This window comes from Bradyrhizobium sp. USDA 4503 (assembly GCF_054055815.1).
In genome coordinates this window covers 6,617,103-6,673,270 of sequence record NZ_JBSRXS010000001.1, presented here as the reverse complement: position 1 = coordinate 6,673,270, position 56,168 = coordinate 6,617,103, and the positions used below count along the sequence as shown (strand labels likewise).

General features: G+C 64.2%; 54 protein-coding genes and 1 pseudogene (1 of these 55 only partly in view). 21 read left to right on the top strand and 34 right to left on the bottom strand.

Features of this window, described 5'->3' with window-relative positions; genetic code table 11:
- Positions 1–62: 62 nt before the first annotated feature.
- On the top strand, positions 63–1,274 hold the full coding sequence (locus tag ACVMIH_RS31720; RefSeq protein ID WP_456853523.1) for a cytochrome P450: 1,212 nt from the start codon (positions 63–65) through the stop codon (positions 1,272–1,274).
- An 81-nt stretch (positions 1,275–1,355) separates the two neighbouring features.
- On the opposite strand, the gene ACVMIH_RS31715 is transcribed toward ACVMIH_RS31720, so the two are convergent.
- Positions 1,356–2,168, bottom strand: a complete 813-nt coding sequence (locus ACVMIH_RS31715) for a response regulator (protein ID WP_057016134.1) — start codon at positions 2,166–2,168, stop codon at positions 1,356–1,358.
- A gap of 270 nt (positions 2,169–2,438) precedes the next feature.
- Between ACVMIH_RS31715 and ACVMIH_RS31710 the strand changes: the two genes are divergently transcribed.
- Positions 2,439–2,642, top strand: a complete 204-nt coding sequence (locus tag ACVMIH_RS31710; RefSeq protein WP_018269610.1) for a NepR family anti-sigma factor — start codon at positions 2,439–2,441, stop codon at positions 2,640–2,642.
- The gene (locus ACVMIH_RS31705) at positions 2,642–3,190 is read left to right on the top strand and encodes a sigma-70 family RNA polymerase sigma factor (protein WP_016847265.1); all 549 of its coding nucleotides are present in this window, start codon (positions 2,642–2,644) and stop codon (positions 3,188–3,190) included. The genes ACVMIH_RS31710 and ACVMIH_RS31705 overlap by 1 nt, the downstream gene beginning before the upstream one ends.
- An 85-nt stretch (positions 3,191–3,275) precedes the next feature.
- On the opposite strand, the gene ACVMIH_RS31700 is transcribed toward ACVMIH_RS31705, so the two are convergent.
- On the bottom strand, positions 3,276–6,182 hold the full coding sequence (locus ACVMIH_RS31700) for an EAL domain-containing protein (protein ID WP_141342493.1): 2,907 nt from the start codon (positions 6,180–6,182) through the stop codon (positions 3,276–3,278).
- Between the two features lie 217 nt (positions 6,183–6,399).
- Between ACVMIH_RS31700 and ACVMIH_RS31695 the strand changes: the two genes are divergently transcribed.
- Positions 6,400–6,765: a methylamine utilization protein gene (locus ACVMIH_RS31695; protein WP_028334698.1), complete on the top strand. Its 366-nt coding sequence runs from the start codon at positions 6,400–6,402 to the stop codon at positions 6,763–6,765.
- Between the two features lie 20 nt (positions 6,766–6,785).
- Here the strand turns inward: ACVMIH_RS31695 and ACVMIH_RS31690 are convergent, their stop codons facing one another.
- The 19 genes from ACVMIH_RS31690 to urtA form a co-directional block, all read right to left on the bottom strand.
- Positions 6,786–7,769, bottom strand: a complete 984-nt coding sequence (locus ACVMIH_RS31690; protein WP_057016179.1) for a hypothetical protein — start codon at positions 7,767–7,769, stop codon at positions 6,786–6,788.
- 504 nt (positions 7,770–8,273) lie between these two features.
- A complete protein-coding gene (locus ACVMIH_RS31685; RefSeq protein WP_057016131.1) occupies positions 8,274–9,302 on the bottom strand; it encodes a cytochrome-c peroxidase in 1,029 nt (342 codons plus the stop codon).
- Positions 9,303–9,481: 179 nt separating this feature from the next.
- Entirely contained in the window at positions 9,482–11,143 is a 1,662-nt protein-coding gene (locus ACVMIH_RS31680) for a CHASE domain-containing protein (RefSeq protein WP_050387210.1), read from the bottom strand.
- A 4-nt stretch (positions 11,144–11,147) separates the two neighbouring features.
- Positions 11,148–11,402: a hypothetical protein gene (locus ACVMIH_RS31675; protein WP_316395951.1), complete on the bottom strand. Its 255-nt coding sequence runs from the start codon at positions 11,400–11,402 to the stop codon at positions 11,148–11,150.
- A gap of 168 nt (positions 11,403–11,570) precedes the next feature.
- A complete protein-coding gene (gene ureG / locus ACVMIH_RS31670; RefSeq protein ID WP_028334695.1) occupies positions 11,571–12,209 on the bottom strand; it encodes an urease accessory protein UreG in 639 nt (212 codons plus the stop codon).
- Between the two features lie 150 nt (positions 12,210–12,359).
- Entirely contained in the window at positions 12,360–13,097 is a 738-nt protein-coding gene (locus tag ACVMIH_RS31665; protein ID WP_057016129.1) for an urease accessory protein UreF, read from the bottom strand.
- Complete coding sequence (locus ACVMIH_RS31660; RefSeq protein ID WP_456853527.1) at positions 13,078–13,695, bottom strand: urease accessory protein UreE; 618 nt, start codon at positions 13,693–13,695, stop codon at positions 13,078–13,080. The genes ACVMIH_RS31665 and ACVMIH_RS31660 overlap by 20 nt, the downstream gene beginning before the upstream one ends.
- Before the next feature lie 7 nt (positions 13,696–13,702).
- Positions 13,703–14,002 (bottom strand): putative quinol monooxygenase, encoded by a 300-nt coding sequence (locus ACVMIH_RS31655; protein WP_028342270.1) that lies wholly within the window; start codon positions 14,000–14,002, stop codon positions 13,703–13,705.
- 24 nt (positions 14,003–14,026) lie between these two features.
- Complete coding sequence (locus tag ACVMIH_RS31650) at positions 14,027–14,326, bottom strand: putative quinol monooxygenase (protein WP_024581875.1); 300 nt, start codon at positions 14,324–14,326, stop codon at positions 14,027–14,029.
- Positions 14,327–14,437: 111 nt separating this feature from the next.
- Positions 14,438–16,153, bottom strand: coding sequence for an urease subunit alpha (gene ureC / locus ACVMIH_RS31645; protein ID WP_456864538.1), 1,716 nt, complete (start codon positions 16,151–16,153; stop codon positions 14,438–14,440).
- A 1-nt stretch (position 16,154) separates the two neighbouring features.
- On the bottom strand, positions 16,155–16,709 hold the full coding sequence (locus tag ACVMIH_RS31640) for an HD domain-containing protein (RefSeq protein WP_092086600.1): 555 nt from the start codon (positions 16,707–16,709) through the stop codon (positions 16,155–16,157).
- Positions 16,710–16,713: 4 nt separating this feature from the next.
- Positions 16,714–17,019 carry an urease subunit beta gene (locus ACVMIH_RS31635; RefSeq protein WP_028334688.1) on the bottom strand — a complete coding sequence of 102 codons (306 nt, stop codon included), beginning with the start codon at positions 17,017–17,019 and terminating at the stop codon, positions 16,714–16,716.
- Positions 17,020–17,128: 109 nt separating this feature from the next.
- A complete protein-coding gene (locus ACVMIH_RS31630) occupies positions 17,129–17,431 on the bottom strand; it encodes an urease subunit gamma (RefSeq protein WP_456864536.1) in 303 nt (100 codons plus the stop codon).
- Between the two features lie 27 nt (positions 17,432–17,458).
- Positions 17,459–18,295 carry an urease accessory protein UreD gene (locus ACVMIH_RS31625; RefSeq protein ID WP_168858006.1) on the bottom strand — a complete coding sequence of 279 codons (837 nt, stop codon included), beginning with the start codon at positions 18,293–18,295 and terminating at the stop codon, positions 17,459–17,461.
- A 49-nt stretch (positions 18,296–18,344) separates the two neighbouring features.
- On the bottom strand, positions 18,345–19,040 hold the full coding sequence (gene urtE, locus ACVMIH_RS31620; protein ID WP_057016124.1) for an urea ABC transporter ATP-binding subunit UrtE: 696 nt from the start codon (positions 19,038–19,040) through the stop codon (positions 18,345–18,347).
- 4 nt (positions 19,041–19,044) lie between these two features.
- Complete coding sequence (gene urtD / locus ACVMIH_RS31615; RefSeq protein ID WP_016842654.1) at positions 19,045–19,806, bottom strand: urea ABC transporter ATP-binding protein UrtD; 762 nt, start codon at positions 19,804–19,806, stop codon at positions 19,045–19,047.
- A 4-nt stretch (positions 19,807–19,810) separates the two neighbouring features.
- Positions 19,811–20,980 (bottom strand): urea ABC transporter permease subunit UrtC, encoded by a 1,170-nt coding sequence (urtC, locus tag ACVMIH_RS31610; protein WP_076824891.1) that lies wholly within the window; start codon positions 20,978–20,980, stop codon positions 19,811–19,813.
- Positions 20,977–22,575, bottom strand: coding sequence for an urea ABC transporter permease subunit UrtB (urtB, locus tag ACVMIH_RS31605; RefSeq protein ID WP_456866590.1), 1,599 nt, complete (start codon positions 22,573–22,575; stop codon positions 20,977–20,979). The genes urtC and urtB overlap by 4 nt, the downstream gene beginning before the upstream one ends.
- 144 nt (positions 22,576–22,719) lie before the next feature.
- A complete protein-coding gene (gene urtA / locus ACVMIH_RS31600; protein ID WP_371852088.1) occupies positions 22,720–24,015 on the bottom strand; it encodes an urea ABC transporter substrate-binding protein in 1,296 nt (431 codons plus the stop codon).
- A 523-nt stretch (positions 24,016–24,538) separates the two neighbouring features.
- Here urtA and ACVMIH_RS31595 point away from each other — a divergent pair.
- The 3 genes from ACVMIH_RS31595 to ACVMIH_RS31585 all read left to right on the top strand — a co-directional run bounded on the left by ACVMIH_RS31595 (position 24,539) and on the right by ACVMIH_RS31585 (position 26,821).
- Positions 24,539–26,011 (top strand): DEAD/DEAH box helicase, encoded by a 1,473-nt coding sequence (locus ACVMIH_RS31595; RefSeq protein WP_456864534.1) that lies wholly within the window; start codon positions 24,539–24,541, stop codon positions 26,009–26,011.
- A gap of 24 nt (positions 26,012–26,035) precedes the next feature.
- The gene (gene infA / locus ACVMIH_RS31590; RefSeq protein ID WP_016842649.1) at positions 26,036–26,329 is read left to right on the top strand and encodes a translation initiation factor IF-1; all 294 of its coding nucleotides are present in this window, start codon (positions 26,036–26,038) and stop codon (positions 26,327–26,329) included.
- A 279-nt stretch (positions 26,330–26,608) separates the two neighbouring features.
- Positions 26,609–26,821 carry a cold-shock protein gene (locus ACVMIH_RS31585; RefSeq protein ID WP_016842648.1) on the top strand — a complete coding sequence of 71 codons (213 nt, stop codon included), beginning with the start codon at positions 26,609–26,611 and terminating at the stop codon, positions 26,819–26,821.
- Between the two features lie 119 nt (positions 26,822–26,940).
- Here ACVMIH_RS31585 and ACVMIH_RS31580 read toward each other — a convergent pair whose 3' ends face one another.
- The 5 genes from ACVMIH_RS31580 to ACVMIH_RS31560 form a co-directional block, all read right to left on the bottom strand.
- Positions 26,941–27,570, bottom strand: coding sequence for a TadE/TadG family type IV pilus assembly protein (locus ACVMIH_RS31580; protein ID WP_168858009.1), 630 nt, complete (start codon positions 27,568–27,570; stop codon positions 26,941–26,943).
- 8 nt (positions 27,571–27,578) lie between these two features.
- The gene (locus tag ACVMIH_RS31575; protein WP_168858010.1) at positions 27,579–28,148 is read right to left on the bottom strand and encodes a TadE/TadG family type IV pilus assembly protein; all 570 of its coding nucleotides are present in this window, start codon (positions 28,146–28,148) and stop codon (positions 27,579–27,581) included.
- 171 nt (positions 28,149–28,319) lie between these two features.
- On the bottom strand, positions 28,320–28,826 hold the full coding sequence (locus ACVMIH_RS31570; protein WP_057016118.1) for a pilus assembly protein N-terminal domain-containing protein: 507 nt from the start codon (positions 28,824–28,826) through the stop codon (positions 28,320–28,322).
- Between the two features lie 196 nt (positions 28,827–29,022).
- The gene (locus ACVMIH_RS31565; protein WP_456864532.1) at positions 29,023–30,468 is read right to left on the bottom strand and encodes a hypothetical protein; all 1,446 of its coding nucleotides are present in this window, start codon (positions 30,466–30,468) and stop codon (positions 29,023–29,025) included.
- Between the two features lie 15 nt (positions 30,469–30,483).
- Positions 30,484–31,314, bottom strand: a complete 831-nt coding sequence (locus tag ACVMIH_RS31560; protein WP_026192176.1) for a sterol desaturase family protein — start codon at positions 31,312–31,314, stop codon at positions 30,484–30,486.
- A gap of 280 nt (positions 31,315–31,594) precedes the next feature.
- Between ACVMIH_RS31560 and ACVMIH_RS31555 the strand changes: the two genes are divergently transcribed.
- From ACVMIH_RS31555 to ACVMIH_RS31515, 9 genes are all read left to right on the top strand, one after another.
- On the top strand, positions 31,595–31,759 hold the full coding sequence (locus ACVMIH_RS31555; protein WP_016842642.1) for a Flp family type IVb pilin: 165 nt from the start codon (positions 31,595–31,597) through the stop codon (positions 31,757–31,759).
- Positions 31,760–31,931: 172 nt separating this feature from the next.
- Positions 31,932–32,456, top strand: a complete 525-nt coding sequence (locus tag ACVMIH_RS31550) for an A24 family peptidase (RefSeq protein ID WP_028334676.1) — start codon at positions 31,932–31,934, stop codon at positions 32,454–32,456.
- A gap of 127 nt (positions 32,457–32,583) precedes the next feature.
- Positions 32,584–33,378 carry a Flp pilus assembly protein CpaB gene (cpaB, locus tag ACVMIH_RS31545; protein ID WP_076824885.1) on the top strand — a complete coding sequence of 265 codons (795 nt, stop codon included), beginning with the start codon at positions 32,584–32,586 and terminating at the stop codon, positions 33,376–33,378.
- Positions 33,379–33,380: 2 nt separating this feature from the next.
- Positions 33,381–34,859, top strand: a complete 1,479-nt coding sequence (locus ACVMIH_RS31540; protein WP_141341582.1) for a type II and III secretion system protein family protein — start codon at positions 33,381–33,383, stop codon at positions 34,857–34,859.
- An 8-nt stretch (positions 34,860–34,867) separates the two neighbouring features.
- Positions 34,868–35,620, top strand: coding sequence for a CpaD family pilus assembly protein (locus ACVMIH_RS31535; protein ID WP_057016115.1), 753 nt, complete (start codon positions 34,868–34,870; stop codon positions 35,618–35,620).
- Positions 35,617–36,885 carry an AAA family ATPase gene (locus ACVMIH_RS31530; RefSeq protein ID WP_018269598.1) on the top strand — a complete coding sequence of 423 codons (1,269 nt, stop codon included), beginning with the start codon at positions 35,617–35,619 and terminating at the stop codon, positions 36,883–36,885. Before ACVMIH_RS31535 ends, ACVMIH_RS31530 begins: the two co-directional genes overlap by 4 nt.
- 24 nt (positions 36,886–36,909) lie before the next feature.
- On the top strand, positions 36,910–38,373 hold the full coding sequence (locus tag ACVMIH_RS31525) for a CpaF family protein (protein WP_057016114.1): 1,464 nt from the start codon (positions 36,910–36,912) through the stop codon (positions 38,371–38,373).
- An 11-nt stretch (positions 38,374–38,384) separates the two neighbouring features.
- Positions 38,385–39,362: a type II secretion system F family protein gene (locus ACVMIH_RS31520; RefSeq protein WP_057016113.1), complete on the top strand. Its 978-nt coding sequence runs from the start codon at positions 38,385–38,387 to the stop codon at positions 39,360–39,362.
- Between the two features lie 9 nt (positions 39,363–39,371).
- Positions 39,372–40,346, top strand: coding sequence for a type II secretion system F family protein (locus ACVMIH_RS31515; protein WP_038387579.1), 975 nt, complete (start codon positions 39,372–39,374; stop codon positions 40,344–40,346).
- Between the two features lie 171 nt (positions 40,347–40,517).
- On the opposite strand, the gene ACVMIH_RS31510 is transcribed toward ACVMIH_RS31515, so the two are convergent.
- Positions 40,518–41,315 carry a tetratricopeptide repeat protein gene (locus tag ACVMIH_RS31510; protein ID WP_456853533.1) on the bottom strand — a complete coding sequence of 266 codons (798 nt, stop codon included), beginning with the start codon at positions 41,313–41,315 and terminating at the stop codon, positions 40,518–40,520.
- A gap of 203 nt (positions 41,316–41,518) precedes the next feature.
- Between ACVMIH_RS31510 and ACVMIH_RS31505 the strand changes: the two genes are divergently transcribed.
- Positions 41,519–42,895, top strand: coding sequence for a leucyl aminopeptidase family protein (locus tag ACVMIH_RS31505; RefSeq protein WP_456853535.1), 1,377 nt, complete (start codon positions 41,519–41,521; stop codon positions 42,893–42,895).
- Entirely contained in the window at positions 42,888–43,730 is an 843-nt protein-coding gene (locus ACVMIH_RS31500; protein WP_456853537.1) for a C40 family peptidase, read from the top strand. The genes ACVMIH_RS31505 and ACVMIH_RS31500 overlap by 8 nt, the downstream gene beginning before the upstream one ends.
- A 179-nt stretch (positions 43,731–43,909) precedes the next feature.
- On the opposite strand, the gene ACVMIH_RS31495 is transcribed toward ACVMIH_RS31500, so the two are convergent.
- The 6 genes and pseudogenes from ACVMIH_RS31495 to ACVMIH_RS31470 all read right to left on the bottom strand — a co-directional run bounded on the left by ACVMIH_RS31495 (position 43,910) and on the right by ACVMIH_RS31470 (position 52,399).
- On the bottom strand, positions 43,910–45,535 hold the full coding sequence (locus ACVMIH_RS31495) for an ABC transporter ATP-binding protein (protein WP_456783360.1): 1,626 nt from the start codon (positions 45,533–45,535) through the stop codon (positions 43,910–43,912).
- A 3-nt stretch (positions 45,536–45,538) separates the two neighbouring features.
- Positions 45,539–46,723, bottom strand: a complete 1,185-nt coding sequence (locus tag ACVMIH_RS31490; protein ID WP_057016108.1) for an ABC transporter permease — start codon at positions 46,721–46,723, stop codon at positions 45,539–45,541.
- Positions 46,723–47,833, bottom strand: a pseudogene (locus ACVMIH_RS31485) (microcin C ABC transporter permease YejB). The gene ACVMIH_RS31490 and the pseudogene ACVMIH_RS31485 overlap by 1 nt, the downstream one beginning before the upstream one ends.
- Before the next feature lie 3 nt (positions 47,834–47,836).
- A complete protein-coding gene (locus ACVMIH_RS31480) occupies positions 47,837–49,705 on the bottom strand; it encodes an extracellular solute-binding protein (protein WP_316395972.1) in 1,869 nt (622 codons plus the stop codon).
- Between the two features lie 17 nt (positions 49,706–49,722).
- Entirely contained in the window at positions 49,723–51,621 is a 1,899-nt protein-coding gene (locus ACVMIH_RS31475) for an extracellular solute-binding protein (protein WP_456864530.1), read from the bottom strand.
- Positions 51,622–51,850: 229 nt separating this feature from the next.
- Positions 51,851–52,399: a c-type cytochrome gene (locus tag ACVMIH_RS31470; RefSeq protein WP_028342300.1), complete on the bottom strand. Its 549-nt coding sequence runs from the start codon at positions 52,397–52,399 to the stop codon at positions 51,851–51,853.
- A gap of 200 nt (positions 52,400–52,599) precedes the next feature.
- Between ACVMIH_RS31470 and ACVMIH_RS31465 the strand changes: the two genes are divergently transcribed.
- Together ACVMIH_RS31465 and ACVMIH_RS31460 are read left to right on the top strand one after the other, a co-directional pair.
- Positions 52,600–53,340, top strand: a complete 741-nt coding sequence (locus ACVMIH_RS31465; protein WP_456853540.1) for a 3-deoxy-manno-octulosonate cytidylyltransferase — start codon at positions 52,600–52,602, stop codon at positions 53,338–53,340.
- Positions 53,341–53,361: 21 nt separating this feature from the next.
- A complete protein-coding gene (locus ACVMIH_RS31460) occupies positions 53,362–54,222 on the top strand; it encodes a prephenate dehydratase (RefSeq protein WP_076824865.1) in 861 nt (286 codons plus the stop codon).
- Between the two features lie 86 nt (positions 54,223–54,308).
- Here the strand turns inward: ACVMIH_RS31460 and ACVMIH_RS31455 are convergent, their stop codons facing one another.
- Positions 54,309–55,328 carry an LLM class flavin-dependent oxidoreductase gene (locus ACVMIH_RS31455; protein WP_057016103.1) on the bottom strand — a complete coding sequence of 340 codons (1,020 nt, stop codon included), beginning with the start codon at positions 55,326–55,328 and terminating at the stop codon, positions 54,309–54,311.
- Positions 55,329–55,718: 390 nt separating this feature from the next.
- On the opposite strand from ACVMIH_RS31455, the gene metF reads away from it, so the two are divergent.
- Positions 55,719–56,168: the beginning of a methylenetetrahydrofolate reductase [NAD(P)H] gene (metF, locus tag ACVMIH_RS31450; RefSeq protein ID WP_057016102.1), read on the top strand. Its footprint extends 465 nt past the window's final position; the window shows 450 of its 915 coding nt (coding positions 1–450); it begins with the start codon at positions 55,719–55,721; its stop codon lies off the right edge, out of view.

Here is a 56,168-nt window from a genome sequence, read left to right as displayed (position 1 = left end):
CCTTGCAATATGCAAGTTAATTGACTATGGTCAATTAACTCATGACAAGACGGGAGGATCCGATGAGCAGCCAAGCGAGCTCCCTTGCAGGCGAAATGGCCCGCAGCGATTTCGATCCGTTCAGCGCGGCGACGCGGGCCGATCCCTACGGCACCTATGCGGAGCTGCGTGCCGCGGCGCCGGTCATCCGCCTGACCAGATATGACATCTGGGCGGTGCCGCGCTTTGCCGAGGTCAAGACGATCTTCGGAGACCATGTCAATTTCAGCAACGCCGGCGGCGCGGGACTTGCGAACCACTTCACGGAAAAGCCGTGGCGGCCGCCAAGCATCGTGCTGGAAGCCGATCCGCCGCTGCACACCCGAACCCGTGCGGTGCTGGCGCGGATCCTCTCACCCGGCGCGATGCGGCGGCTTGCAGATGATTTCAAGTCAACGGCGACGCGGCTGATCGACGGGCTGGTCGAGCGCGGATCGTTTGACGCCATCAAGGACATCGCGGAGGTGTTTCCGGTCAGCGTGTTTCCCGACGCGCTCGGCATCGACCAGGAGGGCCGCGAGAACTTCCTGACCTATGGCGCAATGGTGTTCGCCGGCTTCGGGCCCGAGAACGACTATTTCCGCGATCTGATGCAGCAGGCGCCCCGCGTGCTGCCCTGGGTCGCGGCGCGCTGCCAGCGCGAGGCGCTGCGCCCGGGCAGCTTTGGCGCGCAGGTCTATGAAGCGGCCGACGCCGGCGAGATCAGCGCGGAGGAAGCTCCGCTGCTGGTGCGTTCGCTGCTCTCGGCCGGGCTCGACACCACGATCAGCGCGATCGGCATGGCGCTGTACACGCTTGCGCGCCATCCCGAGCAATGGTCGCTGCTTGCAGCCGATCCGTCATTGTCGCGCGCGGCATTCGACGAGACGCTGCGCTTCGATTCACCGGCGCCGTTCGTGTTCCGCACCACGCCGCATGACACCGAGATCGCCGGCGTCAGGATCGGCAAGCACGAGAAGGTGCTGCTGCTGCTCGCCTCCGCCAACCGCGACGAGACGCGCTGGGAGCATGCCGACCAATTCGACGTCAGACGGCGGCTCTCCGGACACATGGGCTTCGGCATCGGCATCCACGGCTGCGTCGGGCAGATGGTGGCGCGGCTGGAAGCCGAGGCCGTGATCACAGCGCTCGCCAGCCGCGTCAAACGGCTCGAGATCGCAGGCCCCACAGCCTTCCGCGACAGCTCGGGCCTGCGGGCACTCAGCACGATGCCGGTCCGCGTGACGCCGAAGTAACGTCGCTATCGAAGGCTTGAAAAAGACCGGCGTACCTTTCGGCACGCCGGTCTGGATTTTGCTCCCTTGCGTAAATTCAGATCATGCCGACGCCGCGCGCGGCGTGCGGTTGCGCGAGTTGCGCTGGAAGAACAGCGCCTGGCTCGCCACCGCCGACACCATCGCCGGCTGGAACGGCTTTGAGATCAGGAATGCCGGCTCCGGCCGCTCGCCGGTCAGGAAGCGCTCGGGATAGGCGGTGATGAACACCACCGGCACCTCGAAGGTCCGCAGCAACTCGTTCACGGCATCGAGGCCCGACGAGCCGTCGGCGAGCTGGATATCGGCGAGGATCAGGCCGGGCTTCTTGTTCTTGGCGAGCGCCACCGCGTCGGAATGCGTGCGGGCAACGCCGATGACGTTGTGACCGAGATTCTTCACCAGGCTCTCGAGGTCCATGGCGATGAAGGTCTCGTCCTCAATGATCAGGACGTCGGTCGCGATCTCGGCGGCCATCTCGCGGCCGGCGGCATCGGTGAGCTTGCGCGTCTCGGCGATATCGGTGCCGAGAATGTAGCCGACCTCCTCCTCCGAGAAGCCCTCGAGCGACAGCAGCAGGAAGGCCTGGCGAGGCAGCGGCGTGATGTTGGACAGCCGACGCTCCGGCGGCAGCGACAGCGTCGCCACGTCGGCATTTTCGTTGTTGTTCACCGACACCGAATTCCAGATCTGGGTGAACAGCCGAAACAGGCCGGCGCGCGGCCCGTGGGTCTGATCCAGCAACGATCCATCCTGCAACAGGGCCTCGAGCATGGCCCCGACATAGGCGTCCCCCGACGCCTGATTTCCGGTCAGTGCGCGAGCGTAACGGCGCAACAGCGGAAGGTGTTCGGCAACGATCTGCGATCGGGACATTCCCACTCCATCCTTGTTCGTGAGGCCTGGCGGCCTGAAACCCGTTGTCTGGGGGCGGCAGAATCCAGTTCTGGGACGACCCCGGTTCCCCTGCATCGCCGACTACGCGCGAAAGCCGAAAAAGTTCCACGAAATAGTTCCAGCATTCCGGAACTTTCTGCGCAACTTTGCATTAGCTCCTAACCGACGAGGCAACGCGGCCAGCCTCTTTTTTCGAGGAAACGACTTGGAAATCAGAGACTTAACTCCCGGGGAAGCGTGGATCACATCATGAAGGAAGTAAAGAAGCAGGGCGGTCTCAACGCCGAGATTCAATCGAGAATCGGCCACCAGCTTCGCGCCATGTACGATGACGTGGTGCGACAGGGCGTACCCGACCGCTTTGCGGAGCTGATCCGCAAACTCGACGGGCCGGAGGCTGCGGCGGCGGCCGTCGCCGGGGGCGATACCGACAAGAACAATGGAGGGGACTAATGCCTCTCACGAATGAACTTCGCGACGATATCCTTGCGTCGGTCCCGAGCCTGCGCGCGTTCGCGATCTCGCTGTCCGGTAATGGTGACCGCGCCGACGATCTGGTGCAGGAGACCCTGCTGCGCGCGATCGCCAACATCGACTCGTTCCAGCCCGGCTCGAACCTCCCCGCGTGGCTGTTCACCATCCTGCGCAACCTGTTTCGCTCCGACTACCGGAAGCGGCGCCGCGAGGTCGAGGATGCCGAGGGCAATTATGCCAAGACGCTGAAGAGCCAGCCTTCGCAGGCGGCGCATCTGGAATTCGAGGAATTCCGCGCCGCGCTTGAAAAGCTGCCGCAGGACCAGCGCGAGGCGCTGATTTTGGTCGGCGCGTCCGGCTTCTCCTACGAGGATGCCGCGGCAATCTGCGGCTGCGCGGTCGGCACCATCAAGAGCCGCGTCAACCGCGCGCGATCGAAGCTCTCCGCGCTGCTCTATGTCGACAGCGCCGAGGATTTCGGCCCCGACAACACCGTGCGTGCCGTGATCGGCGGCAATGGCGGCTAAGCGCGACCACGGCGATAAATGAGAAAAGGCGGCCCGCGGGCCGCCTTTTTTCATGTTGGCCTGCAAGGCCACGCTCAGCGCGCCGTCAGCTGGCCATCGCCTTGACGGACGCCGGCTTGAAGCCGTTTCTCAATTCGAGGATCTTGGCTGCGATTTCGGTCACCGGGACCGGGTGACTGAATAGGAAGCCCTGCGCCTCGTTGCAGCCTTCGGCCCGCATATGATCCAGCTGCTCGACGGTCTCGATGCCCTCCGCGATCGTGGTCATGCCCAGGCTTCTGCCGAGGCTGATGACGGCGCGGACGATCGACTTCGATCCATGCGTCGCGGTCGCATCGCGCACGAAGGATTTGTCGATCTTGAGCTTGTCGAACGGGAAGCTGCGCAGATAGCTCAGCGACGAATAGCCGGTGCCGAAATCATCCAGCGCGATGCGCACTCCCTGCGCCTTCAGCTTGTGCAGCGTTGCGAGCGTCTCGTTGCTGTTCGCTAGGAACACGGACTCGGTGATTTCGAGCTCCAGCCGGCGCGGCGACAATTTTGACGTCGCGAGCGCGCCGACGACGACGTCGGTGAAGTCGGCATCGCGAAACTGGACCGCGGATACGTTGACCGCGAGCTTCATCTCGCTGGGCCAGGTCGTCGCCTGTTCGCAGGCGCGATTGAGCACCCATTCTCCCAGCGGGCCGATCAGGCCGATCTCTTCCGCGATCGGGATGAACTGGTCCGGCGGCACCAGCCCGCGCTTGGGGTGATGCCAGCGCAGCAGCGCCTCGAAGCCGCAGATGCGGTCGAGATGGAGATCGTAGAGCGGCTGGTAGAACAACGAGAACTCGTCCTTGACCATCGCCTCGCGAAGGTCGAGCTCGATCGCCCGACGCCGCTGCAGGCTGGCGTCCATCGCAGGCTCGAAGAAGCGCCAGGTGCCGCGGCCTTCCATCTTGGCGCGGTACAAGGCGACGTCGGCGTTCTTCAGCAGCTTCTCGCCGGTGGTGCCGTCGCCCGGCGACATCGAGATGCCGACGCTGCATCCGACGACGACGCGATGCCCGTTCAGCTCGTACGGCGCACCCACGCATTCCACGATGCGGCGCGCGAGGCGTTCGGCCTCGTCGCCGCCCTGGACGCCACACTGGATGACCGCGAACTCGTCGCCGCCCAAACGCGCGACGGTGTCGACCTCGCGGACGCAGGCGTTGAGCCGGTCCGCGACCGCGCACAGCAGTTCGTCGCCGACCGGATGCCCGAGCGTGTCGTTGACCTGCTTGAAATTATCGAGATCGAGGCAGAACACCGCGAAGCCGAGCCCGCGGCCGACCTGCGCAACCGCCAGCTCGATCCGCTCGGCCAACAACGTCCGGTTCGGCAGCTTGGTCAGGGCATCGTGCCGGGCCATGAACGCGATCTGCGATTCCGCCCGTTGCTGTTCGGTGACGTCCTCGCAGGTGACGAGCCAGCCGCCATCGGATGTCGGCCGTTGCGCGATCGCAATGATCCGTCCATCGCTGAGATGCTGCAGATAATTGCCGTCGTGCAGGGCCATCGAGCGCTCGCGCTCCGCCAGCAGGTCGGTGACGGTCCGCTCGCCGTGATTGCCCGCGGCGATGCTCAGGTCGAGCACCTCCTCCATGGTCATTCCGGGAACGACAAGCTCCGGCGAGATATCGAAGATCTCGCAGAACCGGCGGTTGGCGACTTGCAGCCGCGCCTCGCTGTTATAGAGGCACAATCCTTGCGACATGTGCGTGAGCGCCGCGTCGAGCCGCAGATTGGTTTCATGCAGCTCGGCCTTCTGCTGCTTCAGCGCGGAGATGTCGCTGTAGACGAGGACGACGCCGCCCTCCTGCGTCTCGCTGCGGCTGACGCGCAGCCAGCGTCCATCCGCAAGCTGCGCCTCGCTCGCAAAGCCATCGATGTCACCGTCGGCAGGCGCCAGCCTGGCGGCATCGAGCGGATTCGACTGCAGGAGCTGCGGCGAGAGACGGATGAATTCACTCGCGCGCGAGTTGGCCAGCGCGACCTGGCCATCCGCGTCGAGCAGCACGACGCCCTCACGCGACGTTTCGAGCGCATCGGAAAGCCGTGCCTGCGCCGAGCGGCGTTGCGATACTTCTTGATTGACCATCCGCCGAATGTTGTCGCGCATCGTTTCCATTGCGGTCAGAAGCGTGCCAAGCTCGTCGGTCCCGCCCTTGGGGATGGTCGCGTCGAGGTCGCCGCCGGCGATGCTTCGCGCGGCCCGCGATGCGATCGCGACCGGCCCGATAATGCGGCGCGCCAGCAGCCACGAAAACAGCGCCGACAGAAACAGCGCGACGGTCAGCCCGGCCACGTTGAGCTGCAGGTCCCGCTTGATCGTCGAGAGCGCCTTTTGCCTGAACAGGAAGCCATCGCCGGCCGTATAATTGACGAGCAGCTCGACCTGCTGACTGACAATCTTGGAGTAGCGATCGACATCGCCGACCGTCGCACCCGGTGCGCGCGGATCAGCCGCCGCGCTGCCCTCCGTGGACGATCCGATCGCGCGCCGGTGCAGCGCCATCCAGGCGTCGGCGGCTTCCTGAACCTTAGCGGCGGCTTGCGCAGCGCGCGAGGATTGCGACCGATCGGCAGCAATCGCCAGGTCTTCCGAGAGCGTCTTCGCGAGCTTTTCAATTTGGCCATCGAGATTGGCGCGAATCTCCGGATCCGTGGTCAGCAGGCGTTGCGACGAGGCGACCCGCATCGCGGCGAAATCCGCACCGGCCGCGCGTGCATAGTTGATCGACATCAGGGATTCGTCGAACGTCTTGGCCACCAGATCGCCGGCATGGCGGATGCCGAGGATGGAGTACCCGCCGAGGGCGACCGCAACGGCGCTCATCGCAAGGCAAAAAATCAGAATCTGGCTGCGGATCGAACCCTTGGTCAGGGCAAGACGCGAAAGGCGGACGGTTGCGAACCGAAAGGCCGCACCGCTCTTTACCTTGAGGTTGCCAAATAGGCTGTCCATGCCCGCGTTTCGCCGTAGTGCTCGATACTCAAGCTACGCAGAAACGCGCAGCACTGCGGAAAATAACTGTCTGCTCAAAATTGCTTTAGTAGTGACTGGAACTCATGCTGAAATCGTTAAGATCAGCTGGCGATAATCACCCTTACAGGTGATCCGGGAGCCACATTTGCAGCCCGGGATAGCCGATATTTGGTGTTCGAGGTTCAGCGGGGGTCTCATGCAGTCAGGCTTGTTGCGCGCCTTGCGCTTGGGCCAGTTCGGCCGCGTGCCGTTTGCGGCGGCGATCGTCACTGGAGCGCTTATTGGAGCAGCTTTGGGCGCAGCCCCTTATGTCATTTCGCAGAAGGATCGTGAATTCAAACCCGCGCAGATCTCGATCAAGCGGGGTGAGGTTTTACGGTTCGTTAACGATGACGGCGAACTGCTGCATCACGCTTATTTGAGCACTGATACGTTCAGTTTCGACTCGGGTGACCAGCAGCCGGGCAGCAAGTTCGACGTCACTTTCTCGGTGCCCGGCGACTACACCGTGCTGTGCGGCATTCACCCGAAGATGAAGCTTGCCGTCCACGTCGCCAAATAGCCGCCCCAGGCGGCGGCGATCTACAGGACCGACGTCTTGAAGATCGCAGCGTGGCCGAAATAATAGACAAACAAGGTCACCGACAGCGCGGCACAGAGCGCGACGGGGGCGAGCCACGGCGCACGACGGTCGCGCGACAACACCTTGTTGTCGGCGACAATCGCTAGCAGGACAGCGATGATTGCCGAGTGTCCGATCGTGTCGATCTTGCCGAATTCGAAGCACGCGCTGATGAACATCCCCGTCAGCACGGTTGCGGCGCAGCGCCGGATCAGCGGCGTCCAGATCAAGGCAAAGGCAAGCGTGAATTCTACCATGCCGGCGGCGCGCATGTAGAACTCGTTGTCGAAGCCCAGCGTCATCGCGGAATGCTCGATCAGCAGCGGGAAGCTCCACTCCGGATAGGCCCATTTTTCAACCGAGGCCCACATCAACGTCACCGCGGCGGCGTAGCGCATCACGTCGATCGGCCGGATTCCGAACAGATCCTTGTTCAGCCCAACCAGCGCAAAATAGGCGGCAACACCGAGAAAGATCGGGTAATCGGCGAGGTGAAAGACACCGTAGTCGCGCACACCGATCCCGAACAGGACCACCATCCCCGCCGCCGACAGCGGCAGCGTGCGTCGTGACAGCATCCCGGCAGCGATCGCAAGCTGCAGCGCGCCGACATACGGCGACGTCGTCTTCAACTCGGGCGTCAACAGGATGCCGCCCACGGCCCAGATCGAGATGAAGAAGAACCCGCACACGGCGCGCATCATCAATTCGGTGCGCAGCCGCAGCCCCTCGGTGACGCGGTCCATCACCCGGATCGTGGCGTCACCCAGCGAGGTGGGCTCGATCAGGCAACCCGCAAACAGCCAGAAGATGGCGACACCGAGCAGCAGTTCGAAATCCAGGCAAAGGACATTCTCGAGTCCGCGGGGCTGGCCGGCGACATCGTAGGCACAAAACCATTTGACATGTGCCTCGGCACTGCGCGCGGCGACGACACAAAACAGAACCGCTGCAAGGCACGTGGCGAAAAAGGAGCGCACCGCCGAGACGGTATCTCGCGCCCATCCACTAAACATTGAACCAACCGCCCACACACTTAAGGACTTGTTTAACTTATATCAAATTTTAAGCTTTGCGCCTGCCGGGACATCCCGTGGTTGCATTGTGGTTAATCGTGGCGGGCGAGCCCCCGGCCTGTCCCTTAGTGCAGTCTTTACAGCCGGTTGCCTCAAATTTTAGCTAATTCCGGCACGGGAGCTCAATTCAACTGTCGTAGTGAAATCCGGACAAATCGGATCGGGAGGCCGGTACAGTGTTCGGAGCGTTGAGCGTCGTAAGTATCGGGGTGGGGTCGGCCCTCGCCTATGTGACAAGATCGTCCGCTGCGCGCACAGCGACCCTCGAGACCTGCGCGGGCGCATTCGTGATCGTGGGGCTCGGCCTCCTGGGCGCGGCGCTGCCGCACCTGTCCTGAAACGAACCTCGTTCTGAACCGCGTTGAGCCGAGGTCAGCGCGGCAGTTTGGGGACGCCTGCCACCGGCGGGGCCGTCGCGGTCAGGGTTTGCAGGAAGGCGATGAGGTCGTTCTTCTCGTCTGCCGTCAGGGACAGCGGCTTGATGTCGGGCGATCGGCTCGGCCGATCGATCCCACCCTTGTTGTAAAGCTCGATGACATCTTCCAGCGTGGCCACCGATCCGTCGTGCATATAGGGCGCGCGGCGCGCGACGTCGCGCAATGTCGGCGTCTTGAACGCATATTTCAGCTTCGCCGAGGTCGGAAAGAAACGGCCGCGCCCGATGTCATGGCCCTTGGCGGTGCCGATATCCTGGAAGGATCCGTCGGAAAACGACGGGCCGCTGTGGCAAGCCGAGCAACGTGCCTTGCCGTTGAAAAGCTCAAAGCCGTGCTGGGCTGATTTGCTGATGGCGGTGTCGTCGCCCTTGATCCAACGGTCGAACGGAGCCTCGCCTGCGACGATGGAGCGCTCGAAGGTCGCCAATGACGCCTCGATCCTCGGCCGCGTGATCGCGCCGTCTCCGAATGCGTGGGCGAAGGCATCGACATAGCCGGGGATCGCCGAAAGTCGCGCAATCAATTCCGGCTCGGTCATGTTCAGGTTCGCCGGACTGAGGATCGGCCCGAACGCAACGGATTCCAGATCCCTGAACTTGCCGTCCCATCCCAGCGGCTCGAAGAAGGCCACATCGATCAATGTCGGCGAGCGGATCGGCAGGCCCTTGGGATCCTCACCGATGGCGCGCGGAAGGCCATCGGCCCATGAAAGGGATGGCCTGTGGCAACTCGCGCAGGAGTGTGTCTTTGACCTCGACAGCAGCGGATCGAAGAACAGCAGTTGCCCAAGCGCGGATTTCGCCTCCGAATAGGGATTGCTGCTCGGGAACGGAACGACGTCCGGCCTCCGATAGCTGGCACGGATAGTCGCAGGGTCGCCGGGCGGCGCTGCCGGAGTCAAGGCAAGCGACAGCCCTACCGGCAAAACTGCCGCGAGCAAGGTCAGGCTGACCCAAAGCCTCATCGGGGTCCTCAGACGGTATCCTGCTCGGTATATGCCCAAGCATGTTCAACGAAGTTTTAACAATCGGTTGCGGTCTATTACTGATAGTGGGCATTGGTCACGATGACGCCGGCGCATGCTTGCGCGCGTGATTTCGATCAATCCGCGCGTCGATCCGATCACACAACCTGAGGCAGCCGCTACTTCTTCACCGGGCGCAGCGGCGCGGAGAACTGCTCGGTGCGGTCGCGCTCGGTCATGTCGACGACGGTGTCCATCGGCGCGGTCAGTTCATAGACATAGGAGACGTCGGTGAAATAGCGCTTCGCGGTGCCGCCGAGCGCCTCGGGCGCGACGCGGTCGAGCAGGATCAGGCCGAAATCACTGTCGGCTCGCCGCGTCGCCTGGCTGGTGTTGAACTCTTCCCAGCGGAAATGAAAGACCGAGTCCGCATCCTCGCCGACGACCTCCCAATTGGCGACGATGTGCGGGTGCTTGCCGACCAGCGACAGCCCTTCGTCGGAATGCGAGGCGAGCTCGAAGAACAGCAGCGACAGCGATTGGGCGGCGCGGGCGCTGACCGTGATGTCGGGACCGTTCACCGCGATCCGGTCGGCATGCGGGATCGCGCGCGATTCGAACAGGCCCTTCAGCTTGACGCCCTGCCACTGGCTCTCGCTGAGCAGCGTGACGACGTTCGACATCGCGTGGATGCGCCCGATCAAGAGCTCGCGCGCGACATCGATATCGGCGCCGTGCCGCAGCGTGCGGGTCACGATCGACTGGATCACCGCGAGGATGTTCTTGACGCGATGGTTGAGCTCGTCGATCACGGCGGTCAACCGGCGCTCGAATCCGATGCGGACCTCGATCTCGCGGCTGAGGCGCAAATTGTTATAGGCGACATAGCCGAACAGGCCGCAGACGATGCCGGTCAGCGCGAGGCCGATCGCCGCGACGATGGTCGCGGTCTGCTGCGCACGCACCGTGGCGTTGCTCTTGGCGTAATAGTCGAGCGACCAGTCACGGCCGCCGAACGTCACCGTGCGCACCATCGACGGCAGCGGGCCGTCCTGGCGCACCGCGCGCGAGGTGACGATGCCCTGCTCGTTGGCGGTGAACTCGTCGTTGGAGTCGCGCGGATCCTTCAACGCCACCGCGAATAGCGAGCTATCGTCGTTGGTCAGCATCAGCGACGACAGCTCATAGGAGAAGGTGATGAAGCCGGCCGGCTCGGATGCGCCCTCCTGGAACACCGGCGCGGCGAGCACGACCCCGACCGGGCCGTTCTGCCGCAACAGCGGCACCGGGTCGGAGGCCACCGGCTTGGCGTTGGCCATCGCCCGCGCCAGCATCGGGCCCACCACCGAGTGGCGGTCGAAGGCGCGGCCCGGAATGCTCAAGGTCTCCGGATTGCGCGGCTCGACGTCCATCAGCACGTTGATCGGCTTGTCGAGCGCCTTGAGGTCGAGCGCCTGGTCGTCGAAATCCCGGATGGTCGGATTGGTGAAGCCGTTGGCCTTCAGCTCGGCCTCCGCCGCGGCGAGCTCGTCCGGCTTGAGCCGCGCGATCCAGGCGGCGACGACGAAATCGGTCTTGAAGGCGTAGATCGCCGAGCGCAGCGGCTGCAGCATGTTGGCCTTCACCATCGACGGCGCCCGGAACAGCCCGGAGGCGACCCGCGCCAGCAGCTCGCGCTCGGTCAGGCGGTCCTGCACCAGGCTGGCATGGACGTCGATCGCCCGCGCCAGCGCGATGCCGTCGATCGCGAGCTCCTGATCGTGCACCCGATAGGCGGCAAGACCGGAGAGCAGAACTCCGATCAGCGCAATCAAGGCAACGATGAAGCCCAGTCGAACCACACGCTTACTCGGCAATCAGGGGGTGGCGAAAGGGGACGGAAGTCATCTGGCTTCTGCAAGGGCGGCGACAAATCAGGATGCGATGAAGGCCCGCCGCAAAGGAATATGGAATAGCAATCATCGGTCCGCAACAGGAGCCGGTCGGCAGCATTAACGACGACGCCACCCGGCGGTCTTTGGCGGCGCCAAAGGTTGCTAATCGGCAAAGTTGGAAATTGTTCCGGCGATTGCGCAGCTTTTTTGCGGCGGCCAGCGACATCCAGCCAAGTGCCTCACCGTCATCCTGCAGCGCGTCTCGAAGGATGAACGGCCCACCGGTGGCCGTTCATCCTTCGAGGCTCGCTCTGCTCGCGCCTCCAGCGATAAAGGCGAAGCCTTTGCGCGGGGATGACGGGATAAGGGTTCGCACCGCCACAATGATTAACGCCTAACCCGCCTTGACCTTGCCCTGCGACCGAAGGCCGCCCTTGGTCTCGATGAAGCTGATGATGCGATCGAGGCCGTCGCTCTTCTTCAGGTTGGTCATCACGAAGGGCCGCTCGCCGCGCATCCGCCTGGCGTCGGTGTCCATCTTCTCGAGTGACGCACCGACATGGGGTGCGAGATCGATCTTGTTGATCACCAGGAGGTCGGATCGCGTGATGCCGGGGCCGCCCTTGGAGGGGATCTTGTCGCCGGCGGCAACGTCGATGACGTAGATCGTCAGATCGGCCAATTCCGGCGAGAAGGTCGCCGCCAGATTGTCGCCGCCGGATTCGATCAGCACCAGATCGAGGTCGGGGAATTTTGCCCGCATGTCGGCAACCGCGGCGAGATTCATCGAAGCGTCCTCGCGGATCGCAGTATGCGGACAGCCGCCGGTCTCGACACCGGCGATGCGGTCCGGCGTCAGCGAACCGGAGCGCACCAGAAACTCGGCATCCCATTTGGTGTAGATGTCGTTGGTGATCGCGGCGATGTCGTAGCGCTCGCGCATCGACTTGCAGAGCAGGTCCATCAGCGCGGTCTTGCCGGAGCCGACCGGGCCGCCGACGCCGACACGAAGTGGGCCGTGGGAAGTGGGCATATCAACAAGTCCCTCTATTGTCGTCCCGGCGAAAGCCGGGACCCATACCGCGTGATCCCTCAACCGGGTCCAGTGGCCGACACCATCCGCAACAACCACCCCCTGTGGTTATGGGTCCCTGCTTTCGCAGGGACGACAGCGGAAGATGCATCATGACCGGAACAGCCTCGTGTATTGCGTCTCGTGACGCAGGCTTGCGAGATCGGCGCGAAAGGTCGCGCCGCCGAGATCGTCGAGCGAGGCCGCATTGGCCCGCGCCGCGGTCGCAGCAACGACCAGCTCGAGACCGGCCAACACGCGCTGACTGTCGGTCTGCCCGAGCGGGATCAGCCGGCTGCCCGCGGAAATCCAGTTCGAGGTCACTGCATGCAGGAAGGCGTGCAGCGCCGGCGCAAGCCGAATGCCGTGTGCAGCGCTGACGATGCCGACCGCGACGGGGTAGACGACAGGGCCGTTGCAAGCCGCAATCATCGCGTCGAGGCCGGGCGAATTCCACGCGGCACGGGCGATCTCGATGAAGGCGCGCCCCTGCGTCGTGGTCTCGAGCTGCCGCTCGCGCGACGGCACGAAGGCCGCGGCAAGCTCGGCGACCTGCTCCAGCCCGGCATGATTGGGCTGCAACGCCGCACGAAAACTCTGCGCGAGAAACACAGCGTCGCAAAATCCGCTGCCGTCGGAAAGCATCGCGGCGAGCCAGCCGCGCAGCGACGCGGCATCCGTGATGTCGCCGGCCTCGACCGCCCATTCGATGCCGCTGGAATAGGCGAACGCCCCCACCGGAAAGGACGGCGACAGCCATGTCATCAGCCGGTACAGCGCGGCCGCCTCGTCCTCCGCCATCCCGCCGCGCAGCGCGGCGGGATCAGGCTCATTTGTGGTCATGAGCATGGGAGTGATCGTGGTGATGATGAGCATGCTCGCAATGCTCATCATGATGATGGTCGTGGTCATGGGCAGGCCCATGATCATGGCCATGGTGGTGGCCGTGATCATGGGCATGGCTGTGGGCATGATCGTGCCCGGTGTGACCATGCGCGTGCTCGTCGGCATGCGCATGCTCGGTATAGGCGCCGCCCTCGGGATCGAACGGCGCCTCAATCTCGATCACACGGGCCCCTAACCCCTTCACCATCGCCTCGATCACGTGATCCCTGCGGATGCGCAATCCCTTCGGCATGATCTGCGTCGGCAGATGACGGTTGCCGAGATGCCAGGCGACCCGGATCAGATGATGCGGATCGCTGCCCCGGATTTCCGCCAGCGGCTCGGGAGCTGCGACCACCTCGACGAGGCGGCCGTCCTCCAGCACCAGCGCATCGCCGCCGCGCAGCGCGACGGCGTTTTCGAGATCAAGCAGGAATTCGAGCCCGCGCGTCCCTGACATCACCATCCGCCGCCGGTGCCGGTCGTCGAAATCTAGCACGACGGTATCGGCTGGCGGTTCCTTCCAGCGGTGCTGTCCCAGGACTTTGGTGGCGCGGATCATCGATGCCTCAGAGCTTCTCGACCTTGGCGTCGCTGATGATCTCGATCACCGTCGGCCCGGTCTTCATGTTAGCGGAATATTCGCGCCATACCTTCATGTGCGGCGCCCTGGCATGGCCGTTGAGATCCTCGCGGCTCTCCCAGCGCTCGACCACCACATAGAGGTTGGGATCGTTGACGCTGACATTGCCGTCATAGGAGATGCAACCCTTCTCCTTGCGGGTCTCGACCGTGCAGGCCTTGTGCCCCTTGATGAAGTCGTCCTTGTTCTCCGGCTTCATCGGCGTGGTGGCGATGACATAGATCATGGATTATCTCCCTTCTTTTTCTCGTTAGCGGACGTCGACCTTCTCGGGCGTGATCACCTCGATCTTCGGCGGCGCGGCCATGCATTTCACCGCGACCCGGCCGAACGTCTTCATGTGCTCGGCGGTGCGATGCGGCACCAGCGCCTCCGCGTTCTCCCACTGCTCGACGAACACCATCTTGCTGTGGTCGGTGACGCTCTCATGCAGATCGTAAGCGATGTTGCCGGGCTCCTTGCGGGTTTCTTTGATGCAGGCCGTCGCCGCAGCAATGAATTCGGCGCGGGTCTCGGGCTTGATGGTCAGCGTAGCAACGACGTAAATCACGGAAGTTCCTCCCGGTTTTCTGTTTTGGCTTGAGTCTTGTTTTGACGCGTTTTCTTTCCGCGAACCGGAAATCCACTTCGCTCGAAAACGCTCTGGTTACCGGGACGGGTTTTAGAACATAAAATAGCGCTGTGCCATGGGCAGCACCTCGGCCGGCGCGCAGGTCAGCAGCTCGCCGTCTGCGCGTACCTCATAGGTCTCGGGATCGACCTCGATCTCGGGCGTCGCGTCGTTGTGGATCATGCTCTTCTTGGAGATCTTGCCGCGGGTGTTCTGCACCGCATAGAGCTTCTTGGCTGTGCCGAGCTTGCGGGCGAGACCGCCGCTCGCCGCGGCCTTCGAGGTGAACACCACCGAGGATGCGGTGAGCGATTTGCCGAAGGCGGCGAACATCGGCTGGTAATGCACCGGCTGCGGCGTCGGGATCGAGGCGTTGGGATCGCCCATCGGCGCCGCCACGATCGAGCCGCTCTTGATGATGCAGTCCGGCTTGACGCCGAAGAACGCCGGCGACCACAGCACGAGGTCGGCGAGCTTGCCCTTCTCGACCGAACCGATCAGCTTCGACACGCCGTGCGCGATCGCGGGGTTGATGGTGTATTTGGCGATGTAGCGCTTGACGCGGAAATTGTCGTTGTCGTTGCCCTTGTCCTGCGGCAGCGACCCACGTTGCTTCTTCATCTTGTCGGCGGTCTGCCAGGTGCGAATGATGACCTCGCCGAGCCGGCCCATCGCCTGCGAGTCCGACGACATCATCGAGAGCGCGCCGAGATCGTGCAGGATGTCCTCGGCGGCGATGGTCTCCTTGCGGATCCGGCTCTCGGCGAAGGCGAGGTCTTCGGCGATCGACGGATCGAGGTGATGGCACACCATCAGCATGTCGAGATGCTCGTCGATGGTGTTGCGGGTGAACGGCCGGGTCGGATTGGTCGAGGACGGCAGCACGTTCTTCAGCCCGGCAATCTTGATGATATCCGGCGCATGGCCGCCGCCGGCGCCCTCGGTGTGGAAGGCATGGATGGTGCGGCCCTTGAACGCCTTCACCGTATCCTCGACGAAGCCGGATTCGTTCAGCGTGTCCGAATGCAGCATCACCTGGACGTCGTAGTCGTCGGCAACCGAGAGACAGGTGTCGATCGCCGACGGCGTGGTACCCCAGTCCTCGTGCAGCTTCAGCGCGCAGGCGCCGCCCTTGATCATCTCGACCAGCGCCGCCGGACGCGAGGCGTTGCCCTTGCCGGAGATGCCGAGGTTGACCGGGAAGGCGTCGAACGACTGGATCATCCGCCCCATGTGCCAAGGGCCAGGCGTGCAGGTGGTGGCGAAGGTGCCGTGCGACGGACCGGTGCCGCCGCCGAGCATCGAGGTGACGCCAGACATCAGCGCGTGCTCGATCTGCTGCGGGCAGATGAAATGGATGTGGCTGTCGAAACCGCCGGCGGTGAGGATCTTGCCTTCGCCGGCGATCACGTCGGTGCCGGGGCCGATGATGATGGTCACATTGGGCTGGATGTCCGGATTGCCGGCCTTGCCGATCGCCGCGATCATGCCCTCCTTGATCGCGACGTCGGCCTTCACGATGCCCCAGTGATCGACGATCAGCGCGTTGGTGATGACGGTATCCGCCGCGCCTTGCGCGTTGGTCACCTGCGACTGCCCCATGCCATCGCGGATCACCTTGCCGCCGCCGAACTTCACCTCCTCGCCATAGGTGGTGAGATCCTTCTCGACCTCGATGATCAGATCGGTGTCGGCAAGCCGAACCCTGTCGCCGGTGGTCGGGCCGAACATGTCGGCATAGACGGAACGCTTGATCTTCACGGACATGTCAGCCCCCAGTTTCAGTCAGCGCGGCCTTGGCACGCGCAATCGTGTCGTCGAAAATGCGGTCGAGCCGCGGATTGATGCCCCGGCAACCGGCAACGACCTTGTCGGCCCAGGCCGCATAGTCGGCGAGATCATCGCGCTCGTCCTTGCTCGGATGCGGCACGATCCGCGCGCCGATATTGCTGATCTTGTCGGCGATCTTGATCAGCTTTGCACCGGGAGATTTGTGCGGAGCATCCTCGATCTGCTTTTGCCGGCGGGCAGGCTTTGGCAGGCTCATGTCATCGGTGCACTCGACCACCAGCGAGGCAACGCGCGCGGTGAACTTCTGCGCGAGCTCCTCGCGCGTGGTCTCGGTGTCCTCGATGGTGTCGTGAAGCCAGCCGGCAGCCACCAGTTCGGCATCGGCGCCATCGGTCACCTGCGCGAGCAGGTTCGCGACCTCGGCGAGATGGTTGATGTAAGGCTCGCTCCCCCGCCCCTTGCGCGCCATCCCGTTATGACGGTGCGCGGCAAGCTCGGCAGCTTCGGAGACCATGCGGACAGCGGGAAGCATGGCGCTACAGCTTCCCCTTCACCTCGGCGCGAAAGCCGTAGATCACGCGCTTGCCGGCAAGTGCGACGAGCTGGACGTCGCGGGTCTGGCCGGGTTCGAAGCGGACGGCGGTGCCGGCGGCGATGTCGAGGCGCATGCCGCGGGCTTTCTTGCGGTCGAATTTCAGCGCCGGGTTGGTCTCGAAGAAGTGGTAATGCGAGCCGACCTGGATCGGACGATCGCCGGTGTTGGCGACCGAGAGCGTCACGGTCTTGCGGCCGGCATTGAGCTCGATCTCGCCGTCCTTGATGAAGAGTTCGCCGGGGATCATTCGTCTCTCCTGTCATTCCGGGGCGATGCGCAGCATCGAACCCAGAATCTCCTGAAACAACCTCTGGATTCCGGGTTCGGCCTTCAGCCGCCCCGGAATGACAATGACGCTATCGGATCGGCTCGTGCACGGTGACGAGCTTGGTGCCGTCGGGGAATGTCGCCTCGACCTGGATGTCGTGGATCATCTCCGGGATGCCATCCATCACCTGCGCGCGGGTCAGGAGCTTGGCGCCGGCCTGCATCAGCTCGGCGACGGTGCGGCCGTCGCGCGCGCCCTCGACGATGAAGTCGGTGATCAACGCGACGGCTTCGGGATGGTTCAGCTTGACGCCGCGCTCGAGCCGGCGCCGCGCCACCATGGCCGCCATCGAAACCAGGAGTTTGTCCTTTTCGCGGGGAGACAAATTCATGCGAGCACTCTGAAAGCGTTGAAAGGATTAGTTGAGCCAAAGCCGCGGCAGCGGGACAGTGGAGGCGCGGCCGAGCACCGTCATCATGTCAGCGCGCAGCCGGGCCGCATCTTGGGCACAGAAGCGGGCCATTGCAAAGCCATTCCAGGCGGAGATGCCGACCTCGCCGCCGAAGCTTTCCGACGCCTCGCGGATGCGCTCGACCAAGGCTTCGTCACCCGGCACGATCAGCGCCGTGCCGATCGCGCAGCCGCCGCCCGCGATCGCGGGTCGCGCAAGCTTCTCGCCGATCTCGCCGTCGAGCCTGACGGTCTCGGCGAACACCAGCTTGCCGCCACGGCGCATCCGCCAGCGGTCGACGAACTCGCCGTGGCGCATGGTCTCGCCCATCGCGGCGCGGCCGAACACCACGATCTCGCAGAGCAGGAGCGAGGCACCCTCGGCAAGGTCGATGTCGAAGCCGCGGTGAATGCGGGCACGGTCGAACAGGATGGTTTCCTGCGGCAGCCAGGCGAGATGCGCGCCTGCGGCAACGGTCAGCGCGATGTCGAGCCGTGCCGCCGCTGCCGGTGCACGGTAGACTTTCTCAGCCGCCGCGGTGGTCAGCGTCAAACGCGCGCCCTCGCCGGCCGCGACCGCGATCTCGAAGCGATCCCCGCCGGCAATGCCGCCGGCGGTGTTGACGAACATGGCCGAGAGACCGTCGTCCTCCGGCGATGGGAAGCGGACGCGCAGCGAGCCGGACTCATGCAGGTCGCCGCGGCGGGTGGCGCCGTCTTTCAGATGCACGCCGAACCGGACCGCACCCTGGGCGCGGTTTGCCGCAAACGTCGCCGCTGCCGCGCCTGCGATCCCGGTCCGCATTCCCCCGACGCTCCCTTCGCGCGCCACGACAGGCGGCGTCACATCCTGTTCACAGCGCCATCTGGCGGCTGATCTCGGCGGGATCGAGGCTTGCGCGGTCGCAGGCATATTTCACCGCACCCCGGTCCATCACGGCAAAACTGTCGCCGAGTTCGCAGGCAAAGTCGAGATATTGTTCGACCAGCACGATGGCGATGTTGCCGAGATTGCGCAGATAGGAGATGGCGCGGCCGATATCCTTGATGATCGAGGGCTGGATGCCCTCGGTCGGCTCGTCGAGCAGCAGGAGCTTTGGCCGCATCACCAGCGCGCGGCCGATCGCAAGCTGCTGCTGCTGGCCGCCGGAAAGGTCGCCGCCGCGGCGGCCCAGCATGGTCTCCAACACCGGAAACAGCGAGAACACGTCGTTGGGAATGTTGCGGTCTTCGCGCTTGAGCGGACCGAAGCCGGTCTTGAGGTTCTCTTCCACCGTCAGCAGCGGAAAGATCTCGCGGCCCTGCGGCACGAAGCCGATGCCGCGCCGCGCCCGCTCATAGGGCTTTAGCGCGGTGATGTCCTTGCCGTCGAAATTGATCGTGCCGGAAGCGATCGGATACTGGCCGACCATGGCGCGGAGCAGCGAAGTCTTGCCGACGCCGTTGCGGCCGAGCACACAGGTGACCTTGCCCGGCTCGGCGGTCAGCGACACGCCGCGCAGCGCCTGCGCCGCACCGTAATAGAGATTGATGTTGTCGATCTTCAGCATCGCGCTAGCGCCCCAGATACACTTCGACCACCCGCTCGTTCGACGACACCTGGTCGATCGAACCTTCGGCGAGCACCGAGCCCTCATGCAGGCAGGTCACCTTGACGCCGAGCTCGCGCACGAAGGTCATGTCATGCTCGACCACCATGATGGTGTGATTCCTGTTGATCTCCTTCAGGAGCTCCGCGGTCAGATGGGTCTCGACATCGGTCATGCCGGCGACCGGCTCGTCGACCAGCAGCACCTTCGGGTCCTGCGCCAGCAACATGCCGATCTCGAGCCACTGCTTCTGGCCGTGCGACAGGCTGCCGGCGAGGCGGTTGCGCGCATCGGTCAGGCGGATGGTCTCGAGCACCTTGTCGATGCGCTCGGACTCAGCCTTGCTGCCGCGCCAGAACAGCGTGCCGCGCACGGAATGATCGACATTGAGCGCGAGCAGGAGGTTGTCCTGCACGGTCTGGCTCTCGAACACCGTCGGCTTCTGGAATTTGCGACCGATGCCGAGCTCGGCGATACGGGTCTCGTCGAGCCGGGTCAGGTCGACGGTGCCGTCGAACAGCACCGTGCCCTCGTCGGGTTTGGTCTTGCCCGTGATGATGTCCATCATCGTGGTCTTGCCGGCGCCGTTCGGGCCGATGATGGCGCGCATCTCGCCGGGCTCGAGCGCCAGCGACAGATTGTTGATGGCGTGAAAACCGTCGAACGAGACGTGCACACCGTCGAGGTAGAGCATGGCCGAAGTGGCGCGGGTATCCATGACGTTCATCTGCCTACTCCGCCGGGTTCGGTGCGCCGATGCCGTCTTCGCGCGCGGCACTCTCGGCGTCGGGTGAGCCGCGCCGCGCTTTCAGCGGCTCCCACCAGGCGTTGAAGGTACCGACGATGCCCTTGGGCAACAGCAACGTGACCAGGATGAACAGCGCGCCCAGCATGAACAGCCAGTACGGCGCAAGCGGCCCCGAGGTGAAGAACGTCTTGGCGTAGTTGACGACGACAGCGCCGAGTGCCGCGCCGATCAGCGTGCCGCGGCCGCCGACCGCGACCCAGATCACCGCCTCGATCGAGTTGGCGGGCGCGAACTCGCTCGGATTGATGATGCCGACCTGCGGCACGTACAGCGCACCGGCGACGCCGGCCATGCAGGCCGACAGCGTGAACACGAACAGCTTGTAGGATTCGACACGATAGCCAAGGAAACGGGTCCGGCTTTCGGCGTCACGTACTGCGATTAGGACCTTGCCGAGCTTCGAGGTCACGATCGCGCGGCAGATCAGGAACGCGATGATCAGCGCAAGGCAGCTCAGCAGGAACAGCGCCGCGCGGGTGCCTTCGGCCTGCACGTTGAAGCCGATGATGTCCTTGAAGTCGGTCAGCCCGTTATTGCCGCCGAAGCCGAAATCGTTGCGGAAGAACGCCAGCAGCAGCGCATAGGTCATCGCCTGCGTGATGATCGACAAATACACGCCGGTGACGCGCGAGCGGAAGGCGAGCCAGCCGAAGCAGAAGGCGAGCAGACCCGGCACCAGCAGCACCATCAGTGCGGCGAACCAGAACTTGTCGAAGCCGTACCAATACCAGGGCAGCTTGCTCCAGTTCAGGAACACCATGAAGTCGGGCAGGATCGGGTTGCCGTAGACGCCGCGGCTGCCGATCTGGCGCATCAGGTACATCCCCATCGCGTAGCCGCCCAGCGCGAAGAACGCACCGTGGCCGAGCGAGAGGATGCCGCAATAGCCCCAGATCAGATCGATCGAGAGCGCGAGGATGGCGTAGCAGACATATTTGCCCCACAGCGCGACCAGATAGGTCGGCACCTGGAACATCGAGCCCTGCGGCAGCAGCAGGTTCGATAGCGGGATCAGCACGCCGATCGCGGCGACGATCAGGACGAACGCGGTCGCCGCGCGGTCGAGCGAACGGGTGAGGATGTGCGGCGTCATGCTTCCACCGCCCGACCCTTGAGCGCGAACAGGCCGCGCGGCCGCTTCTGGATGAACAGGATGATCAGCACCAGGATCGCGATCTTGCCGAGCACCGCGCCCGCGACAGGCTCGAGGAACTTGTTGGCGATGCCGAGCGTGAAGGCGCCGACCAGGGTGCCCCAGAGATTGCCGACGCCACCGAACACCACGACCATGAAGCTGTCGATGATGTAGCTCTGGCCGAGATTCGGGCTGACATTGTCGATCTGCGACAGCGCCACGCCGGCAATGCCGGCGATCCCCGAGCCGAGGCCGAAGGTCAGCGCGTCGACGCGCGAGGTGGCGATCCCCATCGAGGCCGCCATGCGGCGGTTCTGGGTCACCGCGCGCATCTCGAGGCCAAGCGCGGTGTAGCGCAGCATCGCCAGCAGGATGGCAAACACCGCGAGCGTGAAGCAGAGGATCCAGAGCCGGTTATAGGTGATCGTGATCTGGCCGAGCTCGAAGGCGCCGCTCATCCAGGAGGGGTTGCCGACCTCGCGGTTGGTCGGGCCGAACGCGGTGCGCACCGCCTGCTGCAACACCAGCGACAGGCCCCAGGTCGCGAGCAGCGTCTCCAGCGGACGGCCGTAGAGGAAGCGGATGATGGTGCGCTCGATCACGACACCGATCAAGCCGGCGACCAGGAAGGCGAGCGGCACCGCGATCAGCAGCGAATAGTCGAACAGCGCAGGATAGCGGCTGCGGATCACCTCCTGCACCACGAAGGTGGTGTAGGCCCCGAGCATCACCATCTCGCCATGCGCCATGTTGATGACGCCCATCACGCCGAAGGTGATGGCAAGCCCAATCGCGGCGAGCAGCAGCACCGAGCCGAGTGATAGGCCGTACCAGGCATTCTGCACCATCGACCACATCGCCAGATTGCTCTGGATCGAGGACACCGCGCTTGCGGCCGCGTTGGCGACCAGCGGCGGCTGGTCGGCGCCGAGGCCGGTGAGCAGCGCCAGCGCCTCCTGATCGCCGCGCGCCTTGACCACGGCGACGGCGTCGAGCTTGTCGCTGTCGGATGCGTCCGACTTGAACAGGATGATGGCGGCGCGCGCCTCGGCGAAGGCCTGCTTGACCGACTTGACGTTCTCCTTGGCGAGCGCAGCCTCCACCGTCGGCAGCAAATTCTCCTCGTGGCTCTTGAACACCGACTGCGCGGCGGCGAGGCGTTTGGCCGGATCCGGCGACAGCAGCGTCAGGCCGCCGAGCGCAGCCTCCACGGTGCGGCGCAGGCGGTTGTTGAGGCGGACGGCGGCGGCGTTGTCGGACAGCTTGTCGACCGCAGCACCGGTGGTGGCGTCGACAATCTTGCCGTCGGTCCGCGTGATGAAGACCTTCTTGCTGTCGGGATCGGCCGAGAGCCGGCCGTCCTGCAGCGCGCTGATGATGGGCGAGGCCAGCACATTGCCCGACGCGGCGACCTCGCCGATCGCCGCCTCGGTGTCGGAGAACTCGTCATTGGCGAATTTGGCGACCGAATCCTCGAACGGACCAGCCAGCGCCGGCACTGTGAGGCAGCTCAGCAGCAGGATCGAGAGAAACAGCGCACGAAAACGATCAATACAATTGGCGAACACGTCAGTACCCCGGCAGGAGTGTGAGGAGAAGGCGGCGAGCTGTGCCGCCTTCTCCAGGTTCTTGGATGGTTGCGTTGTGTCGTTGTTCAGGTCAGGAGCTCAGGAGCCCTGTTGTCAGGAGCCCTATTGTCAGGAACCCTGGCCGCCGCACTTGTTGGTCTTGGTGTTGAAGTTGCCGCACTTCTTGCCGACCCAATCGCCGATCAGGTCCTTGGAGCCCTCGAGCTCCTTCGACCAGGCGTCGCCGGCCACCAGGCCCGGGGTCTTCCAGACCACGTCGAACTGGCCGTTGCCCTTGATCTCGCCGATGAACACCGGCTTGGTGATGTGATGGTTCGGCAGCATCTGCGACACGCCGCCGGTCAGGTTCGGCGCCTCGATGCCGGGAAGCGCATCGATCACCTTGTCCGGATCGGTCGACTTCACCTTCTCGACCGCCTTCACCCACATGTTGAAGCCGATGTAGTGCGCTTCCATCGGATCGTTGGTCACGCGCTTCGGGTTCTTGGTGTAGGCCTGCCACTCCTTGATGAACTTCTCGTTCGCCGGGGTCTTGATCGACTCGAAGTAGTTCCAGGCGGCGAGATGGCCGAGCAGCGGCTTGGTGTCGATGCCGGCGAGCTCTTCCTCGCCGACCGAGAACGCGACCACCGGGATCTCGGTCGCCTTGATGCCCTGGTTGCCGAGCTCCTTGTAGAACGGAACGTTGGCGTCGCCGTTGATGGTCGAGACCACCGCGGTCTTCTTGCCGGCCGAGCCGAACTTCTTGATGTCGGCCACGATCGTCTGCCAGTCGGAGTGACCGAACGGCGTGTAGTTGATCATGATGTCGTCCTGGGCGACGCCCTTCGACTTCAGATAGGCTTCCAGGATCTTGTTGGTGGTGCGCGGATAGACGTAGTCGGTGCCGGCCAGCACCCAGCGCTTCACCTTCTCTTCCTTCATCAGATAGTCGACCGCCGGGATCGCCTGCTGGTTCGGCGCCGCGCCGGTGTAGAACACGTTGCGCTCGGACTCCTCGCCCTCATACTGTACCGGGTAGAACAGGATGTTGTTCAGCTCCTTGAACACCGGGAGCACGGATTTGCGCGACACCGAGGTCCAGCAGCCGAACACGACCGCGACCTTGTCCTTGGTGATCAGCTCGCGGGCCTTTTCGGCGAACAGCGGCCAGTTCGAAGCGGGGTCGACCACGACGGGCTCGAGCTTCTTGCCGAGCACGCCGCCCTTCTTGTTCTGCTCGTCGATCAGGAAAAGGATCGTGTCCTTCAGCGTGGTTTCGCTGATGGCCATGGTGCCCGACAGCGAGTGAAGGATGCCAACCTTGATGGTGTCGTCGGCCGCTTGCGCGGGCGCGAGGGACGAGGACGCAGCCAGACCCAAAACCAGGCCGGCCGTCGCCGCGAGCGCGCGGCGGCGGGTCATCGTCGTTATTTTGTGAGAAAGCTGAGTAAGCATGAAATGTCGTCTCCCTGACGCAGGCGTGGAACGCTGCGAACGGCCGCTTGGCCGCCTGCGGTTAAGGGAATCGCAAGAACTGTGCCACGGTGCGCGGGCACCGTAAGCCGATGAACCGGCTGGATAATTTCATCGGTTCCGGGCAAATACGGAAGCCGACTGCCCAATCATTGAGCCGCCAACTTGACTGCCGAAAGAGCAATCAGATTATTTTTTAGGCAAAATTTCAATCTTGGCTAAATTTCCGGCATCGATTTGTGACAGTTTGCGCGATGGTTCAGCGAACTCCGGGCACCAAAGACGGCAATCTCATCTTGAAACCGCCCAGTTCCTGGTCCATATCCTCGCCATGCCCGCGAGAGTCGCGGTGCCTTCGCGAGCTGCGTGTTCAAGCTGCCCCAAGCGGCTTCTGGCTCGCCTTTCAGCTAACCCAGCTTGACGCCCCAGACACGCGGGTGTCCCCGAATGCCTTCACACGCTTCCGGCCGATATGGGCCGGGACGACGACGGCTTTTATGGAAAGAACCACCTTTTGACCTCCTTTCAGGATTTCGGCCTCGCCGATCCCATCGCCCGCGCGCTCCGAGAAGAAAATTATCTCACGCCGACCCCCATCCAGGCCCAGACCATCCCGCTAGCCCTTGCCGGCCGCGACGTCGTCGGCATCGCCCAGACCGGTACCGGCAAGACCGCCTCCTTCGCGCTGCCGATCCTGCACCGGCTGCTCGAGAACCGCGTCCGCCCGCAGCCCAAGAGCTGCCGCGTGCTGGTGCTCTCGCCGACCCGCGAACTGTCCGGGCAGATCCTCGACAGTTTCAACACCTATGGCCGCCACATCCGGCTGTCCTCGGCGCTCGCCATCGGCGGCGTGCCGATGGGCCGCCAGGTCCGCTCCCTGATGCAGGGCGTCGAGGTGCTGGTCGCCACCCCCGGCCGCCTGCTCGATCTCGTGCAGAGCAACGGGCTGAAGCTCAACCAGGTCGAGTTCCTGGTGCTCGATGAAGCCGACCGCATGCTCGACATGGGGTTCATCAACGACATCCGGAAAATCGTCGCCAAGCTGCCGATCCGGCGCCAGACGCTGTTCTTCTCGGCCACCATGCCCAAGGACATCGCCGAGCTCGCCGAGGCGATGCTGCGCGACCCGGCCCGCGTGGCGGTGACGCCGGTGGCCTCGACGGTGGATCGCATCGCCCAGCGCGCGATCCAGGTCGATTTCGCGGCCAAGCCGACGGTTCTCGCCCAGTTGCTGAAGCAGGAGCCGGTCAACCGCGCCCTGGTCTTCACCCGCACCAAGCACGGAGCCGACAAGGTGGTGAAAAGCCTTGCCAAGGCCGGCATCGAGGCCAATGCGATCCACGGCAACAAGTCGCAGAACCACCGCGAGCGCACGCTGGCGGCGTTCCGTTCCGGCGAGATCCGCACGCTGGTGGCGACCGATATCGCCGCCCGCGGCATCGACGTCGACGGCGTCAGCCACGTCGTGAATTTCGACCTGCCCAATATCCCGGAGACCTACGTCCACCGCATCGGCCGCACGGCGCGCGCCGGCGCCGACGGCGTCGCGATCTCGCTGATCGCCGGCGCCGAGGAGATGGGCTATCTGCGCGATATCGAGCGGCTGATCCGGATTACCGTGCCGCGGGAAGACCGCCGCACGCAAGGCAGCTCCTCTGGCGGCCGCGAGGCCGCCGGGCCGGCGCAGGCCACCCACCCGCACCGGGGCGGCCGCTCTGCGCCCCGTGCGCATAATGTCCGTGGGAATGAGGCCGCTCCGGGCGCAAAAGGCCCTCGCCGCCGCCGCCGTCGAGGTGGTAATAATGGCGCGCCGCAGACGAGCCGGGGCGAGTCGCCGCGTCCGTCGCAGGCCGGCAACAGCGAAGGCATTCAGGGCGTCGCCTTCTTGCATCGCGAGAGCCGGCCGAATCCGCAATCCAACCGCAACAACCGACCGAAGCACTAGCCGTCGCTCGATCTGGAGAAACATATGGCTAAGGAAGAGCTGATCCAGTTCGAAGGACTGGTGACCGAAATCCTCCCCGACGCTCGTTACCGGGTGCAACTCGATGCCGGGCACGAGATCGTCGCCTACACCGCCGGCAAGATGAAGAAAAACCGCATCAAGACGCTGGCCGGCGACCGCGTTACGATCGAAATGTCGCCCTACGATCTCGAAAAGGGGCGCCTGATCTTCCGGCACAAGGACGAACGTCCGAGCGGCGCGCCCGGCGGCCCGCCGCGGGGCGGAGCCCAGCGCGGCGGCCAGTTCCGCCGCCGATAAGCGGGATATTGCAACCGCTGCGGGCATGACGTCCTGATGTCCTGCGCACAATTGGCCGGCGGCTGCGCCGGCCAAAAAATCGCGCACGTCAGGATTGTTTTCAGGATTGTTTTGAAGCCTTCTATCGAATAATATCCTACCCATCGATTTTCGGCCGGACGACATTAGCCAATACCGGTACAGCCGGTTCAGACGCTGACGACCCTTCCAAAAATTCGATCTCACCACCCCGCCGATCAGCGGGTCTTGAACTTGTATATCTGAGAAGGGACTACCCACGTGAGCATGGGAACCGTGAAGTGGTTTAACGCGACCAAGGGCTACGGCTTCATCCAGCCGGATGAAGGCGGGAACGACGTGTTCGTGCACATCAGTGCAGTCGAGCGCGCCGGCCTTGGCACTCTGCGTGAAGGCCAGAAGATCTCCTACGAGATCGTGGCTGACCGCCGTTCCGGCAAATCCTCGGCCGACAATCTGCGCGCCGCCGGATAAGCCGATCTCCCGGGAGCGCGAAGCTCCAGGAAATTGTCGCTAAAGCATCAAGGGCCGCACCTTCGGGTGCGGCCCTTTTTGTCTGGATTGCCAACCGGCGTCCGCGTCGTTCGAAAGCTCTAATAGGTCGAGCAGGTCGTCGGCATGGTGGCGGACGTCGGGGCGTAGAACACGCAAACCGACTGCCGCGGCCTTGTGAAGGCGACATCGGTGAGATTGATGCCGCTCTTGGCCATCACATAACCGACCGTCGGAACGTATTTGTAGCTGACTTCGCTGAAGATCAGATAGGTGCCCGCAACCAGCAGCGCCGCCGGAACGACGCTGGTCACGACATCACCCTGGCTGCGGCTCGAGGCCGTCAATGTGGCCTGCGTGGCGCCCGTGGCCATCACTCCCGCCTTGCTCCACTGGATCCGCGCGACCTTCGAGGCATCGACGTAGATCTCCGACAAGGTGACCTTGGTCGGCGTCGGATCGTACGGCGTCATGATGCCGACGCTTGCACTGAAGAAGTTCTGCAGGTCGGCATCCACCACCTGCGTCGACTGCGAGGTCAGGTCCGACGCGGCGCGCGCCATCAAGGTGACCTTGCGGTCGACCGCGACACCGGATGAAAACTCGACGGTGCCGAAGAACAGCACCAGCATCAGCGGCAGGACGAAAGCGAACTCGACCGCAGCAAGGCCCCGGCGGTCATTGCAGAGGGCCGCGACGGAGCGCAGCAAGGCCGCTGCCTGGGTTTTCATGACGTTGCTCATGAGCATGTCGCCCCGGCGGTCCCGGATGGCTCGTTCTTGAATGTCGCGGTCGCGGTCAGCAGCCGCTTGCCGTTGGCGAGGTTGGCGACATTGAAGCCAAGCTTGGTGACGAACAACGGCCACTGATAGAACAGCCGGACCACCACGACGTCGCCGTCCTTGCCGGGACACCATTTCATGGCCGGAATGAATGCGTTGTTGGAATCGATTGGAGGCGCGATGTTGACGCTGCTGAAGCCCGTCGCAGCGGGATAGCTGCGCACGTCGACCGATATGCCGTTGGCGCAATCGAACAGCGGGTTGACCTGGCCGCAGACGTAGTTCTTGAACTGCTGCTGGGTATAGCTTGCGCCCTGCGCCTGACCGGTCATGATCATGCGCGCAGAATCCTGCGTCACCGTCTCCAGCACCTGGCTCGCGAAGAAGATCATCGCCACTTCGATGATCGCAAACAGCAGTCCGAAAAACAGCGGCGCGACCATCGCGAATTCGACCGCGGTCGCGCCACGGCGGTTTCTGCGAAAGCGATGGAGGAGGCGCGTGAAAGAATGAGCGGGTAGCGGCATCAACGACCCCGGATCAACATGGCGGCAACAACTACCCAAGACTCATTGTCGAAGTATTTCGCCGGATCGAGACAGGGCCACCCGATCCGTCAGGCCTTTCTTAACCATGTCGGATGAACCGCCTGCGGCAGGCGGCTGCCCCGGCGTGCGAAGCGCCGGCGCGGACACGCGCTAGTTCTGCGGCTTCGCGGCCGCGCCCGAGCCGGAGGCCTGGCTGTTGAGCGAGCCTGCCTGGTCCATGGTCGACTTGAAGTAGGTCTCGCCGTCGCCGAGGGTGATGCGACGCTGGCAGACCGGCATGCAGCTGTAGGTCTCGCGATCGACGCCGCGATAGACGGTGACAAGCTGGTCGGTCGGACCTTCGACCTGGATCTGGCGATCCACCAGCACCTGGCCGGTGCGGTCGAGTGCGATGAAGTTGGTCGCGCCGTAGCCCTTGCCGGTCACGACGACAACGCCGCCATTCTGCAGGGTGACGTCGGCGATCAGCGGGTTGCCGACCACGATGGTGGAAATGCCGCCGGGCAGCTTGACGAGCTTGGCCTGATCGACATTGACCGCAATCCGGTCCGGATCCGGCGCGGCCGTTGCGAATGCGGGCCACAGCAGAACGGCTGCGGCCAGCGAGATGAATCCAATGCGCGCGACGGCGCCAATACGCTGGAATTGAAACGACATACCTTACCCCGGGACGTTAACAAGCCGGCAAAAGCGATACGCAGCGGACCGGCGCCCGACGCAGGCAAATCTGACGGCAATTCATTTAAGAAGAGCAAAAATCGACCGCTGAATTGCGCGGATGTCACGACTTCTGGAACGGATCGACCAACGGCCCGGTGATCCCGCGGAAAAATGCCCCCGTGGGGACCGCCGCCTAGCCGGCACCACGCACATGCACCACCACGCGATCGTCGGCGTAGAGGCGCTGCCATCCATCGATGTGATCGAGAAACTTGGAGGCGGGCGTTGCCGGATCGAGCATCACCGCATCGATCCTGTAGGTCTTGAGCAGGTCGAGGAAGCCGTTGACGTCCTTGAGCTGGAGCGCACGATAATAGGCCATCTCGAATTTCTCGCCGTAAAGCTCGGCACGGCCGTCGACGAACACCGGCACCTGGCGCCAGATCAGATAGCCGCCGAACTGCAGATCATTGAGCACGCGCTGCACGTTGTGCGCCTTCAGCGCGTCGACGGCGGCAGCGGGCGAATGGATCGTCGGCGGCGACATGTCCCGACGCGCCGCGATGAACCAGGTCGCGGCGCAGAGCACGGCGATCAGCATCACGGCCGGCGTGGCCTTCAGCCGGACCACGCTTGCGGCACGCAGGCCGAACTGGGTTGCCACCGGCGTCAGCACAGCCAGCGGCAACAGCAGGGCGAAGAGCTCGAGATTCCTGACATGGGATAGCGCCATGTGCAGCAGGCCCAGCGCCAGGGCGATCCGCGGCAGCGGCAGCTTCACCCCGCAATAGAGCGCCCCGCCGATCAGGCCGAGAATGGCCAGCTCGAACGCATCGACGTGGCTGAAACTCGCCGGCATCCACTCCGTGATGAGATGCAGCAGTTCACCGAGGCTGAGAATCCTGAGCGAGGCGAGGATCGTCCCCCAGCCATAGGGCGTCACGCTGCACGCGGCCACCGCGCCGAGGCCGAATGCGGCCCAGCGCAGCGCCAGCGGCAATCTTTGCGCCGGCGCGGCGTTCCACAGCGCATCGAGCGCGAAGGCGCCGGCCAGCACCAGGCCAAACAGAAAGCCGCCATGCAGATTGGCCCAGAGCGCGATCAGCGGCAGCAGCCAGAACGAGGGGGCCTCGCGGCGTTCGCTGGCGAACATCAGGCCGTTCGCCCAGACTATCATGATCGGCAGCGCAAGCACATGCGGACGGGCCAGCAGATGCCCGCATGTCAGCACCAGCGCCGCCAGCGCAATCAGGCTCGCATGGATTGCCGGCAGCGCGCGGCCGAGGATGGCGGTGAGCAGCACGAAGGTGGCGGCACCGCAGGCCGCGGCCAGCACCGCAGGCCCGGTCCACCCGGCAAGGTCGTAGGCCTTCGCGAACAGGACCTGCGCCAGCCACGACGACGACACCCAAGGCTCACCCGCTTTGGTGAAGGAATAGATATCGACCGACGGCAATGCGCGGTGGTCGAGGATCCACCGACCGACGGTAATCTGCCAGTAGGTGTCGGAATCGGCGAGCAGCCTGTCGCCGACGACCAGCAGCAACGCATAGACGCCGCACGCCATCCAGAACCAGGCCGGGACTTCGGCGAACACCGAGGCCCGCGCCTGTGGGATGGTTGCGGTCTCAGCACTCATGCGCGCGCAGTCCGGTCAATGACGGAACGGATAGGCCAGCTGTCCGCCGATTTCGGCCGGCACGCCCTGCTCTGCGTCGACGCCGTAATCATCCGGAAGCTTGCCTTCGGGCATGCGGAATGTCCCGAAGAGAATGTCCCAGAGCGGAAACGTGCCGGCGAAATTGGTGTCGCCACCCTCCTCGAGCGCGGTGTGATGCCAGCGATGGAACACCGGCGTGGCGATCACATATTTGAACGGGCCGAGCGTCCAGTTCAGGTTGGCGTGCACGAAGGCGGAATGGAATGTGGTGAAGGGACCGACCCACAGCATGATGTTCGGCGAGATGCCGGCCATCAGCAGGATCACGTCGACCGAGATCGTGCCGATCAGCAGATTGACGGGATGGAAGCGCGCCGCCGAGATCCATTCGAGATCCTCGGAGGAATGATGAATGGCGTGGTACTTCCAGAAGCCGCCGCCGTGAAACATCCGGTGCAGCCAGTACAGCATGAAGTCGGAAGCGACCAGGAAGATGATCGATTGCAGCCAGAGCGGCAGCTGCGCCAGCGGGCCGTGTCCGTTCTCGTAGAACGAGATCAGCTCGTCGGCACCGTGCACATCGAACACCGCGGCCGCGCCCACCACCAGCAGCCCGATCCGCAGCACGCGGGCGAATACCGGCACGAAGAACCAGTAGCAGATGTCCGTGACCAGCTCGCGCTTCTGCCACCACGGCTTGCCGGGATTGCAGGCCCAGAAGTGGGTCAGCACCGTGAAGAACAGCGCGAGGCCGATCGTGATCGGCACCACCCTCATCATCGTCTGGCCGAGCATCTCGATGACTTCGATCGGGAGGGTGGACATGGCAGCCTCATACTACGGAAGCCCCATGGGTATAGATGTGCGCTTAAGGAGCCGTGAATAGGCGCCGGATGTCTGGTCGCAGCAACAATCCGCAATTTTAGCGGACCGTTTAATGCCAAATTTACTGTGCGCAACATCAGCGGGTTCCCGCAGAGTTTATGCGATCAAATTAACTGCGCCGAAATCGTCCAACACTAGGGTGCCGCAATGGTCACGGTGCTGAGAACGCCGGCGAGACCAAATCTAGTTCGACCAGCCACGTGTACACAGGAGTGATTTTATGAAGAACCTCGTTTCGCGCTTCGTGAAGGACGAATCGGGCGCGACCGCCATCGAGTACGGCCTGATCGCCACCGGTATCGCCATCGCGATCATCGCTGCAGTCAACGGCGTCGGCACGAAGCTCTCGGGTACCTTCAACTCGATCTCGGGCTCGCTGAAGTAAGCCGGCTTCGACGAATTCGCATCAAAGGTCCCGGCAATCCCGGGACCTTTGCTATTTGTCGGGGGCCGATCGGCAGCCTCTGTTGAAGGTGCCGGTAATCCTTTTCCGATTGTTCACCATTGGCCGCTAGCGTCGGGTCTCGACCGCAGCTCCAGCTTGACGGCATGAATTCATGATCCTCGACATCGCACGCTTGATGCTGTTTCCGGCCCTGATGGCCTTTGCGGCGGCGAGCGATCTCCTGACCATGACGATCCCGAACCGGATTTCGCTGGCGCTGGTGGCGGGCTTCTTTGTCCTGGCGCCGCTGACCGGGATGGGCGTCCACGAGATCCTCACCCATGCCGGCGCAGGCGCGCTGGTTCTGGTGGTGGCGTTCGGCATGTTCGCGATGGGCTGGGTCGGCGGCGGAGACGCCAAGGTCGCGGCCGCGGCCAGCCTGTGGTTCGGGTTCGAGCACCTGCTGCCCTATCTGGTCTTTGCCTCGCTGTTCGGCGGTGCGCTGACCGTGCTCTTGCTGCAGCTGCGGCAATGGCCATTGCCCTACCCGCTCGCGTCCCAGGCCTGGCTCAGCCGCCTGCACGACAAGCAGACCGGAATTCCCTACGGCATCGCACTCGCTCTCGGCGCCCTCCTGATTTATCCCGAGACGGACTGGATCAAGACGATCGATCTCGCGCACTTCGCCATGCGCTGAGAAAGCAGCGGTAACCGCCCGTTAAGGCGATTTAGATACGCCTCATTAACCATGCTTTGACGAATAGCTGGTCAACTCCCATCACGGCGGCGGCAGCGTCGCGGCGTCATGTGGAAAGTGAAGCGTAATGGATAAGGCCCGCATTCTGGTCCTGGCAATTGCAGGCTGCGCCGGCCTTGCGGCGCTTTATTTGGCGAGCGGAAGCGACGACAAGCCGGCGGCTCCTCCGCCAGTTGCGCAGCTGCCGACCGTCGACATCCTGGTCGCGCGCTCCGACATCGGCCTCGGCCAGGCAGTGAAGGCCGAAGACCTGCAGTGGCAGACCTGGCCGGCGGCGACCGCCAGCGCCAGCTTCATGCGCAAGGACAGCCACGCCGACGCCATCAAGGACGTCACCGGCTCGATCGCGCGCGCCCCGTTCATCCAGGGCGAGCCGATCCGCGAGCAGAAGCTCGTCAAGGCCGACGGAAGCGGCTTCATGGCCGCGATCCTGCCGACGGGCATGCGGGCGGTATCGACCGAAATCTCTCCCGAGACCGGTGCCGGCGGCTTCATCCTGCCGAACGACCGGGTCGACGTCCTGCTGTCGAAGCGGGACAAGAATCCCGACCGCAACGGCGCCGACATCGTCAATTCCGAGGTCATCCTGACCAATATCCGCGTCCTTGCGATCGACCAGGCGCCGAAGGAGAAGGACGGCACCAACGCACTGATCGGCAAGACAGTGACGCTGGAGCTGAAGCCTGACCAGACCGAGACGCTGGCGCGGGCGCGCCAGAGCGGCGTCCTGTCGCTGGCGCTGCGCAGCATCGCCGATAACAACGGGACCGACGTCAGGATCGAGGACAACCACCAGAGACGCGGTGAGACGATCAACGTCATCCGCTTTGGCGTTGCCAACCAGGCAACGATGCAGAAGTGACCATGAGGACACAGGTGATGAAGGGCGGGGCAACTCAACGGACGATGCGGGCCTTCATGGTCCGCGCATTGTCGTTCTCGGCCGTCGCGGCGCTCACGCTCAACCCGGCACTGACGCCGGTGGTGGCGGGCGACTACCGCGCCGCTCCCGCCGCGGCCGACGGCCAGATGAATGCCCGCTTCCTCTCACTCGGCGTCGGCAAATCGGTGGTGATCGATCTGCCGAGGGACATCAAGGACGTGCTGGTCGCCGATCCCAAGATCGCCAATGCCGTGGTCCGCTCGGCGCAACGCGCCTACATCATCGGCGCGACGGTCGGCCAGACCAACATCGTGTTCTTCGACGCCGCCGGCCAGCAGATCGCGGCCTATGACATCGCGGTCAAGCGCGACCTCAACGGCGTGCGCGCGGCCCTGCGTGCAGCGCTGCCGAACGCCGATATCCAGATCGAGGGTGTCGGCGAGGGCGTCATGCTGACCGGAAGCGCGGCGAGCCCGATCGAAGCGCAGCAGGCCGGCGAGATCGCCACGCGGCTGGTCGGCAGCGCCGACAAGGTTGTGAACTCCATCACGGTTCGCGGCCGCGACCAGGTGATGCTGAAGGTGACGGTCGCCGAAGTCTCGCGCAGCCTGATCAAGCAGCTCGGCATCGACCTCACCGCGAACCTCAACTACGGCACCACCGTGGTGAAGTTCACCAACAACAACCCGTTCACGGCGAACAACGCACCGCTGGTGCCCGGCAACGCCCTCACCACTTCGTTCGGCGCGGCCCCATCGGTGTCGGCGACGCTCCGCGCCATGGAAAGCGCAGGCGTGGTGCGGACACTCGCCGAGCCGAACCTGACCGCGATCTCCGGCGAATCGGCGACCTTCATCTCGGGCGGCGAGTTTCCAATTCCGACCGGCGTGACCTGTCAGACGACGACGGGAGGCGCGATCGGGAATTGCGTTCAGACCGTCAGCTTCAAGAAGTTCGGCATTTCGCTCAACTTCACGCCCGTGGTGCTGACCGAGGGACGGATCAGCCTGCGCGTGATGACGGAAGTGTCGGAAGTCTCGACCGAGAATTCGCTGACCGGCGGCGCCGGCGGAACGACGATCCCCTCGATCAAGACCCGGCGCGCCGAGACCACGCTGGAAATTCCTTCGGGCGGCTCGATGGCGATGGCCGGCCTGATCCAGGACCAGACCAAGCAGGCGATCAACGGCCTTCCCGGGCTGGCGTCGCTGCCGGTGCTCGGAACGCTGTTCCGCAGCCGGGACTTCGTCAACAACCAGACCGAAATGATGGTGCTGGTGACGCCCTATGTCGTTCGCGCGGTGGCGCAGAAGGACCTGTCGCGTCCGGATGACGGCTTCGCCAACGCGTCCGACCCGCAGGCCGACCTGCTCGGCAGCATCAATCGCGTCTACGGCGTGCCCGGCCGCACCGAGCCGGCGCGGAATTACCGCGGCACTTACGGCTTCATTACGGACTGAGGCGGACGATGACACAGACCACATCCAGGACATCCGCCGGTTACCAGCGCGGCATCGCTCTCGCCGGAGCGCTCGTCAGCCTCGCGATGACGCTCGGCGCCTGCCAGCACGCCGCCGACAACAGTTTCGCGATGGTGAACGCACCGGCCGACTATCGCCAGCGCCATCCGATCGCGGTCACCGAGGCTGATCGCTCGATCGTGGTCTTCGTCGGCCGCAGCCGCGGCGGCCTGACTGCGGAGCAGCGCGCCGAGGTGATGGGGATGGCGCAGGACTGGATGCGCGAGGGGACCGGCGCCGTCACCATCGACGTTCCCGCCGACACGCCGAACGCACGGACCGCCCAGGAATCGCTGCGCGAGATCCAGGCCACGTTCGCCGCCGCCGGCGTGCCGCCGCGCGGGATCCTCGTTCGCAAATACCATCCCGAGGATCCGCGCCAGATGCCCGCGATCCGCGTGAACTATCCAAAGATGAAAGCGGTCGCCGGGCCGTGCGGTCTCTGGCCGGAAGATCTCGGCCCGTCGATCCACAACGGGTCCTACATCGAGAACAAGCAGTACTACAATTTCGGCTGCGCCAATCAGCGCAACCTTGCAGCCATGGTCGAAGACCCGACCGACCTCGTGCAGCCGCGCGCGGAGACCCCTGCCTATACGTCGCGTCGTAACATCGCCTTCGACAAGTATCGCAAGGGCACCACCACCGCCACGAGTTATCCCGAGTCCGACAGGGCCAAGCTAAGCGACACAGGAAAATGATCACCTACGCGCAGCAAAACTCCGAAGAGCAGACGGACGCCCCGCCGCAGGCCGTGGACGACCATATTGCTCCGGCGCCACGGGTTTCGGTCCAGGCGTTCTGCGAAACGGTCGAGACCGCTGCCGCCGTGCAGTCGGCGGGCGAGGATCGCCGGCTGGCCAAGGCTCACCTCAAGATCCAGATGGGCGGCATGGCGGCCGCCATCGAGGCCTATCGCTCGGCGCCGACGCCCAACGTCATCATCCTCGAGACCGAGGGCCGCGGCGACATCCTGGCCGGCCTCGATCAGCTCGCAACGGTGTGCGACGCCGGCACCCGCGTGGTCGTGATCGGCCGCGTCAACGACGTCACCCTGTATCGCGAGCTGGTGCGCCGCGGCGTCAGCGATTACGTGATCGCGCCGGCCCATGCGATCGACGTGGTGCGCGCGGTCTGTAACCTGTTCTCGGCACCGGAAGCCAAGGCGGTCGGCCGCATCGTCGCCGTTGTCGGTGCCAAGGGCGGTGTCGGCGCCTCGACCATCGCCCACAATGTCGCCTGGGCGATTGCCCGCGACCTGGCGCTTGATTCCGTGGTCGCCGACCTCGACCTCGCCTTCGGCACCGCCGGCCTCAACTACAACCAGGATCCCGCTCAGGGCATCGCCGATGCCGTGTTCTCGCCGGACCGCGTCGATACCGCCTTCGTCGACCGCCTGCTGTCGAAATGCACCGACCATCTGAGCCTGCTGGCGGCGCCGGCGACACTGGACAAGGTCTACGATTTCGGCGCCGAGGCGTTCGATGCGATCTTCGATACGCTGCGGACCACGATGCCCTGCATCGTGCTCGACGTGCCGCATCAATGGTCCGGCTGGACCAAGCGCGCATTGATCGCGGCCGACGACATCCTGATCGTGGCGGCGCCCGACCTCGCCAATCTGCGCAATGCCAAGAACATGTTCGACCTGCTGAAGGCCTCGCGGCCCAACGACCGCGCGCCGCTGTACTGCCTGAACCAGGTCGGCGTGCCGAAGCGTCCCGAGATCGCGGCCGGCGAGTTCGCCAAGGCGATCGAAAGCCAGCCGATCGCTGCCATCCCGTTCGATCCGCAGATCTTCGGTTCGGCGGCCAACAACGGCCAGATGATCGCCGAGATTTCCGCCAACCACCGCGCGGTCGAGATGTTTCTGCAGATGGCGCAGCGGCTGACAGGCCGCGGCGAGACCAAGAAGCCGAGGGGGTCCTTCCTGTCGCCCCTGCTCGAAAAGCTGCGGTCCAAATAGTGGTCCGCGTGGAGTCAAGACGTCGTGTTTGGTAAGCGTAGCGGAAACGATGGGGACGTGCGGGCACCCAAGCCCGCGTTTCAGGCGCCGGAGCCAGCCGGCGCGCCGGCGATGTCGCGCGAGTCCGTCGCACCGGCGATCTCGTCGCCGCCGCTGGCACCCAGCAAGCCACCGCCTGCCCCCGCCGTCGAAGCCCGCCGCTCCGACAACTACTACCAAGTCAAGGCGACGATCTTCGGCGCCCTGATCGAGGCGATCGACCTTGCCCAGCTCGCCAAGCTGGACAGCGAATCGGCGCGCGAGGAAATCCGCGACATCGTCAACGAGATCATCGCGATCAAGAACATCGTGATGTCGATCGCCGAGCAGGAGGAGTTGCTCGACGACATCTGCAACGACGTGCTCGGCTACGGCCCGCTGGAGCCGCTGCTGTCGCGCGACGACATCGCCGACATCATGGTCAACGGCGCAGGCACCGTGTTCATCGAAGTCGCCGGCAAGATCCAGCGCACCGGCATCCGCTTTCGCGACAACCAGCAGCTGCTCAACATCTGCCAGCGCATCGTCAGCCAGGTCGGCCGGCGCGTCGACGAATCCTCGCCGATCTGCGACGCCCGCCTCGCCGACGGTTCGCGCGTCAACGCCATCGTGCCGCCGCTGGCGATCGACGGGCCCGCGCTCACCATCCGCAAATTCAAGAAGGACAAGCTGACGCTGGAGCAGCTCGTCAAGTTCGGCGCGATCACCCCCGAAGGGGCGACCATCCTGCAGATCATCGGCCGCGTCCGCTGCAACGTGATCATTTCCGGCGGCACCGGCTCGGGCAAGACCACGCTGCTGAACTGCCTGACCAACTATATCGAGCACGACGAACGCATCATCACCTGCGAAGACGCCGCCGAGCTTCAGCTGCAGCAGCCGCATGTGGTGCGGCTGGAAACCCGGCCGCCGAACATCGAGGGCGAGGGCCAGGTGACGATGCGCGAACTGGTCCGCAACTGCCTGCGTATGCGCCCGGAGCGCATCATCGTCGGCGAAGTCCGCGGACCCGAAGCGTTCGATCTGTTGCAGGCCATGAACACCGGCCACGACGGCTCGATGGGCACGCTGCACGCCAACAATCCGCGCGAAGCACTGTCGCGCTGCGAATCCATGATCACCATGGGCGGCTTCTCGCTTCCGTCACGCACCATTCGCGAGATGATCTGCGCCTCGGTCGACATCATCGTGCAAGCGGCGCGCCTGCGCGACGGTTCGCGCCGCATCACGCACATCACCGAGGTGATGGGCATGGAAGGCGACACCATCATCACCCAGGACATCTTCCTCTACGACGTGGTCGGGGAAGACGCCAACGGCAAGATCATCGGCAAGCACCGCTCGACCGGCATCGGCCGGCCGCGCTTCTGGGAGCGTGCGCGCTACTACAATGAAGAGAAGCGGCTTGCGGCGGCGCTGGACGCTTCCGACGCCCCGGCGCCGGTCTAGGGGAACGCAGGATGCAGGCGCAAACTCTGGCTCTCGCCTTCCTCGCCGCCACGACGGTCGGCGGCATCGCTTGGGTCTTCCTGTACCCCTACCTTTCGGGGGAGAAGAAGGCCGAGTCGCGGCGCGCGTCGGTGGCGCGCAGCGAACCCACGACGACACGAAACGCCGACCGCACGCAACGCTCCCGCCGCGAGCAGGTAGAGGGATCGCTGAAGGAGCTCGAGGCGCGTCGGCAGAAGGACAAGAAAGTCCCGCTCGGCGTGCGCATCTCGCAGGCCGGACTGGAGTGGTCGGAGCAGAAATTCTGGATGATCTCCGGCGCCCTTGGCCTGTTCGGGTTCGGCGTGGCCTTCATGGTTGGCGGAGGCCTGCTCGGCGCGGCCGGCATCGGCTTTGCCATGGGTCTCGGCCTGCCGCGCTGGGTGCTCGGCTTCCTGAAGAAGCGGCGGGAAAAGGCGTTCCTGAAGTCGCTGCCTGACGCCGTCGACGTCATCGTGCGCGGCATCAAGGCCGGCCTGCCGCTGTTCGAATCGCTCAAGGCGGTCGTCAACGACGCGCCGGAGCCGCTGCGCAGCGAATTTCTCGCCATCATCGAGACCCAGGCGATCGGCATGCCGCTCGGCGAAGCCTGTGCCCGGCTCTACGAGCGGATGCCGCTGCCGGAGGCCAACTTCTTCGGCATCGTGATCGCGATCCAGCAGAAGTCCGGCGGCAATTTGTCGGAAGCGCTCGGCAACCTGTCGCGGGTGCTGCGCGACCGCAAGAAGATGGCCGAGAAGATCCAGGCGATGTCGATGGAAGCGAAGGCCTCCGCCGCCATCATCGGCTCGCTGCCGCCGATCGTGATGATCCTCGTGTTCCTGACGACGCCGGACTACATCGCCCTGCTGTGGACCAATTCGATGGGCCAGCTCATGCTGGTGGCCTGCGCGATCTGGATGTCGATGGGCGTGCTGGTGATGAAGAAGATGATCAACTTCGATTTCTGACGGTGCAGCATGATTGATATTCTGGTCGCCAAGCTCCACGACGTCAGGTTCATGACCATGCTGCTTGCCTTCTTCGCGGCAAGCGCGACGGTCTACACGCTGGTGATGCCGCTGCTCGCCGGCGGCGATCTCAACAAGCGCATGAAGGCGGTCGCCAGCGAGCGCGAGCGCCTGCGGCAGCGCGAGCGCGACCGTCTCTCCAAGTCGGAAAAGGTGACGCTGCGCCAGACGCCGAAGCAGGCCGTCTCCAAGATGGTGGATGACCTGAACCTCACCAAATGGCTGGCCCAGGAAGCGGCGATCGAGAAGCTGGTGATGGCGGGCTATCGCGGCCACGCTCCGTATGTCTATTTCCTGGCAGCGCGGGCGGTCACGCCGATCCTGATGCTGATCGGCGCGATCATCTATACGTTCTTCATTGCCGGCGCGAACTGGTCGCTCACGCTCAAGATCGGCATTTGCGTCGGCGCGGCCTATGCCGGCCTGCAGGCGCCGATGCTGTTCCTGAAGAACGCGATCTCCAAGCGCCAGCTCCAGATCAAGCGCGCGTTCCCGGATTCGCTCGACCTGCTGCTGATCTGCATCGAGTCGGGCATGTCGGTCGAGGTCGCGTTCCGGAAAGTGGCCAACGAGATCGCCGGGCAATCGGTCGCGCTGTCGGAGGAGTTTGCGCTGACGACCGCGGAACTGTCCTATTTGCAGGATCGCAAGACCGCCTACGAGAACCTGGCGCGCCGCACCGGCCTCGAAGGCGTGAAGTCGGTGTGCATGGCCTTGCAGCAGTCCGAACGCTACGGCACGCCGCTCGGCCAGAGCCTCCGCGTGATGGCGCAGGAAAACCGCGACATGCGGATGAACGAGGCCGAGAAGAAGGCCGCGGCACTGCCGCCCAAGCTGACGGTACCGATGATCCTGTTCTTCCTGCCCTGCCTGTTCATCGTGATCCTCGGCCCGTCCTACATCAAGATCGCCACGATGCATTGAGTTGCCTCGCCTGCGCCGGCTGCCTCTCTCCTTCCCTCTGAAAGGGGGAAGGCCGGGATGGGAGTCAGCCGCAGACACCGCTCCTCGTGGAGAGATGATCCCCACCCGCTTTGCTCTCACGAGCAAAGCGACCTCCCTTTTTCAAGGGGCGGTGGAGCTGCCGCGTTTGGTTTAGTCGTCCTTGGCGACGACCGGCGCCGCACGCGACGCGGTCCGCGGGCCGTCCTTGCGGTTCAGCATGTCGCGGAGATAAGCGACGTTGGCCGCGGCCTCATCCGACGGCAGGTCGGCCTTGACGATCGTTTCCGCCTCCGCGAAGCGGCCCTGCAGGCCGACGACCAGCGCAAGGTTCTGCCGGATCCGGGTGTCGGCGCGAGCGCTGGCGTAGGCCTGGCGCAGCGTCTCTTCCGCTTTCGGCAAATCCTTGGTCAGCATGTAGGACAAGCCGAGATTGGACAGCACCGACGGCTCGTCCGGAGCCAGCCTGAGCGCACTGGCGTAATAGCGCCGCGCCTCCTCGTGCCGGTTCATCGTGTCGAGCGTGGTGCCCTGCACGGACAGGATCCGCCAGTCCGGATTGTCCGGGCTGTGCGCGCGGCTCAGCACGTCGAATGCAGCCTGCGAATTGCCGTTGTCGGCCAGCGCGCGGCCATAGGCGGCGAGCAGCGCCTTGTTGCCGGGGTTGGCGATCGTGGCCTGCTCGAGCACGGCGCAGGCCTGCGAGCGCTGGCCGGTCATGCGCAGGGCCTGGCCGTAGGCGACCGCGGCAGCGACATCCTTGGGATTCTTGCGATAGCGCTCGCCATAGGCCTCGACGGCCCGGCGCGGATCATCGGGCGTGGGATCGGACCGCGACGTGATCGATCCCGCCACGTCGGACATGGTCTGGCAACCGCCAAGCCCTGCGGCCAGGACCGCCAGAAGGGCTGCGGAAGCAAGATGCCGGGTCAGATTGGACTGTCGACACATGGCACTGTGACTCACGAAATCGGGCGAACGGTTCCAGCCGAGCGTGCCAGCAATAGACTGTTAACCCTAACGTCTGGTTAACTGGCGGCGCCGGCAGCCGACGCTCCGGTTCCGGCCTGCACGGCGCGTGAACCGTTGGCGCGCTACCATCCGTGGCGAAAGGCGTGTAGTAGCCCACCAACGACGCCAGAACCGAGAGCCGCATGCCATCCGTGTTCGAGACCGCCACGACCGCCGCCACGCCGATCACCTTCGTCACCAAGGCGACATGGGATGCGATTCAGGGCGAGCTGCCGGCGCCGGCGCGCCAGTTCGCGGCGGCCAATGGCTTCGTGGCCAAGGCGGGAAAATTGCTCGTCCTGCCGACGGCAGACGGCGGCATCGCGCAGGTGCTGTTCGGTCTCGAGGACGCCGACCACAAGGCGCGCGATCCGTTCCGGCCCGGCGCCCTGCCCGGCCTGCTGCCGCCCGGCGTCTACCGCTTCGCCAATGCGCCGCACGACACCAGACTTGCCGCGCTCGCCTTCGCGCTCGGCTGCTACCGCTTCGGCCGGTATCGCACCAACAAGGCTCCCGAAGTCCGGCTGGTGCCGCCCGACGGCGTCGACACGGCGGAGATCACCCGGATGGCGGATGCCGCGGCGCTGGCGCGCGATCTCATCAACACGCCGTCCAACGACATGGGACCGGCCGAGCTCGCCGAGGTGGCGCGCGACCTCGCGACGCGGTTCGGCGCTGCCTTCAATTGCATCGACGGCGACGAGCTCGCCCAGAACTTCCCGCTGATCCACGCCGTCGGCATAGCGTCGACGCGGTCACCGCGATTGATCGAGCTGAGCTGGGGCGACCCCGCCCATCCGAAGGTGACGCTGGTCGGCAAGGGTGTCTGCTTCGACACCGGCGGGCTCGATCTCAAGCCTTCGAGCGGCATGCTCATCATGAAGAAGGACATGGGCGGCGCCGCCAACGTGCTGGCGCTGGCCCAGATGGTGATGGACGCGAAGCTCAAGCTGCGGCTGCGCGTGCTGATCCCGGCGGTCGAGAACGCGGTTGCCGGCAACGCGTTCCGCCCGCTCGACATCTTCAAGTCGCGCAAGGGCATCACCGTCGAGATCGGCAACACCGACGCCGAAGGGCGGCTGGTGCTCGCCGACGCGCTGGCGCTCGCCGACGAGGAGACGCCCGATCTTTTGGTCGATCTGGGCACGCTGACCGGCGCCGCGCGGGTGGCGCTGGGCCCCGATCTGCCGCCGTTCTACACCAATGACGAGGCGCTCGCCGGCGACGTCGCATCCTGTGCGAAGAGCGAGAACGACCCGCTCTGGCGGATGCCGCTGTGGCCGGCCTACGACGCCTGGCTCGACTCCAAGACCGCCGACATCACCAACGCACCGTCAGGCGGTTTCGCGGGCTCGATCACCTGCGCGCTGTTCCTGCAGCGCTTCGTCGAGCACGCGAGGAGCTGGCTGCACGTCGACATCTACGGCTGGACGCCGTCGGCAAAGCCCGGCCGTCCCGAAGGCGGCGAGTGCCAGGCGGCGCGCGCGATCTACAAATTGCTGAGCCAGCGCTATGCATGACCCCCGTCTGACACCGGCCCGCGACGACCTCGCGGCGAAATATCTCGAGGGCAAGGTCCAGGCGTTGCGCTTCGTCGAAGGCGAAGTGCTCGAGGTCGGCGACGCCATCGCGCCGCTACGCCAGGCGCCGGCGAGCGATGCCGAACAGATGACGCAGGCGCTCCGGGGCGAGCGCGTCACGGTGTACGATCGCAACGGCGAAGGCTGGGCCTGGGGCCAGCTCGCCGATGACGGCTATGTCGGCTGGATTCCCGAGGCCGCGCTGGCCAAGCCCGGCGCCGCCCCGACGCACAAGGTCACAGCGCTGCGCACGCTGGCGTATCCGGGCCCGTCGATCAAGCTGCCGCCGGTCGAGGCACTGGCGATGGGGACAAAGCTCGCCATCGTCCGCGAGGACGGTGCGTTCGCGGTGACCCGCGAGGGCTGGCATCTGCCACGCCAGCATCTCGCGCCGCTCGACACGATGGCAGGTGATTTCGTTGCGATCGCCAAGCAATTCGTCGGCTCACCCTATCTGTGGGGCGGCAAGTCGAGCCTCGGGATCGATTGCTCTGGCCTGGTGCAGATCGCGCTGACCGCCGCCGGCACCGGCTGCCCGCGCGACAGCGACATGCAGCAGGAAGGCCTCGGCCGCGAATTGACGGTCGCGGAATCCAAGCAGCTGCAGCGCGGCGACCTGATGTTCTGGAAGGGCCATGTCGCCATCGTGCGCGACGCGACAACGATCGTGCACGCCAACGCGCATCACATGGCAACGGTGGTGGAGAACACGCAGGCTGCGATCGCGCGGATCAAGACCGCCGGCAGCGAAGTCCTGGCGATCAAGCGGCTTTGAGCAATATACATTCCCGTCATCCTGAGGAGCGCGAAGCGCGTCTCGAAGGATGGACGGCCCCAGTCCGGCCACGCCACCCTTCGAGGCTCGCCCAGCGGCGCAATTGCGCCGCAAGGCTCGCACCTCCAGCGACAACGGCAAAGCCGTTGCGCGGGGATGACGTGGAACGACGAAGATGCCTACGTCGCCACTGCACCGTCGCCGGCCGCTTCGATGCGGAATGCGGCGGCGAACAGCGCTCGGGTGTAGTCGCTCTTCGGATTCTTGAACAGCTCGGAGGCCGGTCCCTCCTCCTCCACCTTGCCCGATTTCATCACGATCAGATGGCTCGCCAGCGAGGCGACCACGCGCAGATCGTGCGAGATGAACATGTAGGTGAGATCGCGCTTGCGCTGCAGGTCGCGCAACAGGTCGACCATCTGAGCCTGCAGCAGCATGTCGAGCGCGCTGGTCGGCTCGTCCAGCACGACGAAGTTCGGCTCCAGCACGACCGCGCGCGCGATCGAGATGCGCTGGCGCTGGCCGCCGGAGAATTCGTGCGGATAGCGGAAGCGCCAGTCCGGATCGAGCCCGACATCCTTCATTGCCTTGATCACCCGCGCCTCGCGCTCCTCGCGCGACAGCTGCTTCTGGTGCACCTCAAGGCCCTCGGCAATGATGTCGGCCACCGACATGCGCGGGCTGAGCGAGCCGAACGGGTCCTGGAACACTATCTGCATGTCGCGGCGGAACGGCCGCATCTGCTTGAAGCGCAGGCCCTGGATGTCGTTGCCGAGGAACACGATCGGACCATCGGACGAAATCAGCCGGAGCAGCGCGAGCCCGAGCGTGGTCTTGCCGGAGCCGGATTCGCCGACCACGCCGAGGGTCTCGCCCTTGCGCACCGCGAGGCTGACGCCATCGACCGCCTTGATGTGGCCGACGGTCGAGCGCAACAGCCCGCGCTTGATCGGAAACCAGACCTTGAGATTGTCCGCCGACATCACGACCGCTGCGCCCGGCTGCGGCGGCGCCGGATCGGGCTTCGGCTCGGCCGCGAGCAGCGCTTGGGTATAGGCGTGCTTCGGCGCGGTGAAGACCTGCTCGACCGGCCCCTGCTCGACGATCTTGCCGTTGTTCATCACGCAGACCGTGTCGGCGATGCGGCGGACGATGCCGAGATCGTGGGTGATGAACAACAGGCTCATGCCGAGCCGCGCGCGGATCTCGGCCAGCAGCGCCAGGATCTGCGCCTGCACGGTGACGTCGAGCGCGGTGGTCGGCTCGTCCGCGATCAAAAGATCGGGCTCGTTGGCGAGCGCCATCGCGATCATCACGCGCTGGCGCTGGCCGCCGGACAATTGATGCGGATAGCTCTTGAGCCGGGTCTCCGGCTCGGGGATGCCGACCTGGCCCAGCAATTCCAGCGTTCGCGCCTGCGCCGCCTGGCCCCCGATGCCCCTGTGCAGCGACAGGATCTCGCCGATCTGGGTCTCGATGGTATGGAGCGGATTGAGCGAGGTCATCGGCTCCTGGAAGATGATCGAGATGTCGTTGCCGCGAACCTTGCGCATCTCCTGGTCGGACGCGGTCAGGAGGTCGCGGCCGCGGAAACGGATCGCGCCTGACGGATGCGATGCCGTCGGATAGGGCAGCAGCTTCAGCACCGACAGCGCGCTGACGGATTTTCCCGAACCGGATTCGCCGACCAGCGCGACGCATTCGCCGCGCTTGATCGAGAACGAGATGCCGTCGACCGCAAGCGCGCGGCCGAAGGCGACCGAGAGATCGCGGACATCGAGCAAAGGCTGGTTGATCGCGTCCATGCCTCAGCCCTTCGAGAACGTCTTGCGTGGATCGAAGGCGTCGCGCGCGGCTTCGCCGATGAAGATCAGGAGCGACAGCATGATCGCGACCGAGAAGAATCCGGTGAGGCCGAGCCACGGCGCTTGCACGTTGGCCTTGCCCTGCGACAGCAACTCGCCGAGCGAGGGCGAGCCGGGCGGCAGGCCGAAGCCGAGGAAATCCAGCGCCGTCAGCGTCATCACCGAGGACGAGACGATGAAGGGCAGGAATGTCATGGTGGCGACCATCGCGTTCGGCAGCAGATGGCGGAACATGATGACGCCGTTGGAGACGCCGAGCGCACGCGCCGCCTGGATGTATTCGAAATTGCGGCCGCGCAGGAACTCGGCGCGCACCAGCCCGACCAGCGACACCCACGAGAATAGCAGGAGGATGCCGAGCAGGATGAAGAAGCCCGGCGGCAGCACCGCCGAGATGATCAACAGCAGATAGAGCGAGGGGATCGCGGTCCAGATCTCGATCAGCCGCTGGAAGATGAGATCGGTCCAGCCGCCGAAATAGCCCTGCACGCCGCCGGCGGCGATGCCGATGATCGAGGACAGGATGGTCAGCGTCAGTCCGAACAGCACCGAGATGCGGAAGCCGTAGATCAGCCGCGCGACCACGTCGCGGCCCTGATCGTCGGTGCCGAGCCAATTGTATTCGAGGTCGCGGCAGCCGGTCAGGCCCTTCCGCTTGACCACGTCCTTGCACTGCTCTTCGGTCAACAGCCAGGTCGGCTTCGACGGCACCGCCGTCGGCGGGTCGAGGTTGCGGCTGTCGTAGGAGTAACGGATCGGCGGCCAGATCATGCTGCCGCCCTTGGCGGCGATCTGCTTCTGCAAATAGGGGTCGCGATAATCGGCCGCGGTCTCGAAGTCGCCGCCGAAGGTGGTCTCGGCATAGGTGAACACCACCGGCCAGTAGAGCCGGCCGTCATATTTGACGACCAGCGGCTTGTCGTTGGCGATGAAATTGGCAAACAGCGACGCCACGAACAGCACGAGGAAGATCCAGAACGACCAGTAGCCGCGGCGATTGGCCTTGAAGTTCTGCCAGCGTCGCTTGTTCAGCGGCGACGGCGAAAAGGCGTGGTGCGTGGCGGGCACCGTTTCGCCGAGCGGCGATTGCGTCGTGGTCTCGACCGGCTGGGGCGCGAGCATCGTCATCAGACCTCCCGCGCTTCGAAGTCGATCCTGGGATCGATCCACATATAGGCGAGATCGGAGAGCAGATTGACCACCAGTCCGACCAGCGAGAAGATGAACAACGTCCCGAACACCACCGGATAGTCGCGGTTCAACACGCTCTCGAAGCCAAGCAGGCCGAGCCCGTCGAGCGAGAAGATGGTTTCGATCAAGAGCGAGCCGGAGAAGAACGCGTGAATGAACGCGCCCGGGAAGCCTGCGATCACGATCAGCATGGCGTTGCGGAAGATGTGGCCGTACAGCACCTGGCGCTCGCTGCAACCCTTGGCGCGCGCGGTCATCACATATTGCTTGCGTATCTCGTCGAGAAACGAATTCTTGGTCAGCAGGGTCATGGTGGCGAAGGCGCCGAGCGCCATCGACACCAGCGGCAGCGTCAGGTGCCAGAAATAGTCGATAATCTTCCAGTACCAGGGGAATTGCGACCAGCCGTCCGAGGTCAGGCCGCGCAGCGGGAAGATGTTGAGGAACGAGCCGCCGGCAAACAGCACGATCAGGAGGATCGCGAACAGGAAGCCCGGGATCGCAAAGCCGATGATGATCACCGCCGAGGTCCAGGTATCGAACCGCGAGCCGTCCTGCACCGCCTTGCGGATGCCGAGCGGGATCGAGATAAGATAGGTCAGCAGCGTCATCCAGATGCCGAGCGACATCGAGACCGGCAGCTTCTCCTTGATCAACTGCAGCACGCTGACACTGCGGAAATAGCTGTTGCCGAAATCGAACCGCGCGAAATTCCAGACCATCAACGCGAACCGCTCGGGCGCCGGCTTGTCGAAGCCGAACTGCACCTCGAGCTTCTTGATGAAATCCGGGTCGAGCCCCTGCGCGCCGCGGTATTTCGAATTGATGGCCGCGCCTGCGCCCGCGCCCTGGCCGCGCTGCGCGCCGAAATCGCCGCCGCCTCCCGACACGCGCGATGTGCCGCCGGTGTCGGCGCCGTTGATCTGCGCGATGACGCGCTCGACCGGACCGCCGGGAGCAAACTGCACGACCACGAAGGAGACGAACAGGATTGCCAAGCAGCGTCGGCAGCATCAGGAAGATACGTCGGGCGATATAGGCGCTCATCGGCTACTTCGCCTGCTCGAGCTTCGCGGCCTTGGCCGCATCATACCACCAGTTCTCCGGGGCGCCGACGCCCGCATATTTCGCCGGCTTCTCCGGATGCCCGAACTGGTCCCAATAGGCGACACGGTGCTTGTTAGAATACCATTGTGGCACCCAATAGCGGCCGGCACGGAAGACGCGATCGAGCGCGCGGCAGGCAAAGGTTAAGTCCGCCCGCGTCTCGGCAGCGATAGCTTTTTCGATCAATGCGTCGATCGCCGGGTTGGCAACGCCCGCCAGATTGTAGGAGCCCCTGGTGGTCGCAGCCTGGGACGAGAAGTAAGGCCTCAGGCTGTCACCCGGCGTCGCCGACATGGATATACGCTGGGTCGTCACCTCAAAATCGAAAGCCTCAACACGCGCACGATACTGCACTGCGTCGATCTGCCTGATGTTGGCATCGATGCCAAGCGGCTTGAGATTCTTGATGAAGCTGGCGTGATGCGGCTGGAAAGTCGGCTCATCTAGCAGGAACTCGATCGTAAGCGGGTCGCCGTTAGGCAATCGCCGCTTGCCATCCTTGACGACGCATCCTGCATCGTTGAGCAACTGCGTCGCCTTTCGCAGCAGTGCGCGGTCCTGTCCCGATCCATCCGACACCGGCGGCACAAAGGGCTCGCCGAACACCTCATCCGGCACTTGGCCGCGGAATGGTTCGAGCAGTTTCAATTCCTCGGGCGAAGGTAGTCCACTAGCCACCATGTCCGAATTCTGGAAAGGCGAGACGCTGCGCGCGTAAGCGTCGTACATGATGGTCTTGTTGGTCCATTCGAAATCGAAGGCATAGATTAGCGCTTCGCGAACGCGCGGGTCTTTGAACTTGTCGAGACGGGTGTTAATGAACCAACCCTGCCCACCGGACGGTGTTTCGTCCGGCAATGTCTCGCGCTTGACCCGCCCGTCCTTGATAGCCGGGAAATCGTACCGCGTCGCCCAGACACGGGACGTGAATTCCTCGCGAAACAGATAATTTTTGCCTGTGAAGCCTTCGAACGCGACATCGCGATCACGGTAGAACTCGTAGCGCACGGTGTCGAAATTGTAACTGCCGCGATTGACCGGCAAGTCGGCTGCCCACCAATCCTTGAGGCGGTTATACTCGACGTAACGATTGACCTCGAACTTGCCGACCATGTACGGCCCGGAGCCCAGCGGAACTTCGAGCGTGGACTCATCAAACTGCCGCTTCGCGTAATAGGCCTTCGAGAAGATCGGCAGACCCGCAACATAAAGCGGCACGTCGCGCGCGCGATTAGGCGCGAAGGTCACGATCACGGTGCCGTCGTCGGGCGCCTCGGCCTTCACGAAATCGCGCAGTTGCACGACGATCAACGGATGCCCCTTCTCCTTCAGCGTATTGAGCGAGAACGCGACATCCTGCGCAGTCAGCTTCGAGCCGTCGTGAAAGCGAGCCTCGGGCCGCATCGTGAAGCGGTAGGTGAGCTTGTCGGGAGAAATCGAGACCGATCTTGCGGCCAGGCCGTACATCGCGTCAGGTTCATCGCCCGCGCGTGCCATCAACGAATCGAAGGTCATCTCCATGCCCTTCGCGCCTTCACCCTTCAGGATGAACGCGTTGAACGAACTGAACGTAAAGAAGGACTGGTTGTAGGCACGGGTCGAAGGGATCATTGAGAACGCCCCGCCCTTCGGCGCCTTCGGATTGACGTAGTCGAAGATCTTGAAATCCGCCGGATATTTCAGGTCGCCGAACACCGACATGCCGTGCATCTCGGTTCCGTTGTCGGCCACTGCCGGCGCAGCACGCAAGCCTGCAGCACTCAACGCACCGATGCCGAGGCCGAGTGCGTGCCGACGGGAGAATAGCGCCATGCGCGAATCCTTGAGTTTTATGAACGCTTGAGCTTGGCCGCCTTGTCGGCGTCGTACCACCAAATCGCTGGGAACCCCGATTGTCCATATTTGGGCAACTCGGCCGGACGGCCGAAGCGATCCCAGCGGGCTGTACGGACCTTCGGGTAGTTCCATTGCGGGACGACGTAATGGTTCCACAATAACACGCGATCGAGCGCTTTCGTCGCCGCGACGAGATCTTCGCGATCCGTCGCAAAAATCACCCGCTCGATCAGCTTGTCGATTATCGGGTTCTTGATGCCGGCAAGATTGCGCGATCCGGCCGTATCCGCAGCTTTCGATCCCCAGTATTCACGCTGCTCGTTTCCGGGTGACAAGGATTCCCCCCAGGACCCGATGACGACGTCAAAATCCCAATTGCGAATCCGGTTCTCGTATTGGATTGGATCGATCGTGCGTACCGTGACCGAAAATCCGAGCCGCTCGAGTGCTGGCTTGTAAGCCAGCATGATCCTTTCGAAATTCGGATCCTCGCTCAACAATTCGATGGAGAACGGCTCTCCGCTCTTTGGATCCACGAGCTTCCTGTCTCGTACCTCGTACCCAGCCTCCTTGAGCAGACGAGATGCTTCACGGAGATTTTCGCGCACTGCTTCTGGATTGCCGCCGACCGGATTCGCATAGACCGTCGTGAACACTTCGGCAGGCACTTGATCACGCATGGATTCAAGAATCGCGAGTTCCTTGCCTTGCGGCAGCCCAGTCGCCATCAACTCCTCGGCGCCATCAAAGTAGCTAATGATGCGCTTGTATTGGCCGAAGAAGAGCAGCTTGTTGACCTCCTCGAAGTCGAACGCATAGTTCAGGGCGCGGCGAACACGCGGATCCTTGAATTTGGCGCGCCGCTGGTTCGGGACAAAGGCCTGCATGATGCCCGAACTGCGGTTCGGAAACTCTTCCAGCACCACGCGCTTGTCGGTGACAGCCGGAAAATTATAGGCGGTCGCCCATGCCTTCGCGCTGTTCTCCAAACGCCAATCGATCTGATCGCCCTTGAATGCCTCGATCGCAACCGTCGGATCCCTGAAGTATTCGTAGCGAAGTTCGTCGAAGTTATTGCGCCCCACATTGATCGCGAGATCCCGCGCCCAATGGTCCTTGACGCGCTCCAAAGTCACAGTCCGCCCTGCGACAAATTCCTTGATCCGATACGGTCCCGACCCTAGCGGCTGCTCCAGCGTTGTCGCGGAGATATCGCGTTTGCGTCCTTGGCTATCGGTGCCTTCCCACCAATGCTTGGGCAAGATCGTAAGCTGGCCTACGATCTGTGGCAGTTCGCGGTTGCCCGGCATATCGAAGACAAATTTCACTTCGCGATCACTAAGCTTCTCCGCCCTCACGACATGGCTGTAATAGGCGGAAAACATCGGGTGATGCGTCTTGAAGGCGTCGAGCGAGAAGATCACGTCTTCTGGAGTAACCGGTGCTCCGTCATGCCACTTTGCCTGAGGGCGCAGACGGTAAACGACAGAGGAGAAGTCGTCCGGGTAACTTGCTGCCTCCGCCAGCGATCCGTACTCCGTTGAGACTTCGTCGAGCGATGGCGTCGTCAGCGATTCATAAATCAAGGCGACAGCGCCCGCGATGGAGCCTTTCACACCCGAGACAACAATGTTGAAATTATCGAAAGTGCCGATTGCGATTTGCCGAACAAGGCCCCCCTTCGGTGCATCCGGATTGACGTAGTCAAATCGCTTGAAGTCAGCCGGGTATTTGACGTTACCGAAGAGCGACAGGCCGTGCCGCCACTTGAGCCCACTGGGGACGTCGGCGAGTACCGGCGTTATCGCTGACACGCCAGAGTTCAATCCGAGTGCCGGAGCCACTGCTGCCAGTGCGCTGCCCTGAAGGAGGTGTCGTCGGGTGATTGCCAAATCCGGAATTCCTGTTGCTGACCCCGCCTAGATGGACCTCAATATACGGCAACGGTTCGACCACTTACGTTGCTTTTTCCTAATGATAGCCGGTCCGGAACCGATCCGCTGCGGCGAAACGTCTCGATAACAACCCCTGCAACCCCAAAAGGGGGACGACCGTTCCCCATGCGAAAACGGCCAGGCATTGCCTGGCCGTTTCATCCGCATGCTTGCGCGAAGCAAATCGTTACTTCGAGGCGGTCGGGAGCGGGGCCGGGTGCTCCGAGTTCGAATTCAGATAGGCGATGATGTCGGCGCGCTCGCTGTCCTTCGGCACGCCGGCAAAGCCCATCGCGGTGCCGGGGATGAAGCCCTTCGGGTTGGTCAGGAACTTGTTGAGGTCGTCGAAGGACCATTCGCCGCCCTTGCCCTTCATCGCGGCCGAGAAATTGAAGCCACGGCCCTCGCCCTTCTTCTCGCCGACGACGCCGAACAGGTTCGGACCGACGCGGTTGGGACCGCCCTTCTCGAAGGTGTGGCAGGCCTGGCACTTCTTGGCGGCCGCGGCGCCCTTCTCGACTGAAGCGGTCTGCAACAGCTTCTCGATCGGCTCGGATGCGGCCGCAGCGGCCTCGCCGCCGCCGCCATGGGACTCTTCCTTCACAGCGATCTCAAAACCCGGCTTCTCCGGCAGCTTCGGCGCGAATTTCGCGCTGGCGGCAAAGCTCATCACCAGGACGACGATGCAGGTGCCGAGAACCGCACCCAGGATTTTGTTGAGTTCGAAGGAGTCCATTTTGGGTCAGGCTCCGGGCCTTGAATGTCGACTTCAGGCCGGGAATACGGCCGCGGGGAAAGACCTGGGAATCGGCCTTATCGCACCGCCCCAAGCAGGGTTGAGATATCGGTTTGCCCGCGCTCTGGCAACCCGTATAAACGCGCCGAATTCAACCTCCTCCCCGGCAATTTCCGCAGGCCGGACGGGCTCCGACACGAATGACCCAACCCCGTACCTTTGTGCTGATTCCGGCCCGCATGGCCGCCACTCGCCTTCCGGGAAAGCCGCTGCTCGAGATCGCCGGCGTGCCGATGATCGTCCATGTGCTGCGGCGGGCCGAGGCGGCGGGCATCGGCCGGGTTGCGGTTGCGACCGACACGGCCGAGATCGCTGCAGCGGTGAAGGCTGCGGGCGGCGAGGTCGTAATGACCCGTCCCGACCATCCGTCCGGCTCGGACCGGATTTATGAAGCGATGACGACCCTCGACCCCGACGGCCATGCCGAGATCGTGGTCAATCTGCAGGGCGATTTCCCGACCATCAGCCCCGAGACCATCCGCAGCGTGATGCCGGCGCTCGACGATCCCGCAGTCGACATCTCGACCCTGGCCTCGCGCATCCATACCGAGGAGGAGGATCAGGCCCCCAGCGTCGTCAAGGCAGTCGGCTCGCCGATCGGGCCGAACCGGTTGCGCGCGCTGTATTTCACCCGCGCCACCGCGCCTTATGGCGACGGGCCGCGCTACCATCATATCGGCCTCTACGCCTACCGCCGCGCCGCGCTGGAGCGGTTCGTGGCGCTGCCGCCCTCGCCGCTGGAGCAGCAGGAAAAGCTCGAGCAACTCCGCGCGTTGGAGGCCGGGATGCGGATCGACGTCACCATCGTCGATACCGTCCCGCGCGGCGTCGACACCCCGGCCGATCTCGAAACCGCCCGCAGAATACTTTCCAAAGCCTGACCGGCTGGTAAAAGGCCACCCATGACCAAGAAGCTGAAAATCGCGTTCCAGGGCGAGCCTGGCGCCAATTCCCATATCGCGATCGTCGAGGCCTATCCCGATGCCGAGCCGATGCCCTGCCCGACCTTCGAGGACGCGCTGGCCGCGATTTCCTCGGGCGAGGCCGATCTCGGCATGATCCCGATCGAGAATTCGGTCGCCGGCCGCGTCGCCGACATCCATCATCTGTTGCCCGCCTCGGGCCTGTTCATCGTCGGCGAATGGTTCTTGCCGATCCGCCACCAGCTGATGGCGATCAAGGGCACCAAGCTCGCCGACATCAAGAGTGTGGAGAGCCATGTCCACGCGCTCGGCCAGTGCCGCCGCGTCATCCGCAAGCTCGGCATCAAGCCGATCGTCGCCGCCGACACCGCCGGCAGCGCCCGCGACATCTCCGAGCGCGGCGACAAGAGCGTGGCGGCGATCGCCTCCCGCCTCGCCGCCGACATCTACGGTCTCGACATTCTCGCCGAGGACATCGAGGACGAGGCCCACAACACCACCCGCTTCGTGGTGCTGGCGCGCGAGGCCAAGTGGGCCACGCAGGGTTCGGGGCCGCTGGTCACGACTTTCGTGTTCCGGGTGCGCAATTTGCCCGCCGCGCTGTACAAGGCGCTGGGCGGCTTTGCCACCAACGGCGTCAACATGACCAAGCTCGAAAGCTACATGGTCGACGGCAATTTCTTCGCCACGCAATTCTATGCCGATGTCGACGGTCACCCCGATGAGCGCGGCCTCGCGTTCGCGATCGAGGAATTGAAATTCTTCTCGCGCGAATTCCGCATCGTCGGCGTCTATCCCGGCCATCCGTTCCGCGCGACTTTCAGCGAGACGCAGGATTGACGCAGTCATTCCGGGGCACGCGAAGCGTGAACCCGGAATCTCGAGATTCCGGGTTCGATGCTGCGCATCGCCCCGGAATGACGGGGTCAAGCCGCCGCCGTCTTGGCAAGCCCGAACGCCTCGGCGAGCAGGCTGTACGACTTCTTCCGCGCGGCATGGTCGTAGACCGCTGATATCACCATCAGCTCGTCGGCCAGGGTCGCCGCGATCAGCGGCTCCAGCTTCGTCATCACGGTTGCGGGGCTGCCGACGAAGAGGCGGGCGCGGTTGCGCGCGATCGAGGCGCGCTCGGCGTCGGTATAGGGATAGGCCTCTGCCTCCTCGACGCTCGGCAGCGGCAGATACTGGCCGCGGTCGCGGCGCAGCCGGTTGAGATCCATCGACAGCGCAAGCCGCTCGGCTCCAGCGTCGGTCTCCGCCGCAACAACCGCAACCGCCAGAATCGCCTGCGGCGTCGCACGCCAGCCCGACGGCTTGAAATCCGCGCGGTAGTTCGTCATCGCCGCAATTGCATCGTGAGTGGCAAAATGATGCGCGAATGCAAAGCCCATCCCGACCTGGGCCGCGAGTTCGGCGGAATAGTCGCTCGAGCCGAGCAACCAGATCGGCGGCAGCGGCGAATCATCCGGCATCGCCACCACATTGTTGTAGGGATGGCCGGGCGGGAAATCGCGCGTCTCCCACAAGGTCAGCTCGTGCAGCCGCTCGAGGAAATCATCGCCTTCGCGGCGATCGAGCCGGCTGCGCAGTGCGTAGGCGGTGGCGCCGTCGGTGCCGGGCGCGCGGCCGAGGCCGAGATCGATGCGGCCGGGAAACAGCGCCTCCAGCATCTTGAAGCGCTCGGCGACGACCAGCGGCGCGTGGTTGGGCAGCATCACGCCGCCGGAACCGACACGGATATGCTCCGTCACCGCCGCGATCTGCCCGATCATCAGATCAGGCGCCGGGCTCGCGACTGAAGCGAGGTTGTGGTGCTCGGCGAGCCAGTAGCGGACGTAGCCAAGGCCATCGACATGGCGCGCCAGATCGATGCTGTTGCGGAGCGCAGCGGCCGGCCTGGTGCCGGTGGTGACGACGGACAGGTCGAGGACGGAGAGCGGAATCATGGCCGTCAACCTAGTGTGGCGCCACGAGGCGACAAAGGCCCCGGCCGCGCAGACCAGTCCCGCGGCGGAACGCCGGCGCCGGCAGCCGTCGGCTTTGGGACGATATGCAATGATTCATCATCGTACCACGCTACCCACAATCGATTTCGCTCTCCAATCAATTGCAAATCATTTCCTTTATTTATACTTTTCAATATGTTAATGTCATTTTCGGCGAAGTCGGCGGACTGCCCACCGAATGTTCCAGATAGTCAATTTTTGCCGGTCTGCGCCACGAATGGGCAATTTCCCATATCCGATGGGCTGTTTGATCCGACGCGTTTGGCTTATCTTGGGGCCTTCATATCCAGGCCGGATGTCTGCCCTCCAGTTGCGGAGCCTTTGCGTATCATGACCGAGACCATTTCCTCCGTGCCGAACGCACCACGTGCGCCCAAAGCGCCGAAAATCTCCTTCGAGTTCTTCCCGCCGAAGACCGAGGAGATGGAGCGCAATCTCTGGGAGACCATCAATCGCCTGGCGCCGCTGACGCCGAACTTCGTCTCGGTCACCTACGGCGCCGGCGGCTCGACCCGCGAGCGCACCCATTCGACCATCACCCGCATCCTGCGCGAGACCGATCTGCTGCCGGCCGCGCATCTGACCTGCGTCAGCGCCTCGCGCGGCGAGATCGACGATATCGTCGACCGCTATCATGAAGTCGGCGTCCGTCACATCGTCGCGCTGCGCGGCGATCCGCCCGGCGGCATCGGCACGCCCTACTTCACCCATCCGGACGGCTACCAGAGTTCGGCCGAACTCGTCACCGGGATCAAGAGGCGCCACGCCGACATCGAGATC

Coding starts and splice junctions, on each gene's coding strand:
- ACVMIH_RS31595 (WP_456864534.1), top strand. CDS start 24,539: ATGGGCCGGGACGACGACGGCTTTTATGGAAAGAACCACCTTTTGACC.
- ACVMIH_RS31490 (WP_057016108.1), bottom strand. CDS start 46,723: ATGACGATGCTCGCGCCCCAGCCGGTCGAGACCACGACGCAATCGCCG.
- ACVMIH_RS31555 (WP_016842642.1), top strand. CDS start 31,595: ATGAAGAACCTCGTTTCGCGCTTCGTGAAGGACGAATCGGGCGCGACC.
- ACVMIH_RS31630 (WP_456864536.1), bottom strand. CDS start 17,431: ATGAATTTGTCTCCCCGCGAAAAGGACAAACTCCTGGTTTCGATGGCG.
- ACVMIH_RS31675 (WP_316395951.1), bottom strand. CDS start 11,402: ATGTCGCTGGCCGCCGCAAAAAAGCTGCGCAATCGCCGGAACAATTTC.
- ACVMIH_RS31665 (WP_057016129.1), bottom strand. CDS start 13,097: ATGCTCATGACCACAAATGAGCCTGATCCCGCCGCGCTGCGCGGCGGG.
- ACVMIH_RS31570 (WP_057016118.1), bottom strand. CDS start 28,826: ATGTCGTTTCAATTCCAGCGTATTGGCGCCGTCGCGCGCATTGGATTC.
- ACVMIH_RS31495 (WP_456783360.1), bottom strand. CDS start 45,535: ATGGACGCGATCAACCAGCCTTTGCTCGATGTCCGCGATCTCTCGGTC.
- urtA (WP_371852088.1), bottom strand. CDS start 24,015: ATGACCCGCCGCCGCGCGCTCGCGGCGACGGCCGGCCTGGTTTTGGGT.
- ACVMIH_RS31640 (WP_092086600.1), bottom strand. CDS start 16,709: ATGCTTCCCGCTGTCCGCATGGTCTCCGAAGCTGCCGAGCTTGCCGCG.
- cpaB (WP_076824885.1), top strand. CDS start 32,584: ATGGATAAGGCCCGCATTCTGGTCCTGGCAATTGCAGGCTGCGCCGGC.
- ACVMIH_RS31480 (WP_316395972.1), bottom strand. CDS start 49,705: ATGGCGCTATTCTCCCGTCGGCACGCACTCGGCCTCGGCATCGGTGCG.
- ACVMIH_RS31580 (WP_168858009.1), bottom strand. CDS start 27,570: ATGAAAACCCAGGCAGCGGCCTTGCTGCGCTCCGTCGCGGCCCTCTGC.
- ACVMIH_RS31505 (WP_456853535.1), top strand. CDS start 41,519: ATGCCATCCGTGTTCGAGACCGCCACGACCGCCGCCACGCCGATCACC.
- ACVMIH_RS31540 (WP_141341582.1), top strand. CDS start 33,381: ATGAGGACACAGGTGATGAAGGGCGGGGCAACTCAACGGACGATGCGG.
- ACVMIH_RS31660 (WP_456853527.1), bottom strand. CDS start 13,695: ATGATCCGCGCCACCAAAGTCCTGGGACAGCACCGCTGGAAGGAACCG.
- ACVMIH_RS31535 (WP_057016115.1), top strand. CDS start 34,868: ATGACACAGACCACATCCAGGACATCCGCCGGTTACCAGCGCGGCATC.
- ACVMIH_RS31695 (WP_028334698.1), top strand. CDS start 6,400: ATGCAGTCAGGCTTGTTGCGCGCCTTGCGCTTGGGCCAGTTCGGCCGC.
- ACVMIH_RS31510 (WP_456853533.1), bottom strand. CDS start 41,315: ATGTGTCGACAGTCCAATCTGACCCGGCATCTTGCTTCCGCAGCCCTT.
- ureC (WP_456864538.1), bottom strand. CDS start 16,153: ATGTCCGTGAAGATCAAGCGTTCCGTCTATGCCGACATGTTCGGCCCG.
- ureG (WP_028334695.1), bottom strand. CDS start 12,209: ATGCCCACTTCCCACGGCCCACTTCGTGTCGGCGTCGGCGGCCCGGTC.
- ACVMIH_RS31705 (WP_016847265.1), top strand. CDS start 2,642: ATGCCTCTCACGAATGAACTTCGCGACGATATCCTTGCGTCGGTCCCG.
- ACVMIH_RS31500 (WP_456853537.1), top strand. CDS start 42,888: ATGCATGACCCCCGTCTGACACCGGCCCGCGACGACCTCGCGGCGAAA.
- ACVMIH_RS31565 (WP_456864532.1), bottom strand. CDS start 30,468: ATGAGTGCTGAGACCGCAACCATCCCACAGGCGCGGGCCTCGGTGTTC.
- ACVMIH_RS31715 (WP_057016134.1), bottom strand. CDS start 2,168: ATGTCCCGATCGCAGATCGTTGCCGAACACCTTCCGCTGTTGCGCCGT.
- ACVMIH_RS31530 (WP_018269598.1), top strand. CDS start 35,617: ATGATCACCTACGCGCAGCAAAACTCCGAAGAGCAGACGGACGCCCCG.
- infA (WP_016842649.1), top strand. CDS start 26,036: ATGGCTAAGGAAGAGCTGATCCAGTTCGAAGGACTGGTGACCGAAATC.
- ACVMIH_RS31550 (WP_028334676.1), top strand. CDS start 31,932: ATGATCCTCGACATCGCACGCTTGATGCTGTTTCCGGCCCTGATGGCC.
- ACVMIH_RS31520 (WP_057016113.1), top strand. CDS start 38,385: ATGCAGGCGCAAACTCTGGCTCTCGCCTTCCTCGCCGCCACGACGGTC.
- ACVMIH_RS31700 (WP_141342493.1), bottom strand. CDS start 6,182: ATGGACAGCCTATTTGGCAACCTCAAGGTAAAGAGCGGTGCGGCCTTT.
- ACVMIH_RS31465 (WP_456853540.1), top strand. CDS start 52,600: ATGACCCAACCCCGTACCTTTGTGCTGATTCCGGCCCGCATGGCCGCC.
- ACVMIH_RS31685 (WP_057016131.1), bottom strand. CDS start 9,302: ATGAGGCTTTGGGTCAGCCTGACCTTGCTCGCGGCAGTTTTGCCGGTA.
- ACVMIH_RS31575 (WP_168858010.1), bottom strand. CDS start 28,148: ATGCCGCTACCCGCTCATTCTTTCACGCGCCTCCTCCATCGCTTTCGC.
- ACVMIH_RS31635 (WP_028334688.1), bottom strand. CDS start 17,019: ATGATCCCCGGCGAACTCTTCATCAAGGACGGCGAGATCGAGCTCAAT.
- urtE (WP_057016124.1), bottom strand. CDS start 19,040: ATGCTGAAGATCGACAACATCAATCTCTATTACGGTGCGGCGCAGGCG.
- ACVMIH_RS31625 (WP_168858006.1), bottom strand. CDS start 18,295: ATGCGGACCGGGATCGCAGGCGCGGCAGCGGCGACGTTTGCGGCAAAC.
- ACVMIH_RS31455 (WP_057016103.1), bottom strand. CDS start 55,328: ATGATTCCGCTCTCCGTCCTCGACCTGTCCGTCGTCACCACCGGCACC.
- ACVMIH_RS31710 (WP_018269610.1), top strand. CDS start 2,439: ATGAAGGAAGTAAAGAAGCAGGGCGGTCTCAACGCCGAGATTCAATCG.
- ACVMIH_RS31655 (WP_028342270.1), bottom strand. CDS start 14,002: ATGATCTATGTCATCGCCACCACGCCGATGAAGCCGGAGAACAAGGAC.
- ACVMIH_RS31470 (WP_028342300.1), bottom strand. CDS start 52,399: ATGGACTCCTTCGAACTCAACAAAATCCTGGGTGCGGTTCTCGGCACC.
- ACVMIH_RS31460 (WP_076824865.1), top strand. CDS start 53,362: ATGACCAAGAAGCTGAAAATCGCGTTCCAGGGCGAGCCTGGCGCCAAT.
- ACVMIH_RS31560 (WP_026192176.1), bottom strand. CDS start 31,314: ATGTCCACCCTCCCGATCGAAGTCATCGAGATGCTCGGCCAGACGATG.
- urtC (WP_076824891.1), bottom strand. CDS start 20,980: ATGACGCCGCACATCCTCACCCGTTCGCTCGACCGCGCGGCGACCGCG.
- urtD (WP_016842654.1), bottom strand. CDS start 19,806: ATGAACGTCATGGATACCCGCGCCACTTCGGCCATGCTCTACCTCGAC.
- ACVMIH_RS31515 (WP_038387579.1), top strand. CDS start 39,372: ATGATTGATATTCTGGTCGCCAAGCTCCACGACGTCAGGTTCATGACC.
- ACVMIH_RS31720 (WP_456853523.1), top strand. CDS start 63: ATGAGCAGCCAAGCGAGCTCCCTTGCAGGCGAAATGGCCCGCAGCGAT.